The sequence below is a fragment of the Pseudoduganella sp. HUAS MS19 genome, assembly GCF_053615455.1.
On the sequence record NZ_CM132133.1, the window covers coordinates 1 to 57,225 of the forward strand.

Consider the following 57,225-nt stretch of genomic DNA (forward strand, 5'->3'; position numbering starts at 1 on the left):
ATGGAAAATTTCTGGCAGTCCTGTTCCCAGCAACTGGAACTTGAGCTGACGCCGCAACAATTCAGTGCCTGGATTAAGCCGCTTGTGCCCCTCGATTTCGAGGACAACAAGCTGCGCGTTGCTGCGCCAAACCGGTTCAAGCTGGATTGGGTAAAGACTCAATTCGCTAGCCGCATCACGGCCCTGGCCTGCCAGTACTGGGAAACCCAGATCGACGTGCAGTTCGTGCTCGATCCGCGTACCCACGCACCGAAAAAGCCGGCCGCACCTGCCGTGGTGTCCGGCCCGATGACCGACCTGCGCCCGGAAACCCCGGCCGCCGCAGCCGCGCCGACCGCCGCCGCCGAATACTCGAACCCGAAAGGCCGCGAGAACAGCCGCATCAACCCGGACCTGACCTTCGACTCCTTCGTGACCGGTAAGGCCAACCAACTGGCGCGCGCCGCCGCCATCCAGGTCGCAAACAACCCCGGCGTGTCGTACAACCCGCTGTTCTTCTACGGCGGCGTGGGCCTGGGTAAAACCCACTTGATCCACGCGATCGGCAACCAGGTGATGGCCGACCAGCCAGGCGCCCGCATCCGCTACATTCACGCAGAACAGTATGTTCGCGACGTAGTGACCGCTTACCAACGCAAGGGTTTCGACGACTTCAAGCACTACTACCACTCGCTGGACATGCTGCTGATCGACGATATTCAATTCTTCGGCGGGAAGTCCCGCACGCAGGAAGAGTTCTTCTATGCGTTTGAGGCGCTGATCGCGGCCAAGAAGCAGATCATCATCACCTCGGACACCTATCCGAAAGAGATCACCGGCATGGACGACCGCCTGATCTCGCGCTTCGACTCCGGCTTAACGGTGGCGATCGAGCCGCCGGAGCTGGAAATGCGCGTGGCCATTCTGCTGAAGAAGGCCAAGTCGGAAGGCGTGACCCTGAACGACGACGTCGCCTTCTTCGTGGCCAAGCACCTTCGCTCCAACGTGCGTGAGCTGGAAGGCGCGCTGCGCAAGATCCTGGCCTACTCCCGCTTCCACGGCAAGGACATCTCGATCGATATCGTGAAAGAGGCGCTGAAAGACCTGCTGTCTGTACAGAACCGCCAGATTTCTGTGGAAAACATCCAGAAAACGGTGGCGGACTTCTTCAACATCAAGGTGGCGGACATGTATTCCAAGCGCCGCCCAGCCAACATCGCCCGCCCGCGCCAGATCGCCATGTACCTGGCCAAGGAGCTGACCCAGAAATCGCTGCCGGAAATCGGCGAACTGTTTGGAGGACGCGACCACACCACCGTGCTGCATGCTGTGCGCAAGATTGCGATGGATCGGACCAAGAACCCGGAGTGCAATCACGAGTTGCACGTTCTCGAACAAACGCTGAAAGGCTAAGAACCGGTAAAGCGGTGGCTGACCCGCAGGGTCAGCCACCGGGAACGCGACAGCCGCAGGCCATGGTGTCAGACCCTGCGGGTCTGACACCGGATTACCGGTTCTAACTTGCTATACTGTCGAGTTAACAAAAGAACCAACGTACCAACCCATTAACTGAGGATATTTATGCAACTGGTCAAAACCACCCGAGACACGCTTCTCCGGCCACTGCAGATTGTGAGCGGTATTGTCGAGCGTCGGCACACTATGCCGATTCTGGCCAATATCCTCATCCGCAAGGAAGGTGAAAGCGTCTCTTTCCTCTCCACCGACACGGAAGTCCAGATCACGACCCACGCAAACATCGGCTCGGGTGCCGACGTTACCGGCACCACGGTCGCCGCGCGTAAGCTGCTGGACATCCTGCGCGCCCTGCCGGAAGCCGGCGACGTGACCATGACCCTGCTGAACAAGCGCCTGACCGTCCAAAGCGGCAAATCGCGCTTCGCCCTGCAGACCCTGGCCGCCGAAGAATTCCCAACGGTCCAACAGGCCGAAAGCTTCACCGCAAGCTTCCAGCTGCCGCAAAAAACCCTGAAGCACCTGTTCAACATGGTGCACTTCTCGATGGCGCAGCAGGACATCCGCTACTACCTGAACGGCCTGCTGCTGGTCCTGGACGGCAACAAAGTGATCGCCGTAGCGACCGACGGCCACCGCCTGGCCTTCTGCCAGGTGGAAACCGACCAGAACTTCGCGCGCGAAGAAGTGATCATCCCGCGCAAGACCATCATCGAGCTGCAACGCCTGCTGGAAGAAAGCGACGACGCCGTATCGCTGGACATCGCCGCATCGCAAGTGAAGCTGACCTTCGCCGACATCGAGCTGATCTCCAAGCTGGTGGAAGGCAAGTTCCCTGACTACACCCGCGTGATCCCGAAGGGTTACACCAACAACTTCACCATTGGCCGCGAAGAGCTGCTGCGTTCCCTGCAGCGCGCCGCGATCATGACCAGCGATAAGTTCAAGGGCGTACGCTGCATCATCACCCCAGGCTCGCTGAAAATCTCGTCCACCAACGCGGACCAGGAAGAAGCGGTTGAAGAACTGGAAATCGACTACGGCGGCGACAGCGTGGACATCGGCTTCAACGTGACCTACCTGCTGGACGTGCTGAACAACCTGAAGTGCGACCAGGTGAACGTAGCGCTGGGCGACAGCAACTCGTCGGCCCTGATCTCGATCCCTGACAATCCAGACTTCAAATATGTAGTTATGCCAATGCGCATCTAAAACCGGCAAGGCAGTGTCTGACCCGCAGGGTCAGACACTGGTCTGCGACCGCCGCGTGTCAGGTGTCTGACCCTGCGGGTCAGACACCGGTTTACTGGTTTTAAAAGAAGTAATTCGTTAAAAGAGAAAGCAGTCCATGTCCGAAAGCCACAACGAACAACCAAAGGCCAAAGCAGAAGAATACGGCGCCTCCTCGATCCAGATCCTGGAAGGCCTGGAAGCAGTCCGCAAGCGTCCCGGCATGTACATCGGCGACACGTCCGACGGCACCGGCCTGCACCACCTGGTATTCGAGGTGCTGGACAACTCGATTGACGAAGCCCTGGCCGGCCACTGCTCCGAGATCCACGTCACCATCCACAGCGACAACTCGATCTCGATCACCGACAACGGCCGCGGCATTCCAGTCGGCCTGAAGATGGACGACAAGCACGAGCCAAAACGCTCCGCAGCCGAAATCGTGCTGACCGAGCTGCACGCCGGCGGTAAGTTCGACCAGAACGCCTATAAAGTCTCCGGCGGCCTGCACGGCGTGGGCGTCTCCTGCGTGAACGCACTGTCCAAACTGCTGCGCGTGACCATCCGCCGCGACGGCAAAGTGCACCAGATGGAATTCGTCAAAGGCGTGGCACAGAACCGCGAGATCGAAATGATCGACGGCGTCGCGACCTCCCCGATCAAGGTGATCGGCGAAACCGACAAGCGCGGCACCGACGTGCACTTCTGGGCCGACGAAGAGATCTTCACCCACGTGGAATTCCACTACGAGATCCTGGCCAAGCGCATCCGCGAACTGTCTTTCCTGAACAACGGCGTCAACATCAAGCTGACCGACCAGCGCACCGGCAAGGAAGAAGTGTTCGCCTTCGAAGGCGGCACCCGCGGCTTCGTTGAATACATCAACAAAGCCAAGACCGTGCTGCACCCGACCGTGTTCCAGGCCACCGGCGAACGCCAGTCCGACCAGGGCACCACGATCTCGGTCGACGTCTCCATGCAATGGAACGACGCCTTCAATGAACAGGTACTCTGCTTCACCAACAACATTCCGCAGCGCGACGGCGGCACCCACCTGACCGGCCTGCGCGCGGCAATGACCCGCGTGATCAACAAGTACATCGACGAAAACGACTTCGCCAAGAAAGCCAAGGTAGAAATCAGCGGCGACGACATGCGCGAAGGCCTGACCTGCGTGCTGTCCGTGAAAGTGCCGGAGCCAAAGTTCTCGTCCCAGACCAAGGACAAGCTGGTGTCGTCCGAAGTGCGCGGCCCGGTCGAAGAGATCGTCGCCAAGACGCTGACCGACTTCCTGATGGAAAAGCCGAACGACGCCAAGATCATCTGCGGCAAGATCGTGGAAGCCGCACGCGCTCGTGAAGCAGCGCGCAAGGCCCGCGACCTGACCCGCCGCAAAGGCATCATGGACGGCCTGGGCCTGAGCGCCAAGCTGGCCGACTGCCAGGAAAAAGACCCAGCCCTGTCCGAACTGTATATCGTCGAGGGTGACTCCGCAGGCGGCTCCGCCAAGCAGGGCCGCGACCGTAAGTTCCAGGCCATCCTGCCGCTGCGAGGCAAGGTGCTGAACGTGGAGAAGGCGCGCTTCGAAAAGATGCTGTCTTCCGAGCAGATCACCACCCTGATCGCCACCCTGGGCACCAGCATCGGCGCCGACGAATTCAATATCGAGAAGCTGCGCTACCACCGCATCATCATCATGACCGACGCGGACGTTGACGGCGCCCACATCCGTACCCTGCTGCTGACGCTGTTCTACCGCCAGATGCCGCAGCTGGTCGAGCGCGGCCACATCTACATCGCGCAGCCACCGCTGTACAAGGTCAAGGCCGGCCGCGACGAGCGCTACCTGAAGGACGACCTGGAAGAAGCCGGCTACATGATGAACGTAGCGCTGAACACCGCCGTGCTGACCCCACGCGAAGGCGCGGACGTGATCCAGGGCGAAGCGCTGGGCGAACTGGCCCGCACCTACAACATGGCCAACGCCATCATGACCCGCTTGACCCGCGTGATCGACCGCGCCGCGCTGACCGCCATCATGACCGGCGTAGCGCTGGACCTGTCGACCATCGAGTCCGCACAGAAGTCCGCAGACGCGCTGCTGGCCAACATCAACGACAGCGCCGTGAAGGTACGCGTGACCACCGACGAACTGACCGACAAGCACACCCTGGTAATCGAGCGTATGCACCACGGTAACGTGAAGGTCTCCTCGATCGACGCCGACTTCGTGCAAGGCGCTGACTACAAAGTGCTGGCCGACGCCGCCGCCACCTTCACCGGCCTGATCGGCGAAGGCGCCGTGATCCGCCGCGGCGAAGGCGAGCGCACCAAGGAAAGCGCCGTGGTCGACTTCCACCACGCCATGCAGTGGCTGCGCGACGAAGCGGAACGCACCGTGAGCAAGCAGCGCTACAAAGGTCTGGGCGAGATGAACCCGGAGCAGCTGTGGGAAACCACCATGGACCCAACCGTCCGCCGCCTGCTGAAGGTGCAGATCGAAGACGCGATTGCCGCCGACCAGATCTTTACCACGCTGATGGGCGATGATGTGGAACCGCGCCGTAACTTCATTGAGACCAACGCGCTGCGCGCGGGTAACATCGACGTATAAAGTGTCGGGTGACACGGAAAGTGAAAAGCGTGCCAAATAAGTGAAAAATCTGTGCCACGGACCTGTCAGGAATTTTGTGTGCCGGGGTCGCGGTTCGTAGTTAGTTAATCGCGTTGGTGAAGCGTTCACCAAACAGAATGGCAAACTGGTTGGCGGCCATCTTCCAGGTCCGTTGCGGCATCTTCCAATCTTTTTCGATATTGCGCAAGGCCAGGTACAGCAATTTGGTCGCTGCCTCGTCGCTCGGGAAGTGGCCACGGTTCTTCACGATCTTCCGCAACCGCATGTGCAGGCTCTCAATGGCATTCGTGGTGTAGATAATCGAACGTACTTCCGGTGGGTACGAGAAGAACGGAATCACCTGCTCCCATTGGCGCCGCCACATCGCCGGCACGGTCGGGAAGCGCTGCCCCCACGGGCCGTCTGCAAACGCATCTAGCGCCGCTGCTGCCGCGTCGGCGTTAGCGGCCTGGTAGATCGGCTTGAGTGCAGCTGCAAGCTCCTTGCGATCCTTCCAGGACGCCAGCGTCATCGAGTTGCGAATCAGGTGCACGATGCAGGTCTGGATTTGCGCCTGCGGATACACGGCCTCAATCGCTTCAGGGAAGCCGCGCAGGCCATCGACGACCGCAATCAGAATGTCTTCCAATCCACGGTTGCGCAGCTCGTTGAAGACCTTCAGCCAGAACTTGGCGCCTTCGGTTTGTTCGATCCATAGTCCCAGCACTTCCTTGCGGCCATCGGCGCGGATACCCAGCGCCAAATATACGGCCTTGTTCTTGACGGTGCCTTCATCGCGGATCTTCAGCCGCAGTGCATCGAAGTAGACGATCGGGTACATCGTCTCCAGCGGCCGCTGCTGCCATTGCGCCACTTCATCCATGACCTCGTCGGTGATGGTCGAAATCAGGTCTGGCGACACTTCGGTGCCGTACAGTTCCAACAAATGCGCCTGAATCTCGCGCACGGTCATGCCGCGAGCATACATGCCGATGACGTGGTCATCGAAGCCCGGCATGCGGCGCTGGTGCTTGCCGACGAGCTTTGGCTCAAAGCTGGAAAGACGGTCACGTGGGATCTCCAATTCCAGCTCGCCGCCCGGTGCCAAAACGGTTTTGCGGCTCTTGCCGTTACGGTGGTTCTTGGCGTCGCCTTCGGTGGCGAGGTGGTGGGTCAATTCGGCTGTCAGCATGCGCTCGGCCAGCATCTTTTTGAGCTGGCCGGCCAAGCCTGACTCCCCGAGAATCGATTCGGCATCCTTGTTCTCGACCTGGGCCAGCAACTGGTCAATCAGTTCAACAGGAAACGGGTACTGCTTCTTGGTTTTTGGTTTTTTAGTGGTCATTACGTCGGTCATGGACAATCCCTTTCGGTATTATTTCATGACCCCAGATTCACACTAAAATTCTGACAGGCTCAGAAATTTGGATATTTGATACTGCCATCCGCCTTCACTTCAGTAGTTTGAAGGCTTTCGCCTCTGCGACGCTACGAACGGCCAAGGCCGTATTGAAGAAGTGATTTTGTCCCACAGGTATAGCGCCTCTTCGTCAGTGAGACTCGACTCCATACCACTTGCCTTATTTCCCTTTACACCGGTATCGAGCTCAATATCAATGGCCGGTGTCATTGCATTGCCAGGCTCGCCATGCGAGAAGTATGCGAACTCGTGCGATCCTTTCACATGACCTATGCCCGGCTTCCGTGCCAGGAACTCTGAGCCCATCCAGCTTCCGATCTTTCGCGCTCCTCGACGAAAGATCTTTACGCGGTCATACCAGACGCCAGCACCCAAACGCCTTGCCTCAATCTCCGCTGCTGCGGTTCGAGCTTCAAGCGAATCGTCTTCCACATTCTGATCCTTCGTAATCATCTCGATGGAGAAATGTACATCAGGGAACCGGCGTAGCCGAACTCCTAAGGTCACGGCCTCATAAAGTGAAGATGGCGGCGCCATAATAAAAGCCCCATCAAGGCAAATGCCAGGCTCTGAAGGGACTTCGTCTTCCAGCCTCGGTCGCAAAAGCGGTGCAACGCGATTGAGTTGCGTGACTGCTTCTTGATAGGCATTCCCATATGCCGTTGTCTTTTGCATATAGAGGTCTTGCCCGACTTTCTGAATTGACTCAATGCTGTAGAACGAGCCGGTTGCTTTTGCTGCACCGAAGACGATCCGCTGGTCAGCGACCGAACCATTGATAGCCTTTCCAAACATGGAGTCATTCATTGCCAAAGGTCCCCGCGCGCGCGAACCATCTTGGGCGATTTCCACCAGTCTTTTGTTAAGAATTTCATCGAATCTCTCACCGTGTCCTGGCCAACGTTCGATTGGATAAGGCAGCCTCGCTGGGCCGTACGTGACGTCAGAGTCTGCCGGCACCTCCAGCACAACCCTGCCGACACAAACAGTTCTTGTGGCGCCAAAGAGGCCGACTATCCGGTTGGTGAAGGCTTGATCCATTTCGCGTCCTTTATTTTCCGTTGGAACGAAACCGAGCGCTGCTACAAAGATCGCAACGAAAGCATTATTCCGCGTCATTTCGACCACCACATCCGAGCCGCAATTTTGACTACGCAATACAACGTGCTGTTCAAGGCGTTCTCATCCTTGTAGCTCTCCTGGTGCTCGTAACCAGTCTGACGAAATACGCCCTTAATACAGCCACTAAGCAACTGATGCTCTGCCGACCGCAGCGGCACTGTTTGGTCACCCGCCCCTGCAGAAGGGCCGAGGCGAATCTTAGTTTGGATTTCACGCTTCTCCACTCGCTCTTTCGCTTGTAGTTCGCCTTTCTTGTCGTCCTTCACAATGGTCAAATCGTGCCAATGCCGCCCTGTGTAATCGCGATGGATCTCCCAAACAACCGACTCCCAGGACGGCTGCGTGGAGTCGGCCCCGTAATGCGAGTAGGTTCGCGGATGGTAATACTGACCAAGTGTCTCGTGAAAATCGCGTGCGATATCCACGTATCCGCAGAAGCGCGTAAACGTTGCCTCCGGTTGCTTCGCAGGGTTCAGCCACTCCTCGCGGATCAGGCCGTACCAACGATTTCGCAGCTTATAGATCTCTTCATATGGATCTCCGTGCTTAGGAAAGCTATCGAATAAAACTCCGTTTTGCCTTACCTGTAACCACCCGTTTCCATAAGCTTTGCAAGGTAATAGCTGTAACCCACCTGGCGAGTTTCCGAGAACCGCCGTGACCTCGCTCCCCTTATTGCCGATAATTTTGGGGACAGGATCTAAGCCTCCCAGCTTTTCTTCAAATCCGCATCTCATTCTTTTATAGGTAGCGGGAGCTCCAATTGCAGGCAGAACGCCATGGACAACGCCAAGAATCTTCTCGCTCATGTTTCCCATTTTTGGATGGGCCAACGCTCTGGCAACAAGCCCTCCCATTGAATGGGTAACGATGATCACTTTCTCGCAGTAGAATCCATTCTTCACGTAGTCTTCAATGAGTCCTTCGATGCGTTTTCGAATCAGTAGTGCAGACTCAAGATTCGACTGAAGCCAGTTGTAGCCCATCGCATGTACCGGGAAGAAGTGACTTTCCGTTGCCTTCCTAAGTTCTTCTGCTGTCAGCGGTCTCAGTTCGGGAGCATTGTGGGCCTGCCATACAACAGGATTTACCCCAACCATCGCTGCGAGACGCCCAGATCGAACAGGTGCGTTTAGCGTCTCTTCAAGCCGTTCAAGCAGAGTTCTATAGCTGGCGAAGAAGACCTCCCCCCACCCCCTATGCCTCATGCCCTTATACACAAGTCTGACATGACCGGCATGCGCCAGAAAAATCAGTTTACATTCAAGGACTTGCAACAGCACTTGTAAGCTGACGTCATTTCGCGTTTACTCTCGCCTTTTAGGTGGCGCGTTGACGACAGCAGCACAGTGGGCAACCACGGAATTTGCAGGATTAGATCTCGGTGATGCGCGCCTCAACAATCGAGCGAGGACGTTGATGGAGCGATTTGCAGCCGACCCGACGGCGAGCATTCCTGATGCCTGCCACGGCTGGGCGGAGACGATGGCCGCTTACCGTTTTTTGAGCAATGAAGCGGTGGATTGGCAAGCCATCCTTACGCCGCATTGGCAGCAGACTCAGCAGCGCATGCACGGCAAGGCGGTCGTTCTCTGTATGCAAGACACGACAGAACTGAATTTCAACGGACAAGAGACGGAGGGCCTGGGGCCGTTATGTTACGAGCCGCAGCGCGGCATGTATTTGCATCCGACTTATGCGGTGACGCCGCAGCGCGAAGCGCTGGGTGTGCTCGATGCATGGATGTGGGCTCGCAGCAAGAAAGATGCATCTGGTAAGCGCAATGATTTGAAGGAAAGCCTGCGTTGGATCGAGGGCTATGATCGCGTTGCCGAAATGGCGGCGGACTTCCCCGATACGCGCCTGGTTTATTTGGCGGACCGGGAAGCCGATCTTTTACCCTTGATGCGCCGGGCGCAAGAAGCTGGCGAGCCAGCCGACTGGCTAATCCGCGCCGCGCACAACCGATGCCTGCCTGATGGCGGCAAGCTTTGGGAGCGCACCACCGCCAGTGAGCCAGTTGGGCAGATTGAATTCACCATGGCGTCGCGGCATGGCGTCAAAGCCCGTCCTGTACGCCAGCAATTGTGGGTGCAGCGGATTGATCTGCGCAACGGTGCCAATGGCCCCCTGGCCGTGACCAGCATCGTGGCGCGCGAAATCGATGCGCCAGCCGGCGTTAAGCCAATTGAATGGCGCTTGCTGACCAACCGTTGTGCCACTAGCCATGCGGAGGTAGTGGAATTGATCGACTGGTATCGCGCCCGCTGGGAAATCGAAATGCTGTTCGACATCCTGAAGAATGCTTGCCGTATCGAGTCGTTGCAGTTGGAGCATATCGGCAAACTGGAACGGGCTATCGCGATGTATCTGGTAGTGGCATGGCGCATCGCGCACCTGATGCGGCTGGGGCGAACCTGCCCAGACCTGGAGGCCAGTCGCTTCTTCGACTGGGCCGAAATTCGCGCTGCATACATGCGCTCCAAGGCTGGGCCGCCAGCAAAGCCGACGCTGAATGAGGTGCTACGTTTGATCGCCGGATTTGGCGGTTTCCTTGCCCGCAAAGGCGACGGTGAGCCCGGTGTGCAAACGATTTGGAAAGGACTGCGGAAAGTGCGCGTGGCGGCGGAAGCATTACGCTATGCAGCTATGCCTGCTTCCTGATTTTGGACTTGTGTATAAGGGCATGCCTATGCCTTGCCTTTTCTTCGATAGACGAACTATTGCAGCCGAACTGTGGATCTTGGACCAACAAAGCTGAATTGGGGGCGTATGGCAAATCGACATTGATGTCGTCTACCTTGCTATTTCGTTCGTCGGACGTTTCGTCCGGATCACCTGTAGGATCGATTGATGGATCATATGTATCGACTTCGGTGGTTTCTTGATCCAACAAGAGCTGACGTCGCGATGGACCGGTGTAAAGCAAACTACCAACTTCGTCCACCTTATCGGGCAACCACACAGAGTTATTGGAATTCCCCAGCTGTTTTTGGCGGTCGGCATTTACTCGCAGATTTGATCCCATTATTCCCGGCAGGAATATGATCGGAATTACACGCTTGGGCGGCACGACCATTATCTGAGGCGCGCGGTCTTCCGTTGGCGTTACAAAGCCTTTCGCTTTCGTGCCACCGGACTTGAGGTCAACTGAGAGCTGAGTCGCCATGAGAACCCCCTAAACCAGGTTAGCTCGATAATCGCACGCGTCAGATCCATTGACGTTGATCCTCGGCAAGCTATCCTGTGCCTTCAGTTAGAAACCCAAATGGTCCATTTCAGAACTTGCCCATATCGGTCTCAAAAAACGTTGTTTCTCTAAGCTCGCAGTTATTCTCATTCGACGTTATTCCAGAAGAAGAGGAGTCGATGCGAGTGTTGTTGGGCGGGGTGATGGTGCTGGCGGACCCGAGTGCCTGCTCTGCCGCCAACAGGAACCGGCTGCGGCCGGCCTGCAGTGGGGTGAAACTTCGCGGCCAGTCGATGCGCGGCTCGCGGAGCGCTAAGAGCGTTCGTGCATGGCGTGCCTTACGCGAGGAACGGTGGCGGGGCATCGCTGACCGGCTGTCAGTAGGAAGCCAATAATCTCACTTGTGGGAACTGAATTTTCCCCACCCATTTTTGAAGGAAATCAAAAATGGAAGGGAATAAGCCGGCAATTTCAGATGTACTGCCGCCAGCTAGCACTGCTAACCGATCCGCGTCTCCAACAGACGCGGAGGCTCAAGTGATCAACAAGGCTTCCCTGCGCGCCGATTTTTGCTTGCAAATTGCAAGCAAGTCGCCACGAAACAATCTGTGAACTTTGCTGCAATATTATTCAAGTAGTATGCGAGCTCGATTCAACCTTGAGTTTCATGCAGCACGATTGAAACATCATTTGCAGGTACCTGAATGAACATGATTTCCGACGCCTTCCAGGCGTTCAGCGACTCGCGCCAAACCAATCGCCTGCTGCGATTGCGTTTCCCTAATGAGGACGGCCCCCAGGCCAAATTACTAGCCAACAGCCTGGATGCAGAAGAATGCCTCTCGCGCGACTTCAAGTTCACCGTTGAAGTCATTACCAACGATCCCGACATCGCGCTGAAAGACGTGCTGGGCAAGATGGTGACCGTGGAGATGGTACGCGAAGATCGCAGCCTGCGCTACTTCAACGGCTATGTCTTTGAATTCCGGCGTTGCCGTGCCGACGGCGGCTATGTTTTCTATGAAATGGTGTTACGGCCTTGGCTGGCCTACCTGGACCTAAGGCGCGATAACTATCTCTTTCATGGCAAATCGCTCTCGCAGCAGAGCGAAGACATTCTGGGCGACTATACGCTGCGTGATGTCGAATTCCGAACTTCGGGCAAGGATCCGGAGTTCACGGATGCCTGCCAGTTCGACGAAAGCGATTACAACTCATGCCCTTATACACAAGTCCAAAATCAGGAAGCAGGCATAGCTGCATAGCGTAATGCTTCCGCCGCCACGCGCACTTTCCGCAGTCCTTTCCAAATCGTTTGCACACCGGGCTCACCGTCGCCTTTGCGGGCAAGGAAACCGCCAAATCCGGCGATCAAACGTAGCACCTCATTCAGCGTCGGCTTTGCTGGCGGCCCAGCCTTGGAGCGCATGTATGCAGCGCGAATTTCGGCCCAGTCGAAGAAGCGACTGGCCTCCAGGTCTGGGCAGGTTCGCCCCAGCCGCATCAGGTGCGCGATGCGCCATGCCACTACCAGATACATCGCGATAGCCCGTTCCAGTTTGCCGATATGCTCCAACTGCAACGACTCGATACGGCAAGCATTCTTCAGGATGTCGAACAGCATTTCGATTTCCCAGCGGGCGCGATACCAGTCGATCAATTCCACTACCTCCGCATGGCTAGTGGCACAACGGTTGGTCAGCAAGCGCCATTCAATTGGCTTAACGCCGGCTGGCGCATCGATTTCGCGCGCCACGATGCTGGTCACGGCCAGGGGGCCATTGGCACCGTTGCGCAGATCAATCCGCTGCACCCACAATTGCTGGCGTACAGGACGGGCTTTGACGCCATGCCGCGACGCCATGGTGAATTCAATCTGCCCAACTGGCTCACTGGCGGTGGTGCGCTCCCAAAGCTTGCCGCCATCAGGCAGGCATCGGTTGTGCGCGGCGCGGATTAGCCAGTCGGCTGGCTCGCCAGCTTCTTGCGCCCGGCGCATCAAGGGTAAAAGATCGGCTTCCCGGTCCGCCAAATAAACCAGGCGCGTATCGGGGAAGTCCGCCGCCATTTCGGCAACGCGATCATAGCCCTCGATCCAACGCAGGCTTTCCTTCAAATCATTGCGCTTACCAGATGCATCTTTCTTGCTGCGAGCCCACATCCATGCATCGAGCACACCCAGCGCTTCGCGCTGCGGCGTCACCGCATAAGTCGGATGCAAATACATGCCGCGCTGCGGCTCGTAACATAACGGCCCCAGGCCCTCCGTCTCTTGTCCGTTGAAATTCAGTTCTGTCGTGTCTTGCATACAGAGAACGACCGCCTTGCCGTGCATGCGCTGCTGAGTCTGCTGCCAATGCGGCGTAAGGATGGCTTGCCAATCCACCGCTTCATTGCTCAAAAAACGGTAAGCGGCCATCGTCTCCGCCCAGCCGTGGCAGGCATCAGGAATGCTCGCCGTCGGGTCGGCTGCAAATCGCTCCATCAACGTCCTCGCTCGATTGTTGAGGCGCGCATCACCGAGATCTAATCCTGCAAATTCCGTGGTTGCCCACTGTGCTGCTGTCGTCAACGCGCCACCTAAAAGGCGAGAGTAAACGCGAAATGACGTCAGCTTACAAGTGCTGTTGCAAGTCCTTGAATGTAAACTGATTTTTCTGGCGCATGCCGGTCATGTCAGACTTGTGTATAAGGGCATGACTTCAAACGGCACTCCATTTGTTTCATAAGCCGGGTCCGGCACAAATGCAAAAGATGCGTGCTGACAGTCATCCGTAATCCTGAACGATATTGAATAATTATCTAGAGGCCACGCGCCTTTCGACAGGGCCATAAATTCCTTATACGCCAAACTCGCGGCCTTAGCGACATCACCCGGGAAGCTAAAGCTCCGCTGATAAAAGTTGTTTGCTCTATTTGACAAATCGTTATATGAATTCACGTTCAACGACTCCTTGCAAAACCTTGTATTTTCCGCTCGGCGTACAGAAATAGGATTAGTGCGATAGTTTTGCTGGTCATGGCGTCTATTGATGGCCCGCGACGCTCGTATTTTCCATTGGGCTTCAATTGCTGCTGTGCGCTCGGCTTGAGATCGATATCGTTGACGCGCATTTCGCTTTCCAGCCGTTTCTAGCCTTCCCTTTCAGTTTCAGTATTCGAGGAATGTTCAGGGTGGACAGGAACGTAGAGTTCGGGAATATCAGTCAACAACAAATCGTTCCGGCTGTAAGAGTACGTTGCGAGATGTCCCAATACGCTGGCAACCAACGCAACGAGTCGCGGCCGGCCAAGTTTCACCCCGAAGAAATTAGGATAAGCTATCGCCGTTCTATTGCGACATCAATCAACCTTCCGTCACCAAAGTCAAATGTGAATCCAATAATTTCCATGAGATCAATCGTTGGCTTTATAGCTTGGTCGGAAGTTTTCAGGGCAAACAAAATTTCGACCAATTTGCCAGCCTTGTCTATCTCCACAACAACGTCGTAATACTTTAGCGATGCATCATCGCCACCATACTCGAGATATTTATTATATGCAATGCAAATAAACTTTAATATTCTTCCCCTGCACAACGCATTGCCCGGGAAATTCGTCGTCAATTTATCCCATTCATTGTTATTATTCATGACCATTCCCCATAAAAATCCCATCAAATTCACCGAATAACTTAATGGCAACTTTTATCGCATATAAGTTGTGTTGACCAGCGAATAGTCCTTCAAGCGATAAATGTAAACCACGCCCTGCCCATTCTTGTACATCCCACGATTAGACACTTCAAATGGTATTCCATTTATTTCATGGGCCGGATCTGGAATAAAGGCAAAGGAAGTATACTGATAATCATCTGTAATGCTGAAACATACTGAATAGTTATCCAAAGGCCATTTGCCCTTCGATAAATGCATAAACTCTTCGTAAGCCAGATTCGCGGCCTTAACTATCTCGCCAGAAAAGCTAAAACTTCGCTGGTAAAGACTATCTAAGCCGAACCAACTGTCGTTATACGAACTCACGTTCAACACCTCCTTGCAACACTTTGTATTTACCGCTTGGGGTACCAAGATAAGATTTGTGGCATTTATTTCTCCCGGATGCCATAGAATGTGTCAATTTGTCTGCATATGAGAATTCGTCGCTCTTAAAACTATCGCGCAGAGGGTCGCTTGTCCTAATGGCCTTTCCATTTTTTCCCTGAAGCGAATAATCGCCGTGAGTATGATAGTCTCCAACCACTGTCGCGCCACTCGGAACCTGTGGCAGAGCAAAAATTGGCTTATAAGTACGATCGGTACCGGCAACCGGAATTGTTGCAAAATATTTGCCACCCTTTTCATAAATCAACCCACCATACTCTTTGTTCTTCCTAATCGATTTGGCATTGGCCGCGTCCAGTGCGCTACGCGCCGCTTCATCCGCACAATTTCCCACATGCGGAGTCCGCTTCAGCCCATTTGGATCGGTCCACCTAGTAGGGTTCGGCCCATACATATAGGGATTTTCGCCGCCGCTGAGTCCAATTGGGTCTTGCGACAGGAACCGCCCTGTAACGGGGTCGTAATAGCGATGCCGGTTGTAATGGAGTCCGGTCTCTTCGTCATAGTACTGTCCTTGGAACCGCAGCGCCTGCACGACATCTGTCGCCCCGTAGCGCAGGACCCCGCCCCAGGCTCGATAGCGCGCCGACCAAAAAATCTTACCGTGGCCATCGATCAACTCAAGTGGAGTGCCAAGGTGATCACACTGGTAGTAGAGAATGTGGTCAGTGCTGGATTCACCATCAGCCTGCTCGAGCCGTTGGAGCCAGTCCGTCCGATGAGTTTGCGCTTTGTGGAATTCCCGCTGCGCCTGCCATGCCTCGATGTGTGCAGCTGGATCATTTTTGATGCCGGGTAGCGCCCATTCCTCCACGAGGCATAAATGGCTGGTATCCGGCTTATAAAAGGCAGCCCCTTCACGCGATTCAATTCGGGCGAGTGGGACGAAACTGTCTGGCTCGTAAAGATAGGTGATTGTTTTATCCGTTCGCACCTCTTGCAACAGCGTGTCGCCATCCCAGACGAAGAACGTAAGAGCGCCCGTGTCGGTAACACCGGCGGGCGGCGCGTCGTTGCCAGCCTCCCAATGTTCCTCTGAGAGCTGTTTGGCAATGCGCCGTCCAAACGCATCATAGCTGTAGCGTGCTACCTGCCTGGAGTTCGCAAAAGTGCGGATGGCAGTAGTCAGCCGGTTTTCAGTGTCGTAGGAGAATTCGAGAACACCTTCATCGTTCGCCCCTGCAGCCATGCGTGCACGCTTGCGAGTAGTGTTTCCCTGTTCGTCGTATTCATAGTCATAGCCCATATACTGCAACAGCAAGTTGTGGGTGACCTTTGCGATCCTGGGTGGCACGACGCTCGCAGAAGGCTGCTCATCCAGTTCACGCACAATTTTGCGGGTCTCGATCAGTGCGGGTTTACCGCTTCCTTCCATGTCGAGCAGATTGCCGGCGGGATCGAAGGAGAAGGTTTCGCTCAAGTCCGGCTGTACGGCCGAGAGCAACTGCCCAAGCGGATCGTAGGCATAGCGGATGCTCCCGCGGAAGTGATCTTCGATGAGGGTCAGGTTGCTGGCTGCATCATATTCATATCGGCGCTCGCGCAGGCGCTGTGTTCCTTTGTTCAGCGAAAATGCAATCAGGCGCGATTGTGGGTCGTAACCGCGGCGTTCCGTCAACCGTTCTCTTTCTCCACCCAGTTGACGTGTAACTTCCCGATGCAAATGATCGCGCTCCAGGTCCACCAGCGATCTACCCTGCCAGAGCGTGCCGTGCCAGTGGCCCGAGCCGTAACGCAGCGTGTCAATCTTACGGCCGTTGGGCAGGGTAGTCTGGATTCGGTTCCCTAACTCGTCATAGGCATGCGTCAGAGAGAAGGCCGCAACGAACTCCTGCACCTGGTTCGGCAGTTGTGGCACTTGATGGGCGTAGGCCATCCGTTCGTCCACCACCTGACCCAACGGGTCATACTCAAACCGATGCTCGGCTTGTGCAGATGCTACTGCGATCAGGCGACTAAGCGCATCGTATGCGTAACGCACGCCTCCATCGGCGCAACTCGTTGCCAGCAACTGTCCCAGCGCATCACGGGCGAATTCTGTTCTTCTGCCGTTGCAAGCGCTGGCGATCAATTGCCCGGCTTTGTCATAAACGTAGGTGGTTGTCTTGCCATCAAACCCCGATTCGCTGACCAAACGACTTTCTATGTCGTAGGCAAAACGGTACGATTCACCATTGCCATTAACCAGTTCGACCAGGCGAAGCGCTTTGTCGTAGACGTAACGCAGCATTTGCCCGTTGGCGTCAATGCGTTCAGTGAGCAGACCATGGCCGTTGTAACCATAGCGCGTATCCTGGCCTTTGCCATCGGTATGGACTAGTAGATTCCCGTCGCAGTCGTACTCAAATCTTTCTGTTGTGAGGTCTGGCCGGGTAATGGCAGTAACCTGGCCGCGGGCATTATATTCATAGCGGCTTGTGTTGCCTGTGGCGTCAATGAACTCGGTCAGGCGGCTGTGTTTGTCGTAGCTGTAGCGGCTAATGTAGCCCGAGCAATCGGTGTACGACACCAGTCGCCCCGCGTTGTCGTAGCTCAGGCGTTTGGCGCCCCCTCGGGCATCAGTCAGGACTGTCAAGCGGCCTTGTGAATCATATGCATAACAGGTGCTATGCCCCAAAGCATCGATGCGTTTGACGATGCGTCCGGCGTCATCGTATTCTGTGCGCGTGGCGTGGCCGAGAGCATCTGTGACAGTTACGGGCGCGTTGGCGCCATCGTATTCAATGCGCGTGACATGCTGTAGCGCATCGGTGATCGATGTCAGATTTCCGGAAGCATCGTAGGTATAGCGAGTAGCCTGATGCTCAGCGTCGATGTCCGCCAGCAGCATTCCATCACGGTCCCACTCTCGCCGCCCCAAGGAGCGGCTACTGCCGTCGGGGGCGATGCGGCGGACCTCAGTCACCAGCCAGTCGGCATTGAAGCGATATTCCAGCACGCCACCATCCGCTTCGGTAACGCGAGTGGTATCGCTGTCGACGTAGGCGATGCTGACCTCATCGTTACCGTCAGCCGTGGTAGTCCGTACTGCACGTGCCTGATAGCTGTTGTTCAACGTGATCGGGTGACGCTCCGCCAATTCGGCATCGGCCAGCGTGTTTCCCGCCCAGCGCTCGCGCAAGAATGCAAGGCTGACCCACTCCAGGCCATGTGTGAAACCGGTATAGCTTGTGTATTGCGTTAAGAGATGATGCCGGTAAGCGTAGGTGCGCGATGCATCGGCGTGTCCCGTTTGCTGTACCAGGTCGCAGCGAAGCGGCAGCGGATCAACTGTGCGACCGTCGCCAAGAGGGTCCGCCTCGTATCGATATCGCACAAGGATTTGTCGGCTCCGGTCGGCGTGCACCTGTTCGATGCGGCCAATACGCGGAACTGTTTCAGGTGCGTTCGGCCCTAGTTCGACAGGTAGATAACTGTCGCGTATAGCTTCAATCGTCAAATCGTCGTCAGTGCGTAAACGTAGCAACACTTCGCCTGGCTTGGCATTGTGGTGCCGCTCAATATGCAGCCCTTTTCCGTCGCGACTAGCGCTTCTGACAAGGTAGAAGCGTTGCGCGCGCAATGGCAGGCGCGGTGAAAGCATGGCGTTGACGCCGTGATATCCGTGCGGCAGCCAGCTATCCGGTCCGACGATAAAAATGTCATTGCCGCCATCGCGCCAACGCAGCGTAAACTGGCTGTCATTGTCGCGGCTGAGCACAAATCCTTCAGCGCGGCTGTCGTGCTGCTGGCCTGGTGCCAAGGTTGGCAAGCGCAATGCGCGGCCACTGGCATCGTGATAAACGATTCCCTGTTCGCAGACAGATATGGAGGTTGTGAAGGGCGTGGCCCAACGAGCACCAAGAAGGCCCCAGTCTTCGGTTTCAGAACCGGAGCGGTAGCTTCGCACCCATGCGAATGAGGTAGCTCCCGCTAAAACGAAGTCCGTTTGCGAGAGAATTTCTTCGCCGGTGCCAAAGTGCACAGGGTGCTTGCTCTTAACTGACTTGCCTCCCGGCGCGCCATTTTTCGGGCAACAATCCGATGGCTTGTCCGCTTTTTCTTTCTTTGGCTTCTTCGTTTTGCCGCCATCCCTGCCGTCCTGATCGCCTCCGCCCTTAGTGTCTGCGGGGGGCTTCTTGGGTTGGGGAGGTGTTTTACCTGGCACTTCCTTTTTCTTGAAGAGGCGCTTTAGTAAGCTGCTTGCACCTGGAATCTTTTTCAGGACCAGGTTCTCCGCCGCATTGGCGGCCACTCCGCCGAGGGTGCCCATGATGTCGGGCGATTTGCCACTCAGGATGTAGTCAGCCGCCTTATCCATCGCGGTGGCGGAGGTGTCGACCGCAAAGCCAGTACCGGCTACCGCACCGCCAACCGTAGCACCGGCGGCAGCGCCGGTCTCCATTACCGCCGCTGCAGGCAAACCAATGCCAGTGGCGCCAACCGCAAGTCCTGCGCCGCCAAGCGCAGCGCTGCCCATGCCGATCTTGCCGCCGGCATCCATAGCCTTGCCACCAAACTCGTGCATCGGCTCCGAGTATTTGTCCTTGTATTCCTGTGCCGCCTCTTTCAAGGTCGGCAGTTCCACGCCGAGAATCGTCAGCCGTGGGCGCGGCGCTTGTACCTGTCGCTCGTGAATACGCCCTATCGTATTCTTGTCGTTCATGTAGACCAGGCGCGATTCCTGAATCGTCTGGGCGCCGTTCGATCCCTTGGTCGAACTGAATTCGAGCGGCTGGGCGCGTTTGAGGTAAGTCTGGCTCTTGATGCCGCCCAGCGTGCCTCGTTCATCGCCAGTAATGCTCGGGATGAAGCTCTTATTGTGCAGCAGGACTTGCTCGCCTTGGGTCTTGACGTTTCTCGAGACGTCGGCTGCGTCCTTGAATTCCCCCTTGATGTTGTAAGGAAGGATGGCAACGCTGCTTCCCACCGGCGTCTTGCAGAAGTCCGGGCTGAGGCTGACGCAGTAGAAGCGTTTGGATTTGGTGACTGTTTCGTGAGCCATGGCGATTCGTATTGCGAGTTATGCGGTGTATCAGGCGGCCAGCGACGCAGGCTCAGACTGGGTTGCCTGCCATTCTTTCAGGCGCTTCAATTGATCGGGTTCCGTGGCCTGCATCAGTCGCACGTCCTCGAAATCGCCGTCAGCCACGATGGCAAGTCGCCATACGAGTTCGACCTGCTCTGATTCCATATTGATGATGACCGTATCGATCGCCAGCGGCAATGCAGCAACCCCACCTGTTTCCGTGGCGGCCATGGCAAACAGGGACTGTTGGGGCAGCGCGAACGCCAGTTGCCGGTTGCCGTCTGTGTCTACCTGCGCAACGGTGGACGATGGATGCGACAAGTTGGTCAGCCTGAATTGCTCGCCGCCGGATAGATGTTGGCACTGCTGGTCATCGGGGGCGCCGTTCCAATAGCGGAAATCGAAATCCTTGGGCAGAAGCGGAATCTCGCCTTCCTGCCAATCGTCTTTTTCTTCAACCGTGCCCACCAGTTGCCGGCGCGGAAGCCAGCCTCGCCCGACAAATCCCATGCCTGCCGTCTCCAAATCGGATTGGCCTTTAGCCACATTCCAGAACAAGTCAGCGCTGAACGGCTTCAACGGGTGCTCGATGCGTGGAGCAAGCATTGCGGACGTGCGTGTCGCGTCCAGATACCACTTCCGGCTGAAACCACAGCCCACAGGGTTTAACTGGCTGCTGTCGTGCGCATCTGGGGCGCCCTGTGGAGCTGGGTAATTGGCAGCCTGTTCATCTTTCAGGCGATGCTTCTTCGGGATACGGTTCGTCAATCCACTGGAACGCTCAATGCGGCACTCCCCACCAAAGGCCAACTCATATCGCAGCGGGACGGCGGTTGCCGGCTCCCCGGACGTCAGGCGCCATGGGTTAGGCTGAACCGCGCCCAACGAAGCGACACGAGCCAGGCCGCCCAGCCACCTCAAAGGCGCGGCGCGGCGGAGCAGATAGCGTTTCCCAGTGACGATCAGTGTTTTATCGATCAGTACCTTGCCGGGGATGCGGGTGCGTTCCGCGATAGCCACTTGCTGCTGCCATTCGTCGAATGCAGCGGTCGACAGGGCTTGCATAGGGTTGAGCGGGCGCGGACGCTCCGGGATCGGCGCTGGCGTATCAGGATAGTTGACGCGCAGGCCGACATTAAATTGCAATACCTTCACATTGGCAGGCGGATGGGCTTCGCCAATCACCACCACATCGCAAACTGGCTTGTACGGTGCCAAGTCGCTTTCCACCCGTACGCTCTTTTCCAGGTCACCATCATGGTGGTGGTCCCGGTCGTAGAGCAGCAACGGCTCTTCGGTCGGGACAAGCTTGGCCATGGCATTGGTTTCGCCTGGCACAATGCGATAGCCGGTTTTGGCGACGATGACGTGAAAAGCCACGCCATTCTGGTCAATGGTGTCGAAATGCAGCGCGTCTAACTCGGTACGGTTATCAAACCGCAGGCTGGGAATGGATGGGATCAAGTTATTCTCAGGCCTTCGGATTGGTATCTACGTCGTCACCGTGCAGCTCAATCTTTTTCGACGCGCGGATGATGATTTCCTTGCCGGTAATCTCGATGCGGCCATCCTTGTTCATGTAGAACGTGCTTTCGCCCACTTCGATGCGGAACTCTTCGCCGGCAGTGAAGGTAATCTTTTTCCCGGCAGTGACAGACTTGGAAAGGCCCACCTGCTCCGCCTGCATCAGTGCCACAGTGGTGTTCATGGCCGCGCCAACGGTAGTTTGGTAGGCCCCGCCGATGGTCAGCATCTTTGCCAGGGCTACGGTTTCGGTTTTCACCTTGCCGACGGTGACGTGGCGGCTGCCGCCAATCTTGACGTTTTCATCCTTGCCGACGTCTTCCGAACGATTGTCGCCAATGCTGATGGTTTCATCATGGTCCACCCGTTCTGTGCGGTTGTTATGCACGGTGATGGTTTCGTCATGGCCTACGGTTTCCTTGCGGTCGCGCTTTACCTCGGTGGTTTCGTCGCGGTCCACCGTCTTGCGCCGGTCGTTGCCAACCCATTTGTCCTCATCGTGTTCAACCTCGGTGAGTTGGTCCTTTTCGGCGTGCAGCCAAAGCTGCTCATTGCCTTTTTTGTCCTCGAATCGGATTGCATTCGCGTTGTCATAGGCACCGCCCGGCGTGGACCGGGACAGGATGCCGCTCTGCGTTTTATTGGCGGGAAGTTCCCATGGCGGCATCGATTTCGCATTAGGCACCATGCCTGTAATCAGTGGACGATCCGGATTCCCATCCAGGAATTGCACGATCACTTCCGTACCGATACGGGGAATGGAAGTCATACCAAAGTTCGGTCCAGCCCACGCTGTAGCGACACGTACCCAAGCCGAACTCTTTTCGTCATAAGCACCGATACGGTCCCAATGGAACTGGATTCGCACGCGGCCATATTCGTCGGTATAGATCTCCTCGCCCGGTGGGCCCACTACCAACGCGGTCTGCAAACCAAAGACTTTGGTTTGCTCACTATTGAAATTCCGGCCCGGTCGCCAAGGGATTTTCTTGCGGATGCAGCGGATGGTATTTTCGTAACGCGATGTGGAGTGGCGGCCGGCTTGATAATTGTTGCTGGCGTTGTGACGGGCCTCCAGGATCAGGAACGTCCTGTCGTCTGCACTGCCGCCAACATCGTCGAAGTGGCCAGTCAGCTCGAAGCAACGGCCAGGCTGCGCGCTCCGGTCATTGCCAGCGCCTTCAAAATACTTGGCCTTGGCTTCGATCTCTTCAAGGCGCAGGCGCGTGATGTCATCGGCATCACCCTGGTCCTTGAAACCATAGGTTCCAGCGTATTCATATACGTCCGTTTTGAGGACTTTACCTTGTTGGTTGACGCTAGGCAGACTGGCAAGTACCGGGTGCGGCTTTTTGAAATCAAAACCCGCCAAAGCGAAACTGCTCGGCGCCATATGGCGCACCGGCGTCCAGCTGCCCAGCGCGTCGTCTTCCTTGGCTCCAGCTTCCTTCTGAAATGGAATATCGGCACTTGCGCCGTCAATTGGGGATGCTTGCGTCGAGTCGTCTGAAATTACCAGCGTATGCCCGTTCGCACGATGCTCATACCAATAGAACCAGCCAGCCTGCTCCCAGCGCCTGTGCAGGTAGTTGTAATCATGCCCTTATACACAAGTCTGACATGACCGGCATGCGCCAGAAAAATCAGTTTACATTCAAGGACTTGCAACAGCACTTGTAAGCTGACGTCATTTCGCGTTTACTCTCGCCTTTTAGGTGGCGCGTTGACGACAGCAGCACAGTGGGCAACCACGGAATTTGCAGGATTAGATCTCGGTGATGCGCGCCTCAACAATCGAGCGAGGACGTTGATGGAGCGATTTGCAGCCGACCCGACGGCGAGCATTCCTGATGCCTGCCACGGCTGGGCGGAGACGATGGCCGCTTACCGTTTTTTGAGCAATGAAGCGGTGGATTGGCAAGCCATCCTTACGCCGCATTGGCAGCAGACTCAGCAGCGCATGCACGGCAAGGCGGTCGTTCTCTGTATGCAAGACACGACAGAACTGAATTTCAACGGACAAGAGACGGAGGGCCTGGGGCCGTTATGTTACGAGCCGCAGCGCGGCATGTATTTGCATCCGACTTATGCGGTGACGCCGCAGCGCGAAGCGCTGGGTGTGCTCGATGCATGGATGTGGGCTCGCAGCAAGAAAGATGCATCTGGTAAGCGCAATGATTTGAAGGAAAGCCTGCGTTGGATCGAGGGCTATGATCGCGTTGCCGAAATGGCGGCGGACTTCCCCGATACGCGCCTGGTTTATTTGGCGGACCGGGAAGCCGATCTTTTACCCTTGATGCGCCGGGCGCAAGAAGCTGGCGAGCCAGCCGACTGGCTAATCCGCGCCGCGCACAACCGATGCCTGCCTGATGGCGGCAAGCTTTGGGAGCGCACCACCGCCAGTGAGCCAGTTGGGCAGATTGAATTCACCATGGCGTCGCGGCATGGCGTCAAAGCCCGTCCTGTACGCCAGCAATTGTGGGTGCAGCGGATTGATCTGCGCAACGGTGCCAATGGCCCCCTGGCCGTGACCAGCATCGTGGCGCGCGAAATCGATGCGCCAGCCGGCGTTAAGCCAATTGAATGGCGCTTGCTGACCAACCGTTGTGCCACTAGCCATGCGGAGGTAGTGGAATTGATCGACTGGTATCGCGCCCGCTGGGAAATCGAAATGCTGTTCGACATCCTGAAGAATGCTTGCCGTATCGAGTCGTTGCAGTTGGAGCATATCGGCAAACTGGAACGGGCTATCGCGATGTATCTGGTAGTGGCATGGCGCATCGCGCACCTGATGCGGCTGGGGCGAACCTGCCCAGACCTGGAGGCCAGTCGCTTCTTCGACTGGGCCGAAATTCGCGCTGCATACATGCGCTCCAAGGCTGGGCCGCCAGCAAAGCCGACGCTGAATGAGGTGCTACGTTTGATCGCCGGATTTGGCGGTTTCCTTGCCCGCAAAGGCGACGGTGAGCCCGGTGTGCAAACGATTTGGAAAGGACTGCGGAAAGTGCGCGTGGCGGCGGAAGCATTACGCTATGCAGCTATGCCTGCTTCCTGATTTTGGACTTGTGTATAAGGGCATGGTTTGAAGTGTCTAGCCAGGGAATGTACAAGAATGGAATGGGTGTGGTCTATATTTATAGGTTGCTGGACTACTCCTTGGTCAGGACGATTTATATGCGTTGAGCATCAGAATTGGTTTGATGGGAAATTGTTGATATTATCTGAGGCGGCAACATGACAATGCAGCAAGGCGACGAATGGGCTAGATTGAAATCAGATTCTTCCGGAAATATAATGTACAGAGGGAAGATATTTGAGATCATTGATCATGCTTATAAGAAGTTCTTAGAAATTGCTGGCAGCGATGAATTACTGAATTGTTACGAGGTCGCGGTTGAGATAGATGACTCCGGCAAAGTTGTCGAAATTTTATTTGCATTGAGGAATATCGACGAACCTATAATGAGCAAGACCGATCTCATTGAGATTATTGGATTTACTTTCAACTTTGATGACGGCAGGTTGATTGACGTTGCAACGGTAAAGAGATAGCCTCTCCTAAATTGCTCGGTCTGGATATTTCTGCCTCTCACACTTGGCTGAGCCAATCCGGGCCAGATCTCCCCTGAGTAGGATCATCCATGTGCTCATTGGCCCATAGGTAATACATCCGGATCATCATTGAACGCACCCAAACTCATCTTTGCCTGTCGCCCAGCTAAAAAAGGTATCGCAAGTGATTTTCAACAAAGATTCCTTTCCGGAGTTTGATAGATTCTATCCACGGGACTTCAATTTGTCAGGCGCGGTTATCAGAGCAATGAGTATTGCTTACGACGAGTTCATGATTTTCTCGAAATGTGAATGGTTGTTTGACAATTATCAGATTTGCGTTAGTTATACGGATGATATGGATTATATTTCGGCTGCTTTCCTGCCAGATCCAGCCCATGGGATAAATGGCATACCATTTTAAGTGGCAATTCGGGGAATGTATAAGAATGGCCGCGGCGTCGAATATATTTATTCTTTGATGGATTTTTCATTGGTCCAAAAGATTCTTATGCGATAAGTCACATTATTTGACGTATAGGAAATGGGGAGCAATGATAGATTTTAGTAACGACAAGCTTAGGACAATGACGGATTACCCCGGCGATATTCTGCTCCGGGGTAAGGCGTGGAAGATTATCAGCCTCGCTTGCAAAAAGCATTTGGAAGATCAAGGGGACGAGGACTTACTGAGACGCTATAAGATCGACGTTAAAATAGATGATTCGTGCAATGTGATTGAGGTTTACTTTTTTCTTAAGAATGATGAGGAGATTATCTTAGACCTGAAGGGGATTAACGAGATAATTAAATATAGCTTTGATTCAGATAACTACAAGTTGATTGATGCCGTGGCGATGTGACTGTCATGCACTAGCATATCGACGTTGATATTCGGCAACCGGATGGGTATTCGGGGCTCTTCAGATATCGGCATCTTCATGTTTGCGTCCCGTTCACTTTGAAATAGAAGAACAATGCTTTTTCTTGTTGGGCGTAGTGATGATGCAGGTAGGCTTGAGTGGCTGCCCTGCCGCCAAACAGGAACCGACTGCGGGCGACCTGCACATGCGGCATTGGTGCTTCTTGTGTCTCCGCGATCAGTCGGCGGCCCCCCCGCCGGCTTCTGGAGAACGCGAACTTTGAAACGTCGAAAAATCTCAAGCACTTCGCGCGCAGGAACCTCGGGAACACCCGGCAGCTTCTGCGAGGTTGAATCGTTTTCCGGAACGGCGTTTAATTTGATCAGCACACAACCGCCCCTAAGTCGGCACCGCGGGCCGCTATCTGAGCAATTGATTCCGTTGATTCCGGCTCAAGGCTATCTCACCGAGCTCTGGAAGCGATCGACGCCCACAAGTGCATTGTGAGCCGCGTGAGATTGCGCGACATTGCACCAAAGCCTGTAGCAGTTCGGCTCGTTGGACGAGATCCAGAAGTTTGCCACTGGTTGGCTCAGGACCTACAATCACGAGCGCCCCCGACATGGGCCCGGGTGAGATACACCAAATCAAGAGCTCCCCGCCCGCCCCCCCCTTCTTCTGGCGTGAATTAGAAATCGGGGATTACCATACTGCCCTCAGGTGCAGATCAAAATGTGTACCAATTTATAGGTATGCTTACACTCTGTAGTTCGAGTGATAAACGCCCGTGGATATTCACAGGCTTTTTTTAAAATTAGCACATTAATAAAAAGGAAACGATGAACTACGCCTTGCCGGTTTTACTGCTTTCGCTCCTCTCAAGTACGGCTCTCGCTGCCGGTGTTCCTGCTGTCACCGTCAAACAGATCGGCGCATCGTTCATGGAAGCGCCGCCAGGACGCGAGAAGAGCCTGGTTCCGTTCGCAACGCTCGGAGCCCAGGAATCGGTAGAGACGCACGCGGTTATCATCTTCAAAGACCGCCTGATCGCCGACATTCCGGCATTCGGCAACGACGATTCCAAAATTACAGCTACAGCGGTTGTCCCGAACAAGCCCCAGGTATCGCTGGGAACGGTGAAAGTATCGAGCTTCCGCAAGGTGAGCGAAGACGGAAAGAAGACCTTGATTTCCCTTTCGATTTCCCGTCTTCCCGATGGAGGCGTAAGAGGTGTCGCCTTTAACGGCCATATCAAACTGCCGGTCGCAACGTCCATTGCCCGCACCAGCGCGGCATTCCAGCCCAAGGTGGGCGCGAAGATTGATATTGGCTTGGGCACTTCAGTCATTTCCAATATTGATTCGACTTCCATCACGCTGAGCGGCGATGAACGCTTGATGGGCATCGCCGCCATGAAAATCCTGAAGGCCGACGGTTCCACCATCACCGCGGAACGCGGCGGATATTCCAGGGAGGGCCGCACCGACGGAACAGCCGTTAGCGCCCAATGGCGCTTCAGCGGCCAAATTGGAGCCGGCAAACTCGAAGTCTCGTCCTACCGCGACCTCACGACAGTTGAAGTGCCAATCAGCCTGATCGTCGCCAAGCCTTACTGATTGTAAGGGGTGCGGCTTTATCGGCCATACCCCGCTCTCCCGGCCATCTCAAGTGGCTGCCGCCTTTACAGTTCCATCAAGTTAACCGCCGGCGTCCTCTTCGCGCATGAGGCCGAGCCCAGCCAGGTGTGTGGATTGCCCGCCCAGCACCAGCCAAGTTTCGGCCGGCCATCGCTCAGCCACAATGCAGGCACGCGTTTATCGCCGCAGCGCGATCCCAGCATCAGGAAGCAGTTGTTCGGCTGCAGGAATTCCGGGAAGTGGGTGAGTATTGCGACGCCTTCTTCGACGGTCAACGGAGATCGTTGCTGCGCTTGCAGAGTGATGAGTGCCGTGTCCGGGGTGACGTTAAGGGTTTCCATGCCCCTGTCGATATCCAACAGCAGATAGGCATGGCCGGGCGGAATTGCGGTGCCCTCAGTGGGCAGGAACAGCTCTGGTTCAATCGGGTACAAGCGCTCCACCGCCGCTTTGCCCCGGCGTTCAATCAAGGGAATCATCTTACGCACTGGCACCGCGGCCATATTGATCACCAGGACGAAAGGCAAGTGACCGCAACTGGGGATGGCAGTCGGCATTTCACCGGCTTCCGGCAAATAGGAAGCCAGCGCGGAAAGCGCTTGGCGAAAGCTCGTCACACTCACTCCAAGAATCTGCGGATATCCCAATTCGATCAGCCGCTCGACCTGAGCGTCGAGGTATGCCTGCGGTTGTGGAATATTCAAACTCGGATTCCATTCGAAATTTCGCATTCCCTGCTCCCTTTTGGTGAACTTCGTACAAAGTAAGGAGTTATTTACATGTAAACTCTATACACTGTCAACAATTCTTGGGTGAAACCTGGTGAAATCAGAGTTCGGGGGATCAGGCGATCCGGCGCGCAGCCTTGCGCTGCTCTGGGGCGTGAAAGAGTCGCCGAAACGCGGGCCCAAACAAAGCCTGTCCGTTACACGTATTGGAGAGGTGGCGATTGCATTGGCCGACAAAGAGGGCCTGGCTGCGCTTTCGATGCGACGCGTGGCCGAGGAGTTGACGGTGTCCGCGATGTCGCTGTACACCTACGTTCCGGGCAAGGCCGAACTGCTCGACGTTATGGTGGATTGTGTCTATGCCGAGTTGCAGCAGCTTGCGCCAGCGGGTGGCGGTTGGCGAGGCGCGCTTGAACACCTTGCGCGAGGCAGCATGGCCCTGTACGTGCGGCACCCTTGGATGCTGCAGGTTGCCACACACAGGCCCGCTCTCGGACCGAATGCGATTGCGATGTACGAACAAGGGCTGAATGCCGTGTCGGAAGCAGGCTTGAGTGACCTGGAGATGGATCTGGTTGTCACTTTGGTTTCTGACTATGTGCGTGGCGCTGCGCGCAGTGCGGTGGATGCCGCAGACGCGCAATCGGTTACCGGCCAGTCCGACCTGGAATGGTGGCAACAGCAGCAGCAGGCATTCGAGAAAGTGTTCGATGCCAGGCGGTTCCCACTAGCTGCGAGGGTAGGACGCACTGTGGGCGAGGCTTACCAGTCGGCACACGACCCTCATCGTTCATTTGAGTTCGGTCTGGCGCGCCTGCTTGATGGCCTTGAAGTGCATTTTCGAGGCGCTCGCGAATAGAGCGGCCCGAGTCTCTCGAAGATAGGTATACGTGCCAAAGCGAAGTAACCGCGCGATAGGAATAGTATGACAGCGGCATTTGATGAATTTATGCGGCAGTACAAATTGACCGGTAGCGAGAAGGCTGACGGCTACAATCGAAGTGCTTTCATTGGGTTGAGCGAAGACGAAATCGAAACAGTATTCGGCCTCTTGGTAAGCGAGCTTCCGTATTCAGCTGAATGGCTGGCTTTCGTTGACCCGGAGCGGGCGATAGCCGTCATGAAAGAAGAAGAACCCAGCCTTCGAAAAGACCCTTATGCGCACGCCTATCTGATCCAGGAAGAATTGGTTCGGCATTCTGGCGAGCTGGTCTATCAAAGCCATATGATTGAGGACTATTCCAATTACGCCGACAGTCTGAAGCCCCTGTTGGTTTCCGCTCTGTGGCGCACGCCTCAGAACATGAACACCATTGCTTTCTTCAAGCAAATCATTTTGACCGAAGCTAATGAGAGCGCAGTAGCGAGAGCGGCCTTTGGTGTCCTGTCGGCCCTGAACGTTTCTCGTAATACTGAGGCTGAAAAGGACGGCTGGAAGCGGTTAGAAGGTGAGTTGCGGAGCAACGATATAGTTCTCAAGCTGAGAGCGCTGAAACAATTAGAACTTTACGAAACAGCGCGCGTCGCGCGTGATCGCGAGTCGTAATGACCAACAAAACTATCGCACTTCATCAGTACGATGGCTCCGTCGAACTGATGAAGATTGACCTATCCACCGGCGCAAGCGAGATCGGACCAAGCAAGGAGAGCAGCGAAGAGAAGATTGCGTTCGGGATGTTCGAACTCGAAGAGGGTAACCAACCGCCACAGGCCATCGCCTTGTTGGCGACTCCCGATGGGCCGCTTTTGATTTTCAACGGCATCATGTACCGCCCTAATGCCTGCGAAACCAGAGCGGAAATAACGGAGCAGGGAGAGTTCTCCCACTTTCGCATTCTTCATCTAGGAGCGCCTGTTTTCGAGCTGAGTTACAAGGAAAAATTTGGCGTAGGGCTACACCCGTTCGCGCAGGACCGGGAGGATATCGACTTCTACTTCTGGCTCAAAAACAAAATCAATGAGCCGAAGTTCTATCAAGCCTATACCCGGGAAATTGTCTTCATGGAGTAAAGTAAAGCGATGGGGCAGCGCTCCGCGCTTGAGATGGTGAAAAAATGATTGATGACCGAGTCCTCGGCCTTGTGGACCGAGGCAAACAAATCGGATGCTCGTTCAACTTCATGAAGGAGGACGAACCATTCTGGATAACGCTCGCTCTTCAAAAGGTCGAAGCTGAGTACCTCGCTCACGTTGCCGCGATCAGCGAACAAAATATGGTCAGTGAGAAGTTCGAGATTTACGAAACAAGGGCCTTTCCAACTCTTGTCCTGGCTATCGGCCATCTCCAAGCGCACAGTCCGATTCCATTTGCGATAAGCAGCCTATCGCCGTTTAAAGGGCAGAAGGCTTTCAGCCCACAGGCTGAGGAAATTCTTCGCGATTAGCCGCGCCTCCCTCGCGGAGAAAATTCAAGATGCGGCTACTGCCCCGACTGGGCCGCACTGGTGCAAATTCCGATACCGGAGAACAGAACTACGACGACTTCGCCGCACGAATCGGCACAGGCAAATCCCACTCTTTTTCATATGAACCTTTGACAGTACGCGTGCAAATAACATCAACGCTTCGACGTCGTTCATCATGCCGCCATTTAATTCTCAGTGGCACCGCGCACCGAGGTGCGTACATACGAATGTCGGGATCGCCGACTACCCAGTTCGTTTTGTTCTTGGCGTTCTCCCTACTAATAAATTCCCGGACCTCCTCCCGTATCTCGTAAAGCCCATGCGTTGTATTGTCTGAGTGATAACCGAGCAACGGATCGACTTCGACGTCAGATGCGAAGCTGTCGCCGACACTTCCCGTAAAAGCCAAAAGAAGAAAACCACTCCTACTCAATCGTGACAGTGCAAACATAGCGCCCCTCTTTGTCAGAACGGTTCGAAATCAGATAACGATATAGTGGATACCACATCGTCAAGTCATACATTGTGACGCATCCCTCCGACATGTTCCCAACATGTACAAAGCTGCTGTTCTTTGTCGGTGCATACTCGATAGGGAACCACGCGGTGTGATACTTCAGAACCGGATTGCCTCCAGGATCGCTGGCACAGAAGGCGGTGTTTCGAGCTGCCCCGGCAAATTTTCCCTGTTCAGCCATCAAGTTTGTTGCTAATCCCCCGTTAAAGTTATCAATTGGTTAATTATCAGCAGCATTTGTGATAGTCTGTTCTGATGTCCTCAGCTATCACTATTAGCCGGCCGAATAGCATCCAGCGCGAGTCCTGGCGCATGAGCACGGCCGTGGTGATCTCCGCCATCATCCACGCGCTGTTAATGAGCATTACGCTTGGCGGACAGACATTCGGGCTCCCTGCCCTCAAGTTCCCCTGGGAGGAACGGCGCTTGGGTGCCAATGACCTGCAAGTGCTGCTTTTGCCACCGCCCCCAGCGCTTCCAGCGTCAACACCACCGCCAGCCCCGAGCACTGCACAGTCCGTCAACGCCAATCCGGTGCTCGCGCCCATCGAAAGGCCCGCTGTGGCGCTTCCCGAAGCGTCAATGACTTCCCCTCTTCCAGCCATTGGAAATAGCGAAACACCCGCCGTATTGATCCCGCCGCCACCGCCTGCACCCGCGCCAATCCCAACTCCTCCTGCAGTCGTACAGGCAGAGAAACGGGCCGACGTAACACTACCAATTGCGCCGGCCACTGCACCTGTGGAAGCTCCCGCAAACTCCACGGTGCGTAACATTCCAATTCAGGAACGGGAAGCGCAAGTCCCCGACAACGCTAACGACATAGCGCAAAAACAGCTTGAAGCAGATGCACGCGAACGAGCGCTGGAAGTGACCAGGCTTGAACAGGAAAAGCAGGCAGCAGAACGACTGCGCCAGGCCGAACTGATGGCCGACGCCCAACGCGAAGCAGCACGCAAGGAACAGCAAAGGCAAGAAGCCGCCCGCCTTGAACACGAGCGCTCTGAGGCCGCACGTCAGGAAGCGCTCCGACAAGAACAGCAAAGGCAAGCGCAACTCGAAGCGGCACGCCAGGAACAACTTCGCCAGGAAGTTGCTCGCGCTGAGCAAGCGGCCAGGAACGAAGCTTCGCGACAAGAGGCGGAACGGCAGGCATTGGCTCGGCAAGAGGAGCTTCGGCGCGAACAGGCGAAGTTGGAAGAGCTGGCCCGCCAGGAGGCTGCCCGGCAAGCACAGGAGCGTGCCGAGCTCGCACGAGTCGAAGCCGCTCGTAAAGCGGAGGCCCAGCGACAGGAGCAGATTAAGCAAGCGCAGCTAGAGGCAGCACGCCAGGCGCAGCAACAAGAGACCGCACGGCAGGATGAAATCAAACAAGCGGCAGCCCGACAAGAAGCGGCTAAGCAAGAAGCCGCGCGCCTCGAGCAGGCTAAACGAGAGCAGGCGCAGCTTGAAAAAGCGAAGCAGGAGGCTGAACGCGAAGAGCGCCTGCGCGCGATTGGCCGGCAACTCAACGAAGAAGCCGCACAGCGCGATGCTGCGCAGAAGAATCCAGCCAAGTCACTGTTACCTACGGTCAGCGGCCTGCGCCGCGGCTGGCTATTTGGTCGTGCCGATCCGAATGGCGCTTTGGTCGAATATGCAGAAGCGATGAGCAAGAAGTTCGAGCTGAACATGGCATTCGAACTGGTGCGGGAGGTAGTGAAGCAGCGTCACGTGCCGCCGATGGTGACCGTGGCGATCCGCGCTGACGGCACTGTAGAAAAAGTAACTTTCGTGGTTTCCAGCGGCGTTCCTGCAATTGACGACGCGATCCGGAAAGTAATAGCCAGCCACGCTCCTTACGGCGCGTTCCCACCGGCCCTTGCTCGCCAATACGACGTGATCGAGATTCGCCGAACGTGGGTATTCGACACGGCAATTCGGCTGCAGTAAAGCTTGAGACCGACTGCAAATGCCAGCTACCAAACAGCTTCAGTCCCGTTGATCTATTCGACCACTGCGTGCTAGTCTCGGCCGTGCAAGGTTGCATAGAACTGAATTCCATGAACAAACCAAACACTGTAGAACTGCGAAAGCTGCGGGAATCCGAGCAGCGCCGAAAAGATATCATCAAAGCTGTGCGGTCACTGATCAAGGTTGGTGGCACGCGCGAGATCACTTTGCGCAAGGTCGCAGAGAAGGCCGGCTTTTCGACTACCGTCGTCTACAACCTGTTCCAAAACAAAGCCACACTGATCACCCAGGCAATGGACAGCGATTTGATCGAGCTGGTCAAAGCTATGCGCAACGCCTTGGATGAGAATCTGCCGCTACTGGAGAACATCCGCAAGGTAGGCCGAGCGTATGTGGTCTTTGGCATGCGCCATCCAGACCAATATGCTCTGGTCTTCATGGAGCGTCGGCCTCACGCGCCAGTGGAAAGCTCGCGCGTTGAACACGGCAATTTAGCGCAGGATCCATATGCCTTCGCATGCCAGCTCTTCATCGACCTGGCGCGAGAGGGCCAGATTGCGGCAGATAAGGCCGAGGCTGTTGCCCAGATCTTCTGGGAAGGCCTTCACGGCATGGTGTCGCTGCGCCTGGTGTTCGGCGAGAACGAACCTTGGTTCGCGCATGACGAATTCAATCGCCACCTGGATGCGTTGATCGACGTACTCCTGAGCGGCATCCTGCACCGCTTCAAGCCTGCCTGACCATGTAGCTTTTTGAGCAATGCTTTTGCCTCGCCTGCCGAAAAACGTTGTTTTTTTCCAAGTTCATCGTTATTCTCATTCGACGTTGGTCCACTTGAAGAAGGGGAGTCGATGCGAGCGTTGCTGGGTATGGTAATGGTACTGGCGAGCCTGAGCGCCTGCTCTGCTGCCAAACAGGAGCCGGCTGCGGCCGACCTGCAATGGGCTGAGACTTCCCGGCCAGTCGATGCGCGGCTGGCGGAGCGCTATGAGCGTTCATGCATGGTGTGCCATGCACGGAACGGAAGCGGAGCACCGCTGACTGGTTTTGCGCCGCACTGGAATCCGCGCCTGGCGCAGGGCATCGACCAACTGGTCCGCCACGCGAGCGATGGCTTCAACGCCATGCCGGCCATGGGCCAGTGCAATGACTGCAGCACAGACGACCTTCGCGCGCTGACGCTCTTCATGATGAGGAGCGGGTCATGAAACAGCGTCGCCTCTTCCTGAAAGCCGGTGCCACGGCTATGGCAGCGGGCCTGCTTGTGGGCCGTGCCCAGGCGGCGCCGGCGCTACCGCGTCCCTTCCGCTGGAAGAACTGGTCAGAAGTGCAGCATTGCCAGGCGCAGTCGCTGGCCACGCCAGCCGACGAGCAGGCGCTGGCCGACCTGCTTCGCAAAGCCGGCGGCACGGTACGCTGTGTTGGTGCGGGCCATTCCTTCACTCCCCTGGTACCAACCAGCGACACGATCGTTTCGCTGGAACGCTTGTCCGGCGTACTGTCGCATGACAAGGCCGCCATGACGGCAACACTGCGCGCCGGCACGCGCCTGGCCGCGATTTCACGCCAGCTGGATGGCGTTGGCCTGGCCTTACGAAACCTGCCGGATATCGACCTGCAGTCGCTGGCGGGCGCCATCAGTACGGGCACGCATGGCACTGGCATGAACCTGCAGGCCATGCACGCGGATGTGACGGCGCTGCGCCTGGTCACGCCGCAGGGCGAGGTGGTGGAGTGGGACCAGGAGCGCCATCCGGAGCAGTTGGCGGCAGCGCGCGTTTCCCTTGGCAGCCTGGGCGTGATTACGCAGGCGACCGTGCGAGTGGTACCGTCCTTCAGCCTGCACCGCAAGGTGTGGTTGCGCCCACTGGGGCAGATGCTGGAACAGGCGGGCGAACTGGCGCGCAAGCACCGGCATTTCGAATTCTACTACCTGCCATTCACCGGGTATGCGGCGGGCATTGCGCACGACGAGTACCAGGGCAGCGATGTGCTGGTGCCTCATTCACAGGATGAGGAGATGCTGAGCGACTTGCGCAAGCTGCGCGACTGGCTGGGCAAGTTCCCAGACCTGCGGCGATGGGCGGCAGGCAAATTGATCGATGAAGATCTGACCGAGGAGGCGAAGAACCGTTCGTGGAAGCTGCTTTCCACGGTGCGGCCAACGCGCTTCAACGAGACGGAATACCACGTGCCGCGCGAGACGGGTATCGCCTGCGTGAAGGAGATCATCGCTGCGCTGGAGAAGCGCAACGAAGTGTACTTCCCTATGGAATTTCGCTTTGTTAAGGGAGACGGTGCCTGGCTCAGTCCTTTCTACATGCGCGATAGCTGTTCCATTGCCGTGCATGCGGCGCATGGGGAGGCCTACGATTACCTGGTATCCGAGCTGGGACCAATCTTCCGCAAGCATGGAGGCCGTCCGCATTGGGGCAAGCTGCATAACCTGACGGCGAAGGAACTGGCAGCGCTTTATCCGCGCTGGAAAGACTTCCTGGCGTTGCGGCATCAAATGGACCCGCAGGGTCGCATGCTGAACCCGCACCTGCGCTCCCTATTCGGGGTGGCATGATGGTGGCGCTGAAACGACGTGCCGTGATCACTGCCATTGGCGCCGGGCTGGTTGGCGTTGCCGCGCTTGCGGTTCGTCCGCGCGACAAGGGGGCGCCGCATGCGGAGTATTTTGCGCGGGTCTCGAAAGCCTTGCGTGCGGCAGGCATAGCCACGCCCACCATGGTGATAGACCGCGACCGCCTGCTGGCCAATGCGCGCCAGGTGATGCGCAATGTGGATGGCCGCTTGCCTTTGCGGCTGGTGGCCAAGTCCCTGCCCTGCCTGCCCTTGCTGGATTTGCTGATGCAGACCATGCAAACACGCCGGTTGATGGTGTTCAACCTACCCTACCTTCAGCAACTTGCGGCGCAGCGCGGCGATGTGGACCTGTTGCTGGGCAAGCCTTTGCCCGCCGCTGCGGCGGCCGAGTTCTATCGCAGTTTCCAGGGCGGACAGTTCCAGCCGGCGAATCAGTTGCAATGGCTGGTCGACACGCCGGAGCGCCTGGCCCAGTATCGCGAGCTGGCGCGGGCGCAGCAACTGGATATGCGCGTGAACCTCGAAATTGATGTGGGCCTGCACCGTGGCGGAGTCGATAGCGCACATGCGCTCCAGCAAATGCTGGCGATCCTCAAGGATGAGCCACGCTTGCAATGGAGCGGGATGATGGGCTACGACGCACACGTGCCCAAGCTGCCGCTGGCGAGCCTGCGCGAAAAAGCGCTGGCGGATGCCAAGGCTATCTACCGCGACTACGCCGGGATCGCTACGCAAGCTTTGCGCCCGACCGGCGGCCTGGAAGGTCTGGTATTCAATGCGGGCGGCTCGCCTACTTATCGCATGCATGACGGAAGCGGTGTGGCGAATGAGATCGCGCTGGGGTCGGCGCTAGTCAAGCCGACTGATTTTGATACGGATTTGCTGAATGACCTGGCGCCTGCGGCTTTCATCGCTACGCCGGTGCTGAAGGCCGGACGCCATTTCCAGATGCCGCGCGGAGTAGAGTTGCTGGGCAACGCGGCGCGGGCTTGGGATGTGAACCAGGAGCGCGTCTACTTCGTCTATGGTGGCAATTGGATGGCCGATCCGGTTTCCCCAGCAGGCCTGGCGGCTAGCTGGCTGTATGGGAATTCGTCCAACCAGCAGGCTTTCCTGGGGTCTGGCGCGCAGCAGTTGCAGGTGGACGATTTTGTGTTCTTGCGGCCGCGCCAAAGCGAATCGGTGCTGCAGCAGTTTGGCGATATCGTTGTGATGCAGGGCGGGAACGTTGCGGAGCGCTGGCCCGTGATGCAAGCAATGCCATGAATAATTGCGGCCATTTTTATGCGATTTTCATTTCACGAGTGCTGCTCCTCAACTGAATCTTTGAACCGCACTTTCAAGTTATGCTGACGTTCAAACTTCCAAGTGAGGTAAATCCAGAGATAGAAGCCGCCGATAAATTGTGAGAACCCATGCACTGCGATAGGCATGACTGACAGCGACACCAGAAGAATCAACGTCGCATCTTCGACTTGCCCTGCAAGCCCTGCTTGGAAAAAATAGACTCCAGTGGCCAGGCTTGGCACGATCGATAGCAATGCACCATCAAACCTACTACCATCTGCGTTTTCGGCTAGCAACACCCCGCGATTAACAAACACTCCAAAATGCGAGACTTCAAACTCGCGCTCAACGAATTTTGCAGCCCTCAGCGCTCGGCGAAAACGCAGAAAATTCGTCGTTGCTGTCGCGGTGATTAGCAGACTCACAAATGCGAAGAAGGTAGCAGTGATCAGATCCGGCCGGGCTATAAGGAAGAAGAGGCCGGAACTTAGCGTTACCATAAGAAGTGACGGAATCGCACCAAATAGGCCAAAGACAAAGGCACACGTAATGACCCTGTTGCACCCGCCCGTAATGTGACCAATCGCTCCTAACATTACAGGGGCCAATAACCACACAGTAATGAACATCAGGGCATCGAAATTGTTGAGTCTTTCATATGCGTTTATTATCGTCAAGTCAATGCCGACGACGGCCCATGCCGCGAACCACAGTATGGCGCACCGATACCAGATGTTACTTATACCTGGATGTGGAATGATCATGAAGAGCCAAACTCGAATGTAGTTGTGCTCTCATGATAGAGCTCAAAGTTTTCATAGTCCTTTGGCATTCCCTTTTTCAAATCGCGGGTGGTAGAACGAATTGCTTCACTGAGACTCTTTGTAAGGCCAACTTTTCCTTCAGCATAATCAACAGCTAGTCCCACAGCGATCGATAAAGCTACGACGCCAATGACGATGACTACGCCTCCAGTGACGACACCAGCTAGGGCAAATGCCCCAACCAAAGCACTTGAAATTGCTGCAGATACCGCGACCTTCAAAAGATCAACTCCAATCTTTGCCAGCAAATCAGCTACATCGCGCTTGGGCTTTCCAGTTTTCGGATCAATATCCGAGTAGCCCTTCAACCATTCCACAATCGCAATTGACGTGTTGACCCCCACCGCAATTAGGCCAGCTTTCGAAAATGCACCCTTCGTTGCCTGCATGCGCCGGCATATTGCCTGGTTACAGGCCCGGCGGTAAGCTTCGAAGGATCACCGTAATGACTATGCTCCTGAATATATATATCGCTTCCGACAACCAGCACCGATTGAATTGAATAGAAACCTCCCGTCAGCGATTCAACCCCATAGATGATCTTGTGGCGATCCCCAAACCCCGGCACAATTGTGCCGACTTTGGAACCAGGGCTTGATGCAGGACCAAGTGGGAATTTTGACTTCTTTAACAGTCCCTCTTTCGCAATTTCCTCGACCATCGCTGCAAATTGGCTTCCCACATCAGGAAGGCGTTCGATGTGGTAAGGCGTGCTGGCCGGCCCATACACCACTGTCGAATTCTTCGGTACCTCGAAAACATATCGCCCCACACAAACCGTCTCCGTGCTTTGAAATAGCCTGTTGATCTTGGTCGCTGATTGCTGCGCCACTTTCTCTTCTTTAAAGTCCATGGCCAGTGGCGATGCGATGAACGACATCAGAGCAATGCTTTGAGCGATGCCTAAGAAGTATTTTTCGCCCATATAGATTTCGAATGCATCCCGGTGTCAGATTGAGGATATCAACGTCGCGCCACACTCCGTCTTATCTCCATCGTAGGCGACACCTCTTCCATTATGTTTCCGCTCAGAGTCGCTTGTCTGAACAAGAAACATTCCTCTGCACCTTGGACAGACCGTCATGTGACCATTGCAGACGAGGGGTTTGCCGAGCACCTTGAAGCTCGGTTCTGCAATGATGACTTTTCCGCCATGTGACGTAGTGTCGCCTAGCCGAATAACTCCTTTGCCTTTTGAGTTCTTCATCGCGGTCTGTCCATTAAGTCATGTTCTGGGTTTCGAGGCTGTCATCGTGCAAATCGGCGTTAACCGGCTTATCCGATCCTTGGAAGCCCTTCCTGTAACGCCAATATCCGGTCGGCTCTTTCAGGTCTGCGCAAAAGCCGGCATACGAATCGTGGATAAACTCGTCAAAAAAGGCGATAAGACCGGCGTCTGGCATTCCGAAAGCGATTGCCTGCCTTAACACCTCGCCAGCTTCGCTTTCGAGATTGTCTCCGATCACGACAGGGGTAGCGAATTCAATGCCTGATTGGCCAGAGCGATAGATCAAGTCTTTAACCATTCGAGCAGGTTCACCACTTCTCACGTTCTTCAGCAAGCGATCGCTGTCATCAATCAACTTTTGATTGGACAAGACCAGTAGCTGCTGGTCCTTCTTAGCCCTTCTGACATGACCAATCTCACCATATCGTTTTCGAATCTGCCATCTCCACGCCAAGTAGACCTTTGTCCAATCAGCGAGAGTTTGGCTTTTCGAGCCATTCAGCTTTAGGAAAGAATTGAAGGCTGCTTTGAGCTTTTCCGAAACAGCAAGGGGATCGTAATGTGAGCGTGTGCTCGTTGCAGCTTCCCTGCTTAGTGGGACGCCTGCCGCAACTGCGTATTCAAGCAAGTGATTCAGCGGAATTTGCGACAGCTTCATCGAATCACCTAGCGGCCCCGGAACATCCGCAGCAATGCCTAGATCGCCAGGGGAGTATCCGCCGCCAACATCGCTATGAGAGCCAGGATAGGCAAACTCATGAAAATTCGGGGAGCTCGCCCCACCATTCATGATCGAATCAACTGGAAAGTTCTTTCGGACTTCGTGCATCGCGACAAAATGCACACAGTTGAGCGCTTGCATCGGAACCCGCAGTGATTCGGGGCGGGCCCAGCCACTATGTCCACCTGTAGATGTATTTAAAGCACTGCCAATCATTTCGATCACTCCGGCAGAGGCCACCGTATCGAGCAGGCCCATGAAACGGATCGTTAAGGGAATGCCCGCATATTTCCCGTCAACGAGCGTTTCGCAAAGCCATGTCGCGTACGCCCTTGCTTCCGCAGCCCCCCTAGAGAAACCAAAAATGTCGACCACCAGACCCTTCACGCGAACGGGCGACTTCCGCGATTTCCTCTCAAGCTCAGCAGTCTCTCGTCGGAAATATGCCTGGCGGCGTCGGCCGAGGTCATCACCAAGCTCTTGCAGCCCGCACGCTAAACCCATTTCCAAAAGGACGCGCTCTTTTGCTCTCGAAGTTACGATGTTGTGTTGACAGAGCACGTTCAGCTGTTCTTTGGTGAAGGCGGGCCTACCTGGCTCGACGAAGTGACGCACGAACTCAAGAGTCTTCAGCAGCGCGAACAGAACCCTTGCTTCGCAACCGATCCCAAATGCGGTTCCGCGCCATCCTTCCGCTTCCGCGCCAATTGCACTGAACGATGTGCCGACTCCGGGAATGTACACACTCGATAGTCCTTGACTCTCGCGAATCGGGTAACACTTCCATAGTCGAGCAATGTTGGAATCTCCGAATGCTTTTTTGTCACGATCATAGTTGTTATCTGTCCCGTCGAAAAACAGCCCGAACTGAAGTACGATTTCGCAGTCCTTAGACTTGGTTCCTGCCACTTTGACCGGAACCATTTTCGCCACTAATGGCTCCGGGCCTGCCGGAACGAACAGAGTAGTCTCGATCATCGCCACCAACTCCTTCTACGCTCTCGCTCGCGCTCACGCGCCTCCAGAATTTCAGCCTCCTCACTTGCGGTGTAAAGCTCGCTGACCTTTTGCCCCACCACCGCCCCTTCTTCCGCCTTCTTTATGCTTTCGTCCAAGTTCTTCTTGTCCCTGAAATCACGCAGGCCTGGTACAACTCTTACCTTTCCACCATTGAAAAAATGAACAAACACATCGTCGGCTTCCGTATATCGTTCAACATGAACTTTCGCTCGGTACATCCCTACTAGTTTTATCTTCTTGTGATCGAAGTGCTCTTTGTCATCGATTGGCGTTTCGGTCCAATCACTGACGACCCAGCGGACATCTACTACGATTCCTGGCCGCCATAGTTTGGGGATCCAGATACAGCACATTCCCATCCCTGCATCTCCATCAAAGCCAGAGTTACCATAGTCATGGGTATCGATCTGAACCTCCTCGACACGATGATTCGGCGGATAATAGTGCACCGATGCAACCGAGACCCAGATCTGTTCCTCATCCCGCGTTCCAAAATAGATTGCAACTCCGACCAGAAGGAGGAGTGCCAGGACTTTCCATCGATGCATGTAGATGATCCTCATATTGGCCCGCACTGTAATCGGGCCACGGCATTCTCAATATTTCGTTCCACAAGCGTAGGGTCGTCGCGTCCAAGAAGGCCGCCCAAATCAGACAGCTGCAGCAGCTTTCCCTTGGTATCAAACACACCTAGCGCAAGGGTCAGGAGTATCGAGGAATCTGTCGTCCCTGAATCCTTCCATACTTTCAACGTCCGTTCGGCGAGTTGAATCTCCAGTTGTGGCGTCTCGGCCCATTGATGTCCAAACCGCATTGCCCGCAAATTGGACATAAGCTGGTAGGGCTCATGCGCCAAATCCAACGCAGCTAATTGCAACTTCGTGAAATTCAATGGAGGGACAACAGGTTCGAAATCGCCTGGAGCAGGTAGTACGGAAAGCTTTCCTTCCCGCGAATGAATTCTCCAGGCGAGAATCGGATCGTGTAATGCGGCCCATTGGCTCGGGGTCATTGCATCATGGAGCCAAGGAAGGACTATGCAGTCCGCGACCCGCAAAGTAAGCTCTTCCCCGCTATCCGTGGTAATGAAACCGAATTGGCGCAAGTGATCCGCAAGTTCGTGGACCGAGAGAGTCGTATCGATAAATGAAACATGAATACGCGGGTGCATAAAATTGACCAGTTCCATGACCGAATCAATCCTATTCGCCCTATATGCCGCATCGATATCCACAATGAAAGGGCTCACTCTCCATGCGGGACGATCGTAAAGCGAAACTAGCCAGCGAGGTCGCCGTTTCCCCTTCATCCAAAGCATATTTTCAGCATCCGCCATCAGGGCGGCGTCCATGAGCGCATATGTCGAGTAATCGTTCATTTTGAAGGTGCGTATGGGCCATGAGATTGAGCGGCGTTTGCAAGGCACGGCACACAGACTTTGTGAACCTGCTTGTCTCCGGGGAACTGAATGGATCGATCTTGACCTCGAAAGGTCTGGTGGTCGCCGGCATACATGTGATGACTTCCGTTCGTATATCCCTTGATCCCGCCCGAGCTCAATTCAATTTCCGATCCGCCACCGTTGATACGTACGCCCTTCTTTGCGCTAATCGTGATCCAGTCCGACGTGCTGATGATCTCAACGACCTTTTTCGCAAGGATCTCAAGTTGATCGGCCTGCGCATGGATCGAAACTTTGCCACTTGCAGCTAGGGCCTTAATCTCACCTTCATTTGAGAAGAGGCTGACATCCTGGACAGCACGAATTGACGCGCTTTCACCACCAGAAAGCCTGATCGTTGCTGCCGAGACCATGTCGATATCTTTGGCGGCCCCAACCGCATATCCAGACTCGCTCCCGCTGACGATTCCCGCTATGCCAGAGACTGCAATAATTGGGACAGGCTGCTGCGCTTCAAATTTGGTCAGATCCTCAAGTGCTTTTTCCAACTGAGCCACTGACGGCTGATCATTTGCAATCACTTTCGCACGCTCAGCCAGTTCTTTAGCGAGCTTTACGATTCTTTCGAACAGCGAGGTCATTCTGGGAACATCCAGTTGCCTCCCCTCAACAGGACTCGATTGCTCGGTCGTTACCAAGACCCCAGAGCCACCACGAACCGCAATGCTATGGTCACTTCGCAGTTCGGCTCCTTCACCTCGCTGATCTGCAGTTCCGCTTGAGCGGGGCGGTGTCAGGAATCCAAGGTTCAGCTGGGATGAACCATGATCGCTCGCAAGGCGAGCGCTGATCTCCGCGTTTGTGTCATCAAACAGAAGACTGTTAGAACGCGTTCCTTTGATTTCGCGACTCCTGATTCCCGCAATAAAGCGATTGCCTGGAAGGCCGCCTGCTGCACTCAGGGCGGGAGGCATCCCTATTTGATTAAACAACTGGGCAATCACAATTGGCTTATCCATATCGCCTTCAAGGAAAGCTATCAGTACCTCGCTTCCGACGCGGGGAAGGTGAAGACTGCCACATTGGTTGTGGATTCCCGCCCCATCACCAGCCCAATTGCTCGCCACCCGCACCCAAGCTGAGTCATAGTCTTTCTCCGCCGCTCCAGCACCTTGCGCGTGTTGATGGTCGTTTTTTCGCGTTGCTCGAAAGCGAACTTTCACACGGCCCATTTCATCACAGTGCACTTCTTCACCTTCTGGGCCAACGACAATTCCGCTTTGCATTGGGACATTGGGTATATCAGCTCGTGCGTCATATGCTGGCACGATGGGAATCCCGCGGCGAACGGCTGTAAAGCAAATCTTTACGCGCGTTTCCGGTAGCTCGCTGTCTGCGCCGGGCACCCATCGACTTCGAAAAAACAGGCGTTCTACCCGCGCAGCTACGTCCTTGGACAGATTGTTCGATACGGCTATTTGCAGTGCGCTGATGACGAACTCACGCTCGCTTTTTGCGTGTGCGTCGATTTCTGGGTGCCCCTCAAGCTCAAAGTACTCGCCAACGCAGAAATCACGCACACTACCTTCGCCGTGGAAGCACTTTGAATCGAGGTCGTGGCGATTCATGGCCAGCTGGCCAAGCTGGCACAGGTCTTCGTGATCGTCGCCCGCATGCGGCGAAAGAACCAGGTAGTCATCCAGAGTGGCGGACATTTCATTGCCGTTCGGTCCCTGGTCGGAGCGGCCATCGACTCTCGCGGTCATGAATTCCGAGTCCTGGGGATTCTTATAGTTCCAGCTAAACCGCGACACGCTTCCCGGCTGCAGGGTGCGCACTGCACACCACGAGGTAATAGTGTCGCGCTCTTCGGTGGCATCATCTCGGTGATAGCGAACGATGCCAGCGGCATTTGGTGGCAGCGTATCGGCGTTGTCGAACAAGACTATCGTATGCGATGGCCAGTCGGATTGGCCGGCGCGGAAGTACCAGGCGATACCGCGGCGCTTCAGCAGACGTCGGATGAAAGCGGCATCCGACTCGTTGTACTGCATGGTGAATTCGCGCTGGGGATAGGCATCGATCCGGAACGATTCATCCATCTCGTAGCGAAAGCAGGTGCCGATAATGGGGTTGGTCTGCAGCCATTCATCCAGGATCACCTGCACTATCTCCACTTCGTTCTTGTTGCGGAAAACACGGGTGTTGTTGCGCTTCTCCATGATGGAGAGCGCGTCGCGCAGGAGCAGTTGGTAGCTGGCCAGGCCGCCGTCGCTGTCACCCGCGCGCGCTTCGGTGACGATGCCGCACACGCTGCGCAAGTCGCCGCGATCGGTCACGATGTCGACTGCGACAGGAAGCGCGATCAACTCTTTCAACGGAATGAACGCGTCGAGAGAGACGCACAGGATGCGGTACTCGATGCTGCCGCAGATTGATTCGCTGCCCTGCACGCGCTGTGGTAAGAGAACATCTTCCAGCATTTGCGTCGGGTGGGCCAGGCGCAGGCGCAAAGGACGGCTTTCTGTAACCAGGTCCTTGTCTTGCCGGAAGAAGCTGAGTAGTGCGTTGTCCACTTGAGGCTCCTATCGTCTGGTTGACGCAGGTGCCTATGGTTGCACGCGTAAAATTTGTCGACGTTGATCTTGAGCAAACCGAATGCGAGGCTCTGCGCGCTACCCATTCACTTGGGGGATAACAGCCCTGAAGCATCTTCCGAAGACTCGATAAGCGTCATCGGTGTTCTCACCGGCCCGCTTTGAGTCCTCTTAATTGAGTCATGCAATGACGGCTTCAACTTTCGAGAAGCTGCAGAAAGGTTTGGCGCTTACCGACCTGCCGGGTAGCGTCGCTTTGGTCGCCTTGGGATATTACGTAGACGTGTTGTCGCACATTCGATAGGATTCGCAACTTCAACGGCATCTATTGGGGTAACAAGGACAACATGGCTACGCCAACCTTCATCGCGCACATTTCCATCAGCCGCAACTGCAATCGCTACTAATGGACCAAGCGACCTTCCCGCTGTCCGTGAATTGTGGACCGAGGAAGCCGGGCAATCCCACGTCGAAACCTTGTCGCTCTTACAGCCGCACGACGGAAACACCATTCAGCGCCGCGGCATCATCAACTCGCAGGCCTTCTTTCTCTTCTGACATTTCGAAGCCAATGGCTACTCGCTTGCTATTGTAGCGTTTTGATCAAACTCATTCGAGCCGAAAGAAAACACTGTTATTCTTCCAGTTCGTCGTTTTTCAAACAGCAGCGGCAAAGGGGACGGTCATGGCGAAATATTTTCGGTTCGCGCGCCTGGTTTCTCTGTTCGGCGCAAGCATGGTTTGTAGCACGGCATTTGCAGATCCTTACCTTGTCGGGCGCGGCATGTCCGACATTACGGGCGAGGCGGCAGAAGTGGGCATGATGGGGTACGCCTCGACCTCCCAGGTTACGGCCGGCATCCACATGCGGCAGCGCGCGCGGGCTTTCATTGTGGTGGACCAGGCGAGCGGCAAGCGCATGGTGTTCGTCAATAACGACCTGGGTATGGTGTTCCAGGGAATGCAACAGGCGGTACTGCGGCAGTTGCAGTCGCGGTATGGCAGCCTGTACTCGGCGGAGAATGTGATCCTTTCGGCGACGCATACGCATGGTGGACCGGGTGGTTTCTCTCATTACGCCTTGTACAACTTCACCACCTACGGTTTCAACTCGCGCACGTTCGATGCGATTGTCAGCGGTATTGTGGCGGCAATCGATAAGGCGCATCGCGACCTGAAGCCAGGCAGCATCGCGATCGGCAAGGGCGAGCTGGCGGATGCAAGCAATAACCGCTCGATGCCGGCCTACCTGCGCAACCCGCAAGCGGAGCGCGAGCGCTGGGGGCACAATATCGATCCGGAGATGACGGTGTTGCGCTTCAAGCAGGGCAGCAACGACGTGGGCGTGATCAGCTGGTTTGCTACGCATGGCGTTTCGATGACGCCGATGAACCGCTTGGTCACCCCGGACAACAAGGGCTATGCGGAGTGGCGCTGGGAGCATGATCTGAAGGGCGTGCGCTACAACTCCGACGCTGACTTTGTAGCGGCCTTTGCGCAGTCGAATGCGGGCGACATGACGCCGAACCTGAACCTCGATGGCACCGGGCCGGCAGCCAACGAGCTGGATAACACGCGCATCATCGGTGAGCGGCAATTGCAGAAGGCGCTGGCCATCTATAACGGTGCGCTGGAACCGCTGTCCGGGCCAGTGGATTACCGGCAGCGCTATATCGATTTTTCCCGTGTAACAGTGGAGGCACGCTTTGCGGATGGCGCAGCGCGCACCACCTGTCCCGCGGCGATCGGCAGCTCCTTTGCGGCGGGTACCGAAGATGGGCGCGGGCTGGATGGTTTTAATGAAGGGGATTTGAGCGGCAATCCGTTCTTCCAGGCGCTCGGCGGCATTATCGCGCCTGCGCCCCAGTGGGTGCGCGATTGCCAGGGTGTGAAGCCGGTGTTGCTGTCGACGGGCACGCAGACGCCCTTCCCCTGGTCGCCGGAAGTACTGCCGGTTTCCATCGTACGCATTGGGCAGTTAGCGATCATTGCGGCGCCGGCGGAGTTCACCATCATGTCCGGGCGGCGCGTGCGGGAAACCGTCAAGGCGGCCCTGGGAGACAGCGTCAAGCATGTGGTGTTTGCCGGGTACTCGAATGCCTATTCTGGTTATGTGACCACCCCGGAAGAGTATGACGCACAGCATTATGAAGGCGCTTCCACGCATTTCGGCAAGTGGACACTGGGGGCTTACCAGCAAAGCTTCCACGAACTGGCCACCGCGATGCGACAGGGGACTGCGGCTGGTGGCAGTGCACCGGCACGGGACCTGAGCGGCAACCAGATGTCCTTCCAGACCGGGGTGGTATTGGATAACACGCCGATCTTCAAGAGCTTTGGCGATGTGGAACGCCAGGCGAATGCCAGCTATTCGCGCGGGCAGCGGGTGGAGGTTTCGTTCTGGACGGGACATCCCAAGAACAACCTGCGGCTGAATGGCACCTTCCTGGAAGTGCAGCGCTGGGATGGTTCTGCGTGGCGCACCGTGGCGGTGGACGGGGACTGGAGCACCACTTATCGCTGGGAGCGGGTCGATCCGGTGTGGGGCACTTCGCGCGCAGTCATTGGGTGGAACATTCCTGCGGATGCGGCCACCGGGCAGTACCGCATTCGGCACTATGGTGATTACAAGAACGGCTGGAACGGCGCGGTTTATGGGCTGACCGGGACCAGCAGGACGTTCGTGGTGAACTGATATCCCAAAAGGGCTAGCCGCCGTTCAGTCTTCGGCGGCTAGGCTCGGGATTCTCTCCTCGCAAACAGCGGAACCAGGCATGCGAGGATGAAGAATGGGAGACAGGTCCAGGTGACGAGGAAGAAGTTGAGAATGAAGAAGTAGTAATTGCGGTCAGCCGCGGCAGCGAGCACGAACCAGGCCAGCAGCATGATCGCAAACTGGGCGAGGAAAGCGTAATTCACCAGCACGATCCACCTCATGGGCTGACGACGTTGAACTATCTGCGTCTGAAGCAATGTCGCAAAGATTCCCGCTGCCAGGGCGGTCAGCGGTGCTCTTCCGAGCTCCAGGATATGAAGGTAAGCCCAAGTGAATTCGGTCATGTCGCCAATCGCACTGAATCAATGATTGGTCGCAGCGAGGGGCACGACGCCATCAAGGCCGAATCGCGCCGGAGATCGAGTAGGGGGCGGAGTTACTCGAGCCTGTCAGAATTTTAGTGTGAATCTGGGGTCATGAAATAATACCGAAAGGGATTGTCCATGACCGACGTAATGACCACTAAAAAACCAAAAACCAAGAAGCAGTACCCGTTTCCTGTTGAACTGATTGACCAGTTGCTGGCCCAGGTCGAGAACAAGGATGCCGAATCGATTCTCGGGGAGTCAGGCTTGGCCGGCCAGCTCAAAAAGATGCTGGCCGAGCGCATGCTGACAGCCGAATTGACCCACCACCTCGCCACCGAAGGCGACGCCAAGAACCACCGTAACGGCAAGAGCCGCAAAACCGTTTTGGCACCGGGCGGCGAGCTGGAATTGGAGATCCCACGTGACCGTCTTTCCAGCTTTGAGCCAAAGCTCGTCGGCAAGCACCAGCGCCGCATGCCGGGCTTCGATGACCACGTCATCGGCATGTATGCTCGCGGCATGACCGTGCGCGAGATTCAGGCGCATTTGTTGGAACTGTACGGCACCGAAGTGTCGCCAGACCTGATTTCGACCATCACCGACGAGGTCATGGATGAAGTGGCGCAATGGCAGCAGCGGCCGCTGGAGACGATGTACCCGATCGTCTACTTCGATGCACTGCGGCTGAAGATCCGCGATGAAGGCACCGTCAAGAACAAGGCCGTATATTTGGCGCTGGGTATCCGCGCCGATGGCCGCAAGGAAGTGCTGGGACTATGGATCGAACAAACCGAAGGCGCCAAGTTCTGGCTGAAGGTCTTCAACGAGCTGCGCAACCGTGGATTGGAAGACATTCTGATTGCGGTCGTCGATGGCCTGCGCGGCTTCCCTGAAGCGATTGAGGCCGTGTATCCGCAGGCGCAAATCCAGACCTGCATCGTGCACCTGATTCGCAACTCGATGACGCTGGCGTCCTGGAAGGATCGCAAGGAGCTTGCAGCTGCGCTCAAGCCGATCTACCAGGCAGCGAACGCTGACGCCGCAGCGGCGGCGTTAGACGCCTTTGCAGACGGCCCGTGGGGGCAGCGCTTCCCGACCGTGCCGGCGATGTGGCGGCGCCAATGGGAGCAGGTGACTCCGTTCTTCTCGTACCCACCGGAAGTACGTTCGATTATCTACACCACGAATGCCATTGAGAGCCTGCACATGCGGTTGCGGAAGATCGTGAAGAACCGTGGCCACTTCCCGAGCGACGAGGCAGCGACCAAATTGCTGTACCTGGCCTTGCGCAATATCGAAAAAGATTGGAAGATGCCGCAACGGACCTGGAAGATGGCCGCCAACCAGTTTGCCATTCTGTTTGGTGAACGCTTCACCAACGCGATTAACTAACTACGAACCGCGACCCCGGCACACAAAATTCCTGACAGGTCCAGTTACTCCCGCCGCCCTCTCACACCACCGTACGTGCGGTTCCGCATACGGCGGTTCATTCAATAAACTGGAAGCGCTGCCGTGTAGCGAGCAGCGAAACCAACCCTAGTGCATCGAAGTGCTTCTTCGGGTAGGCGGCGTTCATATGGCTCGCGCCGGCGTTCCACCAGGGGCCACGTCCGTTGTTTGCCGACTTCCACGCACGCTTCGCGTCCAGCCCCTTCGCTTGCAGCTTTCTGATACGGGTCGCCGGACGCTTCCACTGCCTCCATAAAATGCAGCGCAGCCTGCGCCTTATCCACCCGTCCAGGTCCTCCAGCACGCCCTTTACCTCAGTCAGTCGGAAGTACGATATCCAGCCTCGCAGCACCGGGTTCAGCTCGTGGATCGTCGTAGCCAGGTTGCGAGATACGTTCCCGACCACGATTTCCCTCACCTTGTCTTTCAATCGCTTCAGGCTTGCCGCCGCGATTTTCAGACGCCCCTGTTTGTGCCATGTAAAGCTGTAGCCGAGGAACTTCCTTTCCCAAGGCCGTGCAACGGCGCTCTTGTCCTTGTTTACCTTGAGCTTGAGCTTATGCTCGAGGTAGCCAGTCATCGCATCCATCACACGCTGCCCTGCCAACTCGCTTCCGACATAGATATTGCAGTCGTCGGCATAGCGGCAGAACCGGTGGCCCCGGCGCTCCAGTTCACGGTCCAGATCGGTCAGCAGGATGTTCGACAGCAGCGGCGACAGTGGTCCGCCCTGCGGCGTCCCCTCAGTTCTCGCGCTGACGACACCGCCTTCCATCAGTCCCGCTTCGAGGTAGCGCCGGATCAGTTTCAGAACCCGTTCGTCCTTGACCTTGCGTGCAACGCGCGACATCAGGATGTCGTGGTTCACACGGTCGAAGAACTTCTCCAAGTCAACGTCGACCACCCAGCGGCGGCCCTCCCTGACATAGCTTTGCGCTTGCATTACTGCTTGCCACGCATTACGGCCAGGACGAAAGCCATAGCTGTGTTCGGAGAATCCAGGTTCAAACTGCGGCTGCAGAACTTGCAGCAGCGCCTGCTGAATCAAGCGGTCCATTACCGTGGGGATGCCCAGCAGTCGTACCCCGCCGTTTGGCTTCGGTATTTCTACTTTGCGAACCGCCATCGGCATGTACTCGCCCTTGAGCAGCGCTGTCCTGACAGCTGGCCAGTGCTGTCGCAGCCATGCCTTGAAGTCGGCAAGCACGAGTCCATCGACTCCCGCCGCTCCCTTGTTTCGCATGACCCGCTCATACGCTCGCCAGAGGTTGTTACGTTCGACCACGGCGTCCATCTGCCGCAGTCCTTCCGCTTTCGTTCGCCTATTCGCCGCCGTGCATTCCTCGACTCCAGGGACGGCCCCCAGCGACATCCGGCCGCTTTCCCCCGTCACTGGCGCAGTTGCCTGCCTTGCTGTTTCATCGGTTCGCATCGAGGTCGAATGTCCTACTCGCGTTGTTGAATGTTCAGGCCTTCGGCCAAGCTCTGCGGACTCCTCGTCCTTGTCTCGACCTACTATGCCCTCGGCTGACTTCTGCACATGCATCCCGTCACCTCACGATGCCGGTAGCACAGTGGCACATGTGCAGATCTCCCCGGGTATTGCGCACCTACCTTCACGCTTATGCCTGTCGGATCTACGTCGCCGCCTTCCGTACAAGTTTTGGGCTTTGGTGATTATGGACACCTCACCCGGCTGCGCCGCCTCGTATCCGCTTCCTGTTCGTCAGGCCAGCGCTTTGCTTCCGGCTTCCTCCAGATTCGCAGTCGCCCGCGACACCCTTGCCTTCCGCTAGCTCTTCCCCTTGTCGGGCGAGCAGAGGACTTTCACCTCCAAGTAGGTGCGCCCTGCCGGGCGCACCACAAAAACGATCGCGGAATACGCGACCGTGGTGATTCCAATGATGCCAGCCGTGATGGGGTGGTGGCGTATCACAGCTTCTTCCTGCGTCGAATCCATGCCTCTGAGCCCTTCCAATGTCCTCGATAAAGTTATCAAATCGAAAACAATAGCAGAGCTAGATCATTCGCGCCACACCGTTGGAATGGCAGGCTCCTTGGAAGGAACTGTGCGGATCGCCGGGTTGCAGGTCACCAGGCCTCAATTTGACGCGAATGTTTTCACAGTCGAGATCAACGTCGCACCGCAACTCGTCTTGTCGCCATCGTATGCGACGGCTTTGCCGTTGACCGTGTGATTGTTATTTCCGCTGACGATCACGCAGTTCTGGTGACCGGTCATTGGGCATGTGCACTTGTCACCAACCAGGGCTACGGGTTTGCCGCCCACAAGAAAGTGCTTGGCGCTGGTGCTGACTACCTTACCACCGTGGGACGTCGGGTCTCCTATCCTGACGACGTTCGGCATCGCGACCTCGTTCTAGCGTGAGTTTTGCTTCGTTACGATAGGCCGAATCGACTGCGTTAGCCTGTCCCAAACCTCAATGATCTCATCGTCGTTCAGACTAGGCATGCCAAGACCCATCGTGTTTCGTTGAATCCCCGTGTGAAGATCAAGTGTGATCATGGGCAGCATGAAATTGTTCGGCTCACCTTGACTCACAAACGAAAATTCATGCACAGAGCGAAACTGCTTCTGCGGAGGACGACGCACTAACGCTTCGTATCCGTTCCAATCGGAAATTCGCCGTTCCTTCCGCCGCAAGAACTTGATCCTAGAATACCAGTCTCCTAACCCGTTCTGATTAGCCTCCTGCTCACCGATCTTCAATTGGTACTCCAAGGCGTCGTCCTCATATAAGCGATCCTTCAGCGTCATGTCGACTGAAAAATGTACGTCGTCAGATTCAGGTAAGCGAACCCCCACTGTTGTTCGTTCATGATGGGGATTACCAGAGTCCAGTACGAATGCACCATCGACGCATACACCAGCTTCGTTAGGCAAAGTATCCGGATTGCGGGGAACAATCTTTGCTGCAATCTTCTTCAATTCCTCCACCAGCTTATCGATCTTCGAAGGATCACCGTAATGACTATGCTCCTGAATATATATATCGCTTCCAGCAATGCTTTGAGCGATGCCTAAGAAGTATTTTTCGCCCATATAGATTTCGAATGCATCCCGGTGTCAGATTGAGGATATCAACGTCGCGCCACACTCCGTCTTATCTCCATCGTAGGCGACACCTCTTCCATTATGTTTCCGCTCAGAGTCGCTTGTCTGAACAAGAAACATTCCTCTGCACCTTGGACAGACCGTCATGTGACCATTGCAGACGAGGGGTTTGCCGAGCACCTTGAAGCTCGGTTCTGCAATGATGACTTTTCCGCCATGTGACGTAGTGTCGCCTAGCCGAATAACTCCTTTGCCTTTTGAGTTCTTCATCGCGGTCTGTCCATTAAGTCATGTTCTGGGTTTCGAGGCTGTCATCGTGCAAATCGGCGTTAACCGGCTTATCCGATCCTTGGAAGCCCTTCCTGTAACGCCAATATCCGGTCGGCTCTTTCAGGTCTGCGCAAAAGCCGGCATACGAATCGTGGATAAACTCGTCAAAAAAGGCGATAAGACCGGCGTCTGGCATTCCGAAAGCGATTGCCTGCCTTAACACCTCGCCAGCTTCGCTTTCGAGATTGTCTCCGATCACGACAGGGGTAGCGAATTCAATGCCTGATTGGCCAGAGCGATAGATCAAGTCTTTAACCATTCGAGCAGGTTCACCACTTCTCACGTTCTTCAGCAAGCGATCGCTGTCATCAATCAACTTTTGATTGGACAAGACCAGTAGCTGCTGGTCCTTCTTAGCCCTTCTGACATGACCAATCTCACCATATCGTTTTCGAATCTGCCATCTCCACGCCAAGTAGACCTTTGTCCAATCAGCGAGAGTTTGGCTTTTCGAGCCATTCAGCTTTAGGAAAGAATTGAAGGCTGCTTTGAGCTTTTCCGAAACAGCAAGGGGATCGTAATGTGAGCGTGTGCTCGTTGCAGCTTCCCTGCTTAGTGGCACGCCTGCCGCAACTGCGTACTCAAGTAAGTGATTCAGCGGAATTTGCGACAGCTTCATCGAATCACCTAGCGGACCCGGAACATCCGCAGCAATGCCTAGATCGCCAGGGGAGTATCCGCCGCCAACATCGCTATGAGATCCAGGATAGGCAAACTCATGAAAATTCGGGGAGCTCGCCCCACCATTCATGATCGAATCAACTGGAAAGTTCTTTCGGACTTCGTGCATCGCTGTTGGCGCCGACTGAATTTTGACCCACCCTGCCGATTGAATTTTGACCCAGGGCGGGACGCTGCTTTGGGAGCCGGCGTCTGTGGATAAGTGTACCAAAGACAGGGGGGATTCGCGGTGGGCGCAGCCCGCCGTGAATCCCCCCTTAGTCAGTTCAATAGTTAATTAACGGAGTAAACGATTTATATCGTTATACATCCTGTCTTCAAAGCTACACCGGAAAGTCCGCCTTCCCGGCCTTCTGTTTTTGCTCCCGCGCCTTGATCCGCCCCTTGGCCGCCATACTGCTGTGCTGGAAGCGGTAGGAGTCGTTGCCAGTCTCCACGATGTGGCAGTGGTGCGTCAGCCGGTCTAGCAGCGCCGTGGTCATCTTAGCGTCGCCGAACACGGCGGACCATTCAGCAAAGCTCAGATTCGTCGTGATGGCCACGCTGGTATGTTCGTACAGCTTCGAGAGCAGGTGGAACAGCAGCGCGCCGCCGGCCTGGCTGAACGGCAGATACCCCAGTTCGTCGAGGATGACCAGGTCGATCCGCATCAACGACTGTGTCAGCCGACCGGCCTTGCCTTCCCGCTTCTCGCGCTCCAACGCATTGACCAGATCGACCGTCGAGTAGAAGCGCACCCGCTTGCCCATTGAGGCAATGCCCGCCACCGCGATGGCCGTCGCCAAATGCGTCTTGCCGGTGCCGGGGCCACCGATGAACACTGCGTTCTGCGCCGTATCGGTGAAGGCCAGCGTGGCCAGTTGCCGCACCAGGGCCTCATCGACCCTGGATGCCGCGAAGTCGAAGCCGGCCAAGTCGCGGTGCACGGGGAATTTGGCGGCGTTCATCTGATGGTTCACCGAACGCATGGCGCGGTCCGTGTGCTCGGCGCGCAGCAGGTGCTCAATCAGCCATTTGGACGACGACACGGCGTGCTCTCCTTGCGCCACCAGATCGGTCCAAGCGTCGGCCATGCCGTGCAGGCGCAGGCCCTTCAATTCCTTGATCAGGTCACGCATGGTTCACCTCCGCGCTGCTGCCAGCCGTCTCGCGCAGGCTGTCATAGCGGCTGGTGTTGGCTACCGGCGCCTCCTTCAATACCAGGCTGGTCTCGGCATGTGCCGGCGGCGGGGCGGCACTCAGGCGGGCCAGCACATTCTCGACGTGCTCGACACTGAGCACGCCGGACTCGATCACCAGCTCCACCGCCACCAGCACTGCCGGCAGGCCGGCGCCGGGCACGGCCGCCAGCACCTGCGCCATGAGCCGGTCGCCGCCGGCGTGGCGCAGCAAGCCTTGCCGCAGCCGCTGCAGCGGCGCGGGCATGTCGGCAAAGGGGGCGCCGTTGCGCAACGCACCGGGCTTGCGCTGCACTAGCGGGATGTAGTGCTGCCAGTCGTAGCACACCTGCTTGCGATCGACGATGCGTTCATGGGTGGCGACCAGCGCATCGCCGGCCACCACGCACACGCGGGTCGGGTACAGCCTTGTGCTCACCATCTGCCCGGCCAGCTCGCACGGCACTGAATAACGGTTGCGGTGCACGGTGACCAGGCAGGTGGACGACACCCGCGCCGCCTTTTCCACGTAGCCGTCGAACGGCGTGGGCATGGGCATCAGGTGGGCCTGCTCCTGTTCCAGCATGTCGGCCACGCTCAGCGCCTCGTACTCCGGGTGCTGCAATTCTCCCCACAGCGTCCGGCAGCGCTCTCCGAGCCAAGCGTTCAATTCAGCGAGGGAAGCGAACTGGCGGTCTTGGGCTTCGATCCAGATCCGGCGCCGGCTATCCTGCACGTTCTTCTCCACTACGCCCTTTTCCCAGCCTGAGGCCACGTTGCAGAAATCGGGCTCAAACAGGTAGTGCGCGCACATGACGGTGAAGCGCGTGTTGACCACGCGGCCCTTGCCTTTCTGGACCTTGTCGACCGCCGTCTTCATGTTGTCGTAGATGCCGCGCCGGGCCACGCCGCCCAGCGCTGTGAACGAGCGGGTGTGGGCGTCGAAGAGCATCTCGTGTCCCTGACTGGGGTAGGCCACCAGCCAGAAGGCGCGGCTGGCGCACAGCTTCATGTGCGACACCTGCAGACGCCGGTAGATGCCGCCGACCACCATGCCTTCCTCGCTCCAGTCGAACTGAAACGCTTCGCCCAGCTCGAAGCTGAGCGGGACGAAAGCCTCTGCCGCCTTGCCTTCGCGGCCACGCCATTCCCGGATGAAGTCGGTAACCCGGCTGTAACTGCCGACGTAGCCTTCGGCCCTGAGTTGGGCGAACAGCGCTTTCCCGGTACGCCGGTTCTGCTTGTTGCGGTGGGTGTCAGCTTTGAGCGCCTGCTCCAGTGTGGCGTGGAACTCGCTCAGCTTGGTGGGTGCCGATTCTCGCCGATAGCGCGGCGGTGGCGCGTCTTCCGGCTTGCGTAGCCATTTGCGCAGCGTGTTGCGGGACAGGCCCGTGCGCTTCGCGATCTCGTGCAGCGACAGCTTGTCGCGCAGGTACATCCGTCGAACTTTACCTAACATTTCCATGGTGATCACCTTATTATCTCCTGCCCAAAAAATAGGCGGGAGTAGTAGAACACCTGGGTCAATTTTCAGTCGGCATCAGCCCTCAAAGTGGGTCAATTTTCGGTCGGCGGCAACACCAGGATCACCTGCACTATCTCCACTTCGTTCTTGTTGCGGAAAACACGGGTGTTGTTGCGCTTCTCCATGATGGAGAGCGCGTCGCGCAGGAGCAGTTGGTAGCTGGCCAGGCCGCCGTCGCTGTCACCCGCGCGCGCTTCGGTGACGATGCCGCACACGCTGCGCAAGTCGCCGCGATCGGTCACGATGTCGACTGCGACAGGAAGCGCGATCAACTCTTTCAACGGAATGAACGCGTCGAGAGAGACGCACAGGATGCGGTACTCGATGCTGCCGCAGATTGATTCGCTGCCCTGCACGCGCTGTGGTAAGAGAACATCTTCCAGCATTTGCGTCGGGTGGGCCAGGCGCAGGCGCAAAGGACGGCTTTCTGTAACCAGGTCCTTGTCTTGCCGGAAGAAGCTGAGTAGTGCGTTGTCCACTTGAGGCTCCTATCGTCTGGTTGACGCAGGTGCCTATGGTTGCACGCGTAAAATTTGTCGACGTTGATCTTGAGCAAACCGAATGCGAGGCTCTGCGCGCTACCCATTCACTTGGGGGATGACAGCCATGAAGCATCTTCCGAAGGACTCGATAAGCGTCATCGGTGTTCTCACCAGCCCGCTTTTAGTCCTCTTAATTGTAGTAGTTCAGACTTGATCTGACAGTTGGGCCTTGCCAATGGGTGGGGTTACCCGGTTTGATAGAGGTGCGAATCTTTATTAAACCAGCGCGAAAGCGTTCAAGGAGTAGCCCCATGCGTAGTTTTTCTCAGAACGTCATCAAACACAAGGTCGGCCTGCTAAATTTGGCGACCGAGCTTGGCAACGTGTCTCGCGCCTGCAAGGTGATGGGATTTTCCCGCGACACTTTCTACCGGTACCAGTCGGCC

52 protein-coding genes and 1 pseudogene (1 of these 53 only partly in view) are annotated in these 57,225 nt (G+C 56.2%); 22 read left to right on the forward strand and 31 right to left on the reverse strand.

Annotated elements, in window-relative coordinates; genetic code table 11:
• The 3 genes from dnaA (at nt 1) to gyrB (ending at nt 5,299) form a co-directional block, all read left to right on the forward strand.
• Nucleotides 1-1,392: a chromosomal replication initiator protein DnaA gene (gene dnaA, locus ACWBU6_RS00005; protein WP_452646856.1), complete on the forward strand. Its 1,392-nt coding sequence runs from the start codon at nt 1-3 to the stop codon at nt 1,390-1,392.
• A gap of 168 nt (nt 1,393-1,560) precedes the next feature.
• The gene (dnaN, locus tag ACWBU6_RS00010) at nt 1,561-2,667 is read left to right on the forward strand and encodes a DNA polymerase III subunit beta (protein ID WP_452646857.1); all 1,107 of its coding nucleotides are present in this window, start codon (nt 1,561-1,563) and stop codon (nt 2,665-2,667) included.
• A 136-nt stretch (nt 2,668-2,803) separates the two neighbouring features.
• Nucleotides 2,804-5,299, forward strand: coding sequence for a DNA topoisomerase (ATP-hydrolyzing) subunit B (gene gyrB / locus ACWBU6_RS00015; protein ID WP_452646858.1), 2,496 nt, complete (start codon nt 2,804-2,806; stop codon nt 5,297-5,299).
• Between the two features lie 100 nt (nt 5,300-5,399).
• Here gyrB and ACWBU6_RS00020 read toward each other — a convergent pair whose 3' ends face one another.
• The 3 genes from ACWBU6_RS00020 to ACWBU6_RS00030 form a co-directional block, all read right to left on the reverse strand.
• The gene (locus tag ACWBU6_RS00020; protein WP_452644086.1) at nt 5,400-6,656 is read right to left on the reverse strand and encodes an IS256 family transposase; all 1,257 of its coding nucleotides are present in this window, start codon (nt 6,654-6,656) and stop codon (nt 5,400-5,402) included.
• A 99-nt stretch (nt 6,657-6,755) separates the two neighbouring features.
• Complete coding sequence (locus tag ACWBU6_RS00025; protein WP_452646859.1) at nt 6,756-7,838, reverse strand: T6SS immunity protein Tli4 family protein; 1,083 nt, start codon at nt 7,836-7,838, stop codon at nt 6,756-6,758.
• Nucleotides 7,835-9,124, reverse strand: a complete 1,290-nt coding sequence (locus ACWBU6_RS00030; protein ID WP_452646860.1) for an esterase/lipase family protein — start codon at nt 9,122-9,124, stop codon at nt 7,835-7,837. The genes ACWBU6_RS00025 and ACWBU6_RS00030 overlap by 4 nt, the downstream gene beginning before the upstream one ends.
• A 7-nt stretch (nt 9,125-9,131) precedes the next feature.
• Here ACWBU6_RS00030 and ACWBU6_RS00035 point away from each other — a divergent pair, with 7 nt between their 5' ends.
• Nucleotides 9,132-10,505, forward strand: coding sequence for an IS4 family transposase (locus ACWBU6_RS00035; RefSeq protein WP_452649585.1), 1,374 nt, complete (start codon nt 9,132-9,134; stop codon nt 10,503-10,505).
• Here the strand turns inward: ACWBU6_RS00035 and ACWBU6_RS00040 are convergent.
• Complete coding sequence (locus ACWBU6_RS00040; protein WP_452646861.1) at nt 10,489-11,010, reverse strand: hypothetical protein; 522 nt, start codon at nt 11,008-11,010, stop codon at nt 10,489-10,491. The genes ACWBU6_RS00035 and ACWBU6_RS00040 overlap by 17 nt on opposite strands.
• 725 nt (nt 11,011-11,735) lie before the next feature.
• Here ACWBU6_RS00040 and ACWBU6_RS00045 point away from each other — a divergent pair.
• Nucleotides 11,736-12,296: a contractile injection system protein, VgrG/Pvc8 family gene (locus ACWBU6_RS00045; protein ID WP_452646862.1), complete on the forward strand. Its 561-nt coding sequence runs from the start codon at nt 11,736-11,738 to the stop codon at nt 12,294-12,296.
• Here ACWBU6_RS00045 and ACWBU6_RS00050 read toward each other — a convergent pair.
• The 7 genes from ACWBU6_RS00050 to ACWBU6_RS00080 form a co-directional block, all read right to left on the reverse strand.
• The gene (locus tag ACWBU6_RS00050) at nt 12,272-13,645 is read right to left on the reverse strand and encodes an IS4 family transposase (protein ID WP_452649585.1); all 1,374 of its coding nucleotides are present in this window, start codon (nt 13,643-13,645) and stop codon (nt 12,272-12,274) included. The two genes, ACWBU6_RS00045 and ACWBU6_RS00050, sit on opposite strands and share 25 nt — an antisense overlap.
• A gap of 329 nt (nt 13,646-13,974) precedes the next feature.
• Nucleotides 13,975-14,145 carry a hypothetical protein gene (locus ACWBU6_RS00055; protein ID WP_452646863.1) on the reverse strand — a complete coding sequence of 57 codons (171 nt, stop codon included), beginning with the start codon at nt 14,143-14,145 and terminating at the stop codon, nt 13,975-13,977.
• 206 nt (nt 14,146-14,351) lie between these two features.
• Nucleotides 14,352-14,663 (reverse strand): hypothetical protein, encoded by a 312-nt coding sequence (locus ACWBU6_RS00060; protein WP_452646864.1) that lies wholly within the window; start codon nt 14,661-14,663, stop codon nt 14,352-14,354.
• 54 nt (nt 14,664-14,717) lie between these two features.
• Complete coding sequence (locus ACWBU6_RS00065) at nt 14,718-15,053, reverse strand: hypothetical protein (RefSeq protein ID WP_452646865.1); 336 nt, start codon at nt 15,051-15,053, stop codon at nt 14,718-14,720.
• Nucleotides 15,040-20,118 carry an RHS repeat-associated core domain-containing protein gene (locus ACWBU6_RS00070; RefSeq protein ID WP_452646866.1) on the reverse strand — a complete coding sequence of 1,693 codons (5,079 nt, stop codon included), beginning with the start codon at nt 20,116-20,118 and terminating at the stop codon, nt 15,040-15,042. The genes ACWBU6_RS00065 and ACWBU6_RS00070 overlap by 14 nt, the downstream gene beginning before the upstream one ends.
• Nucleotides 20,119-20,148: 30 nt before the next feature.
• Nucleotides 20,149-21,606 carry a DUF2169 family type VI secretion system accessory protein gene (locus tag ACWBU6_RS00075; protein WP_452646867.1) on the reverse strand — a complete coding sequence of 486 codons (1,458 nt, stop codon included), beginning with the start codon at nt 21,604-21,606 and terminating at the stop codon, nt 20,149-20,151.
• A 7-nt stretch (nt 21,607-21,613) separates the two neighbouring features.
• On the reverse strand, nt 21,614-23,251 hold the full coding sequence (locus ACWBU6_RS00080) for a type VI secretion system Vgr family protein (RefSeq protein ID WP_452649636.1): 1,638 nt from the start codon (nt 23,249-23,251) through the stop codon (nt 21,614-21,616).
• A 96-nt stretch (nt 23,252-23,347) separates the two neighbouring features.
• On the opposite strand from ACWBU6_RS00080, the gene ACWBU6_RS00085 reads away from it, so the two are divergent.
• The 3 genes from ACWBU6_RS00085 to ACWBU6_RS00095 all read left to right on the forward strand — a co-directional run bounded on the left by ACWBU6_RS00085 (nt 23,348) and on the right by ACWBU6_RS00095 (nt 26,081).
• Complete coding sequence (locus ACWBU6_RS00085) at nt 23,348-24,721, forward strand: IS4 family transposase (protein WP_452649585.1); 1,374 nt, start codon at nt 23,348-23,350, stop codon at nt 24,719-24,721.
• Nucleotides 24,722-24,900: 179 nt separating this feature from the next.
• Nucleotides 24,901-25,218, forward strand: coding sequence for a hypothetical protein (locus ACWBU6_RS00090; protein WP_452646868.1), 318 nt, complete (start codon nt 24,901-24,903; stop codon nt 25,216-25,218).
• A gap of 587 nt (nt 25,219-25,805) precedes the next feature.
• Complete coding sequence (locus ACWBU6_RS00095) at nt 25,806-26,081, forward strand: hypothetical protein (RefSeq protein WP_452646869.1); 276 nt, start codon at nt 25,806-25,808, stop codon at nt 26,079-26,081.
• 76 nt (nt 26,082-26,157) lie between these two features.
• On the opposite strand, the gene ACWBU6_RS00100 is transcribed toward ACWBU6_RS00095, so the two are convergent.
• Nucleotides 26,158-26,295 (reverse strand): hypothetical protein, encoded by a 138-nt coding sequence (locus ACWBU6_RS00100; RefSeq protein ID WP_452646870.1) that lies wholly within the window; start codon nt 26,293-26,295, stop codon nt 26,158-26,160.
• Between the two features lie 625 nt (nt 26,296-26,920).
• Between ACWBU6_RS00100 and ACWBU6_RS00105 the strand changes: the two genes are divergently transcribed.
• Nucleotides 26,921-27,697, forward strand: coding sequence for a hypothetical protein (locus ACWBU6_RS00105; protein WP_452646871.1), 777 nt, complete (start codon nt 26,921-26,923; stop codon nt 27,695-27,697).
• A gap of 65 nt (nt 27,698-27,762) precedes the next feature.
• Here the strand turns inward: ACWBU6_RS00105 and ACWBU6_RS00110 are convergent, their stop codons facing one another.
• Entirely contained in the window at nt 27,763-28,449 is a 687-nt protein-coding gene (locus ACWBU6_RS00110) for a DUF5701 family protein (protein WP_452646872.1), read from the reverse strand.
• Nucleotides 28,450-28,540: 91 nt separating this feature from the next.
• Here ACWBU6_RS00110 and ACWBU6_RS00115 point away from each other — a divergent pair, with 91 nt between their 5' ends.
• The 4 genes from ACWBU6_RS00115 (at nt 28,541) to ACWBU6_RS00130 (ending at nt 30,830) form a co-directional block, all read left to right on the forward strand.
• Complete coding sequence (locus tag ACWBU6_RS00115; protein ID WP_452646873.1) at nt 28,541-29,305, forward strand: TetR/AcrR family transcriptional regulator; 765 nt, start codon at nt 28,541-28,543, stop codon at nt 29,303-29,305.
• Between the two features lie 66 nt (nt 29,306-29,371).
• Nucleotides 29,372-29,992, forward strand: a complete 621-nt coding sequence (locus tag ACWBU6_RS00120) for a hypothetical protein (protein WP_452646874.1) — start codon at nt 29,372-29,374, stop codon at nt 29,990-29,992.
• Complete coding sequence (locus tag ACWBU6_RS00125) at nt 29,992-30,456, forward strand: hypothetical protein (protein WP_452646875.1); 465 nt, start codon at nt 29,992-29,994, stop codon at nt 30,454-30,456. The genes ACWBU6_RS00120 and ACWBU6_RS00125 overlap by 1 nt, the downstream gene beginning before the upstream one ends.
• 44 nt (nt 30,457-30,500) lie before the next feature.
• The gene (locus ACWBU6_RS00130) at nt 30,501-30,830 is read left to right on the forward strand and encodes a hypothetical protein (RefSeq protein WP_452646876.1); all 330 of its coding nucleotides are present in this window, start codon (nt 30,501-30,503) and stop codon (nt 30,828-30,830) included.
• 88 nt (nt 30,831-30,918) lie between these two features.
• Here the strand turns inward: ACWBU6_RS00130 and ACWBU6_RS00135 are convergent, their stop codons facing one another.
• Nucleotides 30,919-31,302 (reverse strand): hypothetical protein, encoded by a 384-nt coding sequence (locus ACWBU6_RS00135; RefSeq protein ID WP_452646877.1) that lies wholly within the window; start codon nt 31,300-31,302, stop codon nt 30,919-30,921.
• An 831-nt stretch (nt 31,303-32,133) separates the two neighbouring features.
• Here ACWBU6_RS00135 and ACWBU6_RS00140 point away from each other — a divergent pair.
• The 5 genes from ACWBU6_RS00140 to ACWBU6_RS00160 all read left to right on the forward strand — a co-directional run bounded on the left by ACWBU6_RS00140 (nt 32,134) and on the right by ACWBU6_RS00160 (nt 37,179).
• On the forward strand, nt 32,134-33,300 hold the full coding sequence (locus ACWBU6_RS00140) for a TonB C-terminal domain-containing protein (RefSeq protein WP_452646878.1): 1,167 nt from the start codon (nt 32,134-32,136) through the stop codon (nt 33,298-33,300).
• Between the two features lie 110 nt (nt 33,301-33,410).
• Nucleotides 33,411-34,061, forward strand: coding sequence for a TetR/AcrR family transcriptional regulator (locus ACWBU6_RS00145; protein WP_452646879.1), 651 nt, complete (start codon nt 33,411-33,413; stop codon nt 34,059-34,061).
• 111 nt (nt 34,062-34,172) lie between these two features.
• Nucleotides 34,173-34,529, forward strand: coding sequence for a c-type cytochrome (locus ACWBU6_RS00150; protein ID WP_452646880.1), 357 nt, complete (start codon nt 34,173-34,175; stop codon nt 34,527-34,529).
• Entirely contained in the window at nt 34,526-35,893 is a 1,368-nt protein-coding gene (locus tag ACWBU6_RS00155; RefSeq protein ID WP_452646881.1) for a D-arabinono-1,4-lactone oxidase, read from the forward strand. Before ACWBU6_RS00150 ends, ACWBU6_RS00155 begins: the two co-directional genes overlap by 4 nt.
• Complete coding sequence (locus ACWBU6_RS00160; protein ID WP_452646882.1) at nt 35,890-37,179, forward strand: alanine racemase; 1,290 nt, start codon at nt 35,890-35,892, stop codon at nt 37,177-37,179. The genes ACWBU6_RS00155 and ACWBU6_RS00160 overlap by 4 nt, the downstream gene beginning before the upstream one ends.
• Nucleotides 37,180-37,211: 32 nt before the next feature.
• Here ACWBU6_RS00160 and ACWBU6_RS00165 read toward each other — a convergent pair whose 3' ends face one another.
• The 8 genes from ACWBU6_RS00165 to ACWBU6_RS00200 are packed head-to-tail and all read right to left on the reverse strand — an operon-like array spanning nt 37,212 to nt 44,971.
• Nucleotides 37,212-37,964, reverse strand: coding sequence for a hypothetical protein (locus tag ACWBU6_RS00165; RefSeq protein ID WP_452646883.1), 753 nt, complete (start codon nt 37,962-37,964; stop codon nt 37,212-37,214).
• A complete protein-coding gene (locus ACWBU6_RS00170; protein WP_452646884.1) occupies nt 37,961-38,413 on the reverse strand; it encodes a hypothetical protein in 453 nt (150 codons plus the stop codon). The genes ACWBU6_RS00165 and ACWBU6_RS00170 overlap by 4 nt, the downstream gene beginning before the upstream one ends.
• Complete coding sequence (locus ACWBU6_RS00175; protein WP_452646885.1) at nt 38,374-38,949, reverse strand: hypothetical protein; 576 nt, start codon at nt 38,947-38,949, stop codon at nt 38,374-38,376. Before ACWBU6_RS00175 ends, ACWBU6_RS00170 begins: the two co-directional genes overlap by 40 nt.
• Before the next feature lie 24 nt (nt 38,950-38,973).
• Nucleotides 38,974-39,231, reverse strand: a complete 258-nt coding sequence (locus ACWBU6_RS00180; protein ID WP_452646886.1) for a PAAR domain-containing protein — start codon at nt 39,229-39,231, stop codon at nt 38,974-38,976.
• Nucleotides 39,232-39,244: 13 nt separating this feature from the next.
• Nucleotides 39,245-40,951 carry a T6SS phospholipase effector Tle1-like catalytic domain-containing protein gene (locus ACWBU6_RS00185; RefSeq protein ID WP_452646887.1) on the reverse strand — a complete coding sequence of 569 codons (1,707 nt, stop codon included), beginning with the start codon at nt 40,949-40,951 and terminating at the stop codon, nt 39,245-39,247.
• Complete coding sequence (locus ACWBU6_RS00190; protein WP_452646888.1) at nt 40,948-41,556, reverse strand: DUF3304 domain-containing protein; 609 nt, start codon at nt 41,554-41,556, stop codon at nt 40,948-40,950. The genes ACWBU6_RS00185 and ACWBU6_RS00190 overlap by 4 nt, the downstream gene beginning before the upstream one ends.
• A complete protein-coding gene (locus ACWBU6_RS00195) occupies nt 41,553-42,371 on the reverse strand; it encodes a DUF4123 domain-containing protein (RefSeq protein WP_452646889.1) in 819 nt (272 codons plus the stop codon). Before ACWBU6_RS00195 ends, ACWBU6_RS00190 begins: the two co-directional genes overlap by 4 nt.
• Complete coding sequence (locus ACWBU6_RS00200; protein ID WP_452646890.1) at nt 42,368-44,971, reverse strand: type VI secretion system Vgr family protein; 2,604 nt, start codon at nt 44,969-44,971, stop codon at nt 42,368-42,370. The genes ACWBU6_RS00195 and ACWBU6_RS00200 overlap by 4 nt, the downstream gene beginning before the upstream one ends.
• Before the next feature lie 706 nt (nt 44,972-45,677).
• On the opposite strand from ACWBU6_RS00200, the gene ACWBU6_RS00205 reads away from it, so the two are divergent.
• Entirely contained in the window at nt 45,678-47,687 is a 2,010-nt protein-coding gene (locus tag ACWBU6_RS00205; protein WP_452646891.1) for a neutral/alkaline ceramidase, read from the forward strand.
• 38 nt (nt 47,688-47,725) lie between these two features.
• Here ACWBU6_RS00205 and ACWBU6_RS00210 read toward each other — a convergent pair whose 3' ends face one another.
• Entirely contained in the window at nt 47,726-48,052 is a 327-nt protein-coding gene (locus ACWBU6_RS00210; protein WP_452646892.1) for a hypothetical protein, read from the reverse strand.
• A 159-nt stretch (nt 48,053-48,211) separates the two neighbouring features.
• On the opposite strand from ACWBU6_RS00210, the gene ACWBU6_RS00215 reads away from it, so the two are divergent.
• Entirely contained in the window at nt 48,212-49,468 is a 1,257-nt protein-coding gene (locus ACWBU6_RS00215; protein ID WP_452645046.1) for an IS256 family transposase, read from the forward strand.
• 97 nt (nt 49,469-49,565) lie between these two features.
• Here the strand turns inward: ACWBU6_RS00215 and ltrA are convergent, their stop codons facing one another.
• Complete coding sequence (gene ltrA / locus ACWBU6_RS00220; protein WP_452646893.1) at nt 49,566-50,960, reverse strand: group II intron reverse transcriptase/maturase; 1,395 nt, start codon at nt 50,958-50,960, stop codon at nt 49,566-49,568.
• 469 nt (nt 50,961-51,429) lie between these two features.
• Between ltrA and ACWBU6_RS00225 the strand changes: the two genes are divergently transcribed.
• The gene (locus ACWBU6_RS00225) at nt 51,430-51,726 is read left to right on the forward strand and encodes a hypothetical protein (RefSeq protein ID WP_452649643.1); all 297 of its coding nucleotides are present in this window, start codon (nt 51,430-51,432) and stop codon (nt 51,724-51,726) included.
• On the opposite strand, the gene ACWBU6_RS00230 is transcribed toward ACWBU6_RS00225, so the two are convergent.
• From ACWBU6_RS00230 to ACWBU6_RS00260, 7 genes are all read right to left on the reverse strand, one after another.
• Entirely contained in the window at nt 51,630-51,896 is a 267-nt protein-coding gene (locus tag ACWBU6_RS00230) for a PAAR domain-containing protein (RefSeq protein WP_452646894.1), read from the reverse strand. The two genes, ACWBU6_RS00225 and ACWBU6_RS00230, sit on opposite strands and share 97 nt — an antisense overlap.
• A gap of 12 nt (nt 51,897-51,908) precedes the next feature.
• Entirely contained in the window at nt 51,909-52,592 is a 684-nt protein-coding gene (locus tag ACWBU6_RS00235) for a T6SS immunity protein Tli4 family protein (protein WP_452646895.1), read from the reverse strand.
• 24 nt (nt 52,593-52,616) lie between these two features.
• Nucleotides 52,617-52,874 carry a PAAR domain-containing protein gene (locus tag ACWBU6_RS00240; protein ID WP_452646886.1) on the reverse strand — a complete coding sequence of 86 codons (258 nt, stop codon included), beginning with the start codon at nt 52,872-52,874 and terminating at the stop codon, nt 52,617-52,619.
• Between the two features lie 13 nt (nt 52,875-52,887).
• Nucleotides 52,888-53,724, reverse strand: a complete 837-nt coding sequence (locus ACWBU6_RS00245) for a hypothetical protein (RefSeq protein ID WP_452646896.1) — start codon at nt 53,722-53,724, stop codon at nt 52,888-52,890.
• A gap of 214 nt (nt 53,725-53,938) precedes the next feature.
• Nucleotides 53,939-54,733: an IS21-like element helper ATPase IstB gene (istB, locus tag ACWBU6_RS00250; RefSeq protein WP_452644064.1), complete on the reverse strand. Its 795-nt coding sequence runs from the start codon at nt 54,731-54,733 to the stop codon at nt 53,939-53,941.
• Complete coding sequence (istA, locus tag ACWBU6_RS00255) at nt 54,726-56,237, reverse strand: IS21 family transposase (protein WP_452644063.1); 1,512 nt, start codon at nt 56,235-56,237, stop codon at nt 54,726-54,728. The genes istB and istA overlap by 8 nt, the downstream gene beginning before the upstream one ends.
• A 92-nt stretch (nt 56,238-56,329) precedes the next feature.
• A complete protein-coding gene (locus tag ACWBU6_RS00260; protein WP_452646897.1) occupies nt 56,330-56,776 on the reverse strand; it encodes a contractile injection system protein, VgrG/Pvc8 family in 447 nt (148 codons plus the stop codon).
• A gap of 314 nt (nt 56,777-57,090) precedes the next feature.
• On the opposite strand from ACWBU6_RS00260, the pseudogene ACWBU6_RS00265 reads away from it, so the two are divergent.
• Nucleotides 57,091-57,225, forward strand: a pseudogene (locus tag ACWBU6_RS00265) (helix-turn-helix domain-containing protein); its annotated part runs 562 nt beyond the window's last position; the annotation flags it as partial.

Excerpts from the sequence above, each read along its gene's own strand:
- ACWBU6_RS00145 (WP_452646879.1), top strand. The coding sequence starts at position 33,411 with ATGAACAAACCAAACACTGTAGAACTGCGAAAGCTGCGGGAATCCGAG.
- ACWBU6_RS00245 (WP_452646896.1), bottom strand. The coding sequence starts at position 53,724 with ATGCACGAAGTCCGAAAGAACTTTCCAGTTGATTCGATCATGAATGGT.
- ACWBU6_RS00060 (WP_452646864.1), bottom strand. The coding sequence starts at position 14,663 with ATGAATAATAACAATGAATGGGATAAATTGACGACGAATTTCCCGGGC.
- dnaN (WP_452646857.1), top strand. The coding sequence starts at position 1,561 with ATGCAACTGGTCAAAACCACCCGAGACACGCTTCTCCGGCCACTGCAG.
- ACWBU6_RS00045 (WP_452646862.1), top strand. The coding sequence starts at position 11,736 with ATGAACATGATTTCCGACGCCTTCCAGGCGTTCAGCGACTCGCGCCAA.
- ACWBU6_RS00160 (WP_452646882.1), top strand. The coding sequence starts at position 35,890 with ATGATGGTGGCGCTGAAACGACGTGCCGTGATCACTGCCATTGGCGCC.
- ACWBU6_RS00170 (WP_452646884.1), bottom strand. The coding sequence starts at position 38,413 with ATGCAGGCAACGAAGGGTGCATTTTCGAAAGCTGGCCTAATTGCGGTG.
- ACWBU6_RS00105 (WP_452646871.1), top strand. The coding sequence starts at position 26,921 with ATGAACTACGCCTTGCCGGTTTTACTGCTTTCGCTCCTCTCAAGTACG.
- ACWBU6_RS00225 (WP_452649643.1), top strand. The coding sequence starts at position 51,430 with ATGATGCCAGCCGTGATGGGGTGGTGGCGTATCACAGCTTCTTCCTGC.
- ACWBU6_RS00165 (WP_452646883.1), bottom strand. The coding sequence starts at position 37,964 with ATGATCATTCCACATCCAGGTATAAGTAACATCTGGTATCGGTGCGCC.
- ACWBU6_RS00025 (WP_452646859.1), bottom strand. The coding sequence starts at position 7,838 with ATGACGCGGAATAATGCTTTCGTTGCGATCTTTGTAGCAGCGCTCGGT.
- ltrA (WP_452646893.1), bottom strand. The coding sequence starts at position 50,960 with ATGCGAACCGATGAAACAGCAAGGCAGGCAACTGCGCCAGTGACGGGG.
- ACWBU6_RS00040 (WP_452646861.1), bottom strand. The coding sequence starts at position 11,010 with ATGGCGACTCAGCTCTCAGTTGACCTCAAGTCCGGTGGCACGAAAGCG.
- ACWBU6_RS00240 (WP_452646886.1), bottom strand. The coding sequence starts at position 52,874 with ATGAAGAACTCAAAAGGCAAAGGAGTTATTCGGCTAGGCGACACTACG.
- ACWBU6_RS00195 (WP_452646889.1), bottom strand. The coding sequence starts at position 42,371 with ATGAACGATTACTCGACATATGCGCTCATGGACGCCGCCCTGATGGCG.
- ACWBU6_RS00135 (WP_452646877.1), bottom strand. The coding sequence starts at position 31,302 with ATGTTTGCACTGTCACGATTGAGTAGGAGTGGTTTTCTTCTTTTGGCT.
- ACWBU6_RS00100 (WP_452646870.1), bottom strand. The coding sequence starts at position 26,295 with ATGCCGCATGTGCAGGTCGCCCGCAGTCGGTTCCTGTTTGGCGGCAGG.
- ACWBU6_RS00120 (WP_452646874.1), top strand. The coding sequence starts at position 29,372 with ATGACAGCGGCATTTGATGAATTTATGCGGCAGTACAAATTGACCGGT.
- dnaA (WP_452646856.1), top strand. The coding sequence starts at position 1 with ATGGAAAATTTCTGGCAGTCCTGTTCCCAGCAACTGGAACTTGAGCTG.
- gyrB (WP_452646858.1), top strand. The coding sequence starts at position 2,804 with ATGTCCGAAAGCCACAACGAACAACCAAAGGCCAAAGCAGAAGAATAC.
- ACWBU6_RS00150 (WP_452646880.1), top strand. The coding sequence starts at position 34,173 with ATGCGAGCGTTGCTGGGTATGGTAATGGTACTGGCGAGCCTGAGCGCC.
- ACWBU6_RS00095 (WP_452646869.1), top strand. The coding sequence starts at position 25,806 with ATGACGGATTACCCCGGCGATATTCTGCTCCGGGGTAAGGCGTGGAAG.
- ACWBU6_RS00155 (WP_452646881.1), top strand. The coding sequence starts at position 34,526 with ATGAAACAGCGTCGCCTCTTCCTGAAAGCCGGTGCCACGGCTATGGCA.
- ACWBU6_RS00055 (WP_452646863.1), bottom strand. The coding sequence starts at position 14,145 with ATGCGCGTCAACGATATCGATCTCAAGCCGAGCGCACAGCAGCAATTG.
- ACWBU6_RS00205 (WP_452646891.1), top strand. The coding sequence starts at position 45,678 with ATGGCGAAATATTTTCGGTTCGCGCGCCTGGTTTCTCTGTTCGGCGCA.
- ACWBU6_RS00070 (WP_452646866.1), bottom strand. The coding sequence starts at position 20,118 with ATGGCTCACGAAACAGTCACCAAATCCAAACGCTTCTACTGCGTCAGC.
- ACWBU6_RS00110 (WP_452646872.1), bottom strand. The coding sequence starts at position 28,449 with ATGCGAAATTTCGAATGGAATCCGAGTTTGAATATTCCACAACCGCAG.
- ACWBU6_RS00180 (WP_452646886.1), bottom strand. The coding sequence starts at position 39,231 with ATGAAGAACTCAAAAGGCAAAGGAGTTATTCGGCTAGGCGACACTACG.
- ACWBU6_RS00190 (WP_452646888.1), bottom strand. The coding sequence starts at position 41,556 with ATGAGGATCATCTACATGCATCGATGGAAAGTCCTGGCACTCCTCCTT.
- ACWBU6_RS00210 (WP_452646892.1), bottom strand. The coding sequence starts at position 48,052 with ATGACCGAATTCACTTGGGCTTACCTTCATATCCTGGAGCTCGGAAGA.
- ACWBU6_RS00215 (WP_452645046.1), top strand. The coding sequence starts at position 48,212 with ATGACCGACGTAATGACCACTAAAAAACCAAAAACCAAGAAGCAGTAC.
- ACWBU6_RS00235 (WP_452646895.1), bottom strand. The coding sequence starts at position 52,592 with ATGGGCGAAAAATACTTCTTAGGCATCGCTCAAAGCATTGCTGGAAGC.
- ACWBU6_RS00185 (WP_452646887.1), bottom strand. The coding sequence starts at position 40,951 with ATGATCGAGACTACTCTGTTCGTTCCGGCAGGCCCGGAGCCATTAGTG.
- istA (WP_452644063.1), bottom strand. The coding sequence starts at position 56,237 with ATGGAAATGTTAGGTAAAGTTCGACGGATGTACCTGCGCGACAAGCTG.
- istB (WP_452644064.1), bottom strand. The coding sequence starts at position 54,733 with ATGCGTGACCTGATCAAGGAATTGAAGGGCCTGCGCCTGCACGGCATG.
- ACWBU6_RS00230 (WP_452646894.1), bottom strand. The coding sequence starts at position 51,896 with ATGCCGAACGTCGTCAGGATAGGAGACCCGACGTCCCACGGTGGTAAG.
- ACWBU6_RS00175 (WP_452646885.1), bottom strand. The coding sequence starts at position 38,949 with ATGGGCGAAAAATACTTCTTAGGCATCGCTCAAAGCATTGCTCTGATG.
- ACWBU6_RS00130 (WP_452646876.1), top strand. The coding sequence starts at position 30,501 with ATGATTGATGACCGAGTCCTCGGCCTTGTGGACCGAGGCAAACAAATC.
- ACWBU6_RS00090 (WP_452646868.1), top strand. The coding sequence starts at position 24,901 with ATGACAATGCAGCAAGGCGACGAATGGGCTAGATTGAAATCAGATTCT.
- ACWBU6_RS00125 (WP_452646875.1), top strand. The coding sequence starts at position 29,992 with ATGACCAACAAAACTATCGCACTTCATCAGTACGATGGCTCCGTCGAA.
- ACWBU6_RS00020 (WP_452644086.1), bottom strand. The coding sequence starts at position 6,656 with ATGACCGACGTAATGACCACTAAAAAACCAAAAACCAAGAAGCAGTAC.